Origin of the sequence: Defluviimonas salinarum, from assembly GCF_026013545.1 — a bacterium.
Lineage (GTDB): Bacteria > Pseudomonadota > Alphaproteobacteria > Rhodobacterales > Rhodobacteraceae > Albidovulum > Albidovulum salinarum.
The window spans coordinates 109,270-159,954 of the sequence record NZ_JAPDOG010000010.1 but is presented as its reverse complement, the minus strand read 5'-3'; the positions used below and the strand labels follow the sequence as shown (position 1 = coordinate 159,954).

Here is a 50,685-nt window from a genome sequence, read left to right as displayed (position 1 = left end):
CCAGGTCGATGCAGGCACGACGACGGGCGGGGCTCAGAAGTTTCCCCGTGCCGCCTCGGTCAGGATCAGCTTGTCCAGCGTCAGCTCCGACACGGCCTTTCTTAGCCGCTCGTTCTACTTCTGTAGCCGCTTGAGCTCCCTCAGTTGGGCGGTTCCCATCCCGCCATACTGCTTGCGCCAGCGATAGTAGGTCTGCTCGGTAATGCGCACCTCGCGGATCGCATCGACCCGTGCAATGCCTTGCCCGACAAGCACCTCAACCTGCCGCAACTTCATGACAATCTCTTCAGGTTTGTGCCGCTTCGTAGCCATTTCGATCCTCCGTTCTCCTAAACATAACGGCGGACCACTTCACTGGGGGAGGATCAGACGAGATGTTCGTGAAGATCAACGGTGAGCGACACTACTTGTGGCGGGCCATCGACCAGGAAGGCGTGGTCCTCGAAAGCTTCGTGACGAAAACGCGGGACAAGAAAGTTGCATTGAAATTCCTCAAGAAAACAATGAAGCGCTACGGTCGGCCGCACATCTTGGTAACGGACAAGCTCCGGTCCTACGGTGCCGCGCTACGGGAGGTCGGCGCGGCGGACCGGCAGGAAACGGGCCGCTGACTCAACAACCGGGCGGAGAATTCGCACCTGCCATCCCGACGACGAGAAAGGGCGATGCAGCGCTTCCGGCGCATGCGATGTCTGCAGATGTTCGCTGCCGTCCACGCCTCAGTCTTCAACCATTTCAACTCGGAGCGTAGCTTCTACTCGAGGGCAAATTTCAAGAAGAACCGACGCAACGCGATCGGCGAAAACGGCCGGAACATTGATGCTGCTTGTGAAGGCAAGCGCAGTGACCGGACCGGCGCCGGGGATCGACATCAGACGATGGCAGACGGCATCGTCACGCGCGTGATCCAGAATGTACGCGTGTGGTCGGGCGATTCCTCGCGCAGCGTCGCCCGCGCGGCGAGCAAAGGGCTCATGATGACCGCGATCCTCGACGAGATCGCGGATCCACCGTTCGAACCGGGCCTCGCCGATCACACCAGCCTTGAGCCCGAAGGTGCGCAAAAGGCTGCGGATGTCATTCTCGATGACGATCGCCTTTCCCTGAAGCAGCTTCCGGGCTGTCAGCAGGGCCCGCCGTTGCTGGCTTCTCCAGTTCTTCATGTATTTTTTGAGGAACAGGTTCACTCGCATTATCTGGGCATTGCCCCGGGCATCGTTGCGATCGGTCTTGTTGATCTGATCCTGCGGAAAGGCCTTCGTGTGACGGGTTTCGACGCAGATCACCGGAAGGCCCATCGCAGCCAATCCGCCGTAGAGCCAATGCGACAAGGGACCGGCTTCCAACCCGATCCGTACGAAGTTAACCCATTCTGCTCGCTGGGCATCGGTGAGATCCTACGGCTGCCTCGGAACCTTGGTCTCGCGGCAATCCTCACCCAATTCATCGACGATACACACCGACGTTTCCTTCACCGAAACGTCCAGATCAGCATTGTGCTTCATAGCTCGTGCTTTCTTGCTGATGCTCCGGGCTGCAGTTCGCAGACCACGTCTACCATCAGATCAAAGCGCCGTTCCCGACCACTTCACCCCCAATCGCAACATCTTTTCCCGAGCCATGCTCGAGAAGAACCGCGCCGCCGCTCTCGCCAAGTGGCGCGGCCTCTGGGTCACAAAACGGGCCGTATTACAGCCAAGTGGAGCCTGGTTCGATCTGGGCTGCCAGCATCCGTAACTGACTTCGGACATTCGCCGGATGCCGTTACTCCGGATCACCGACCAATGTCTCGATGAACCGCGAGAACAGTTCCCCTTGGGAACGGATGCGCAATTTTGCGTATATATTGCGCCTGTGGATACGTACCGTGCCGGAAGATATCCCGAGGATGCGACCGACCGCGTCGGCCGAATGGCCCTTGAGTGTGTACTCAACCACCTCGCGTTCGCGCGGAGTGAGTGTGCCTTCGCCAAGATTGGCGAATGCCTGCTCGACACTTGTGTGCATCGGGTGGTCCGGCGTTGCTCCCGCCGTGCTGTCGATACGCGAGGGAAGATTGCTCCAGTGGCGACGGCTGGCCGCGCTCACGACGGGCCAATACTGGCGGAAGTCGCGGATCTCTTTCGCGGAAAACGCCTTCCTGGCGCGCATGAGCGAGACGACGACCATCGCTCCGCCCGCAACGTCGATGAAATAGCCAACCTCTTCAGCGAGGCCGGTCTGAACGTAGTAACTGCGGAAATACTCGCCTTGGTAGAAACGATCCGGGGCAAGATCACGCATGCGGTAGAGTCCGGTCTCCACCGGTTGCGTGCAGGCCAGATAGAAAGGGTCGAGCAGATACGGACCCTCCTGATAGTCCTCAACGAAGATCCTTCGCTTGCCCTGCGGGAAGTCGTCGAAAAGGTCCATTGGCCGCGCCGCGCCGAGATAGCCGAAGACCACCGTATAGTCGAAAGGCGCGATTCCGCGGAGAGCTTCGGAAAGGAGGCGCGGGAACTCTGCCTGCCCGATTGCGGCGATCAGTTTCCCGGTCGGTTCAAGCCATTCCTTCAAGTCTGGTGTCCATTCTACTCAAATTGAGATACCTAATTCGTGATATATACAGTAATTTGGTACTTTCCTACTATTTTCGCAGTTAAAGGGGTATGTACCCAACGAGGAAAAGTAGTCAATTCATGGACGATGGGGGATACAAGCCGGGAGCCAGCAAATCCCAGGCAAAGATCGTCGCGGAGCTTAGGGGCGTGTCGAAACGCTTCGGCGAGGTTCTAGCGGCAGACGACCTGAACCTGGCGATCGGTGAAGGCGAGTTCCTTTCGTTCCTGGGCCCGTCAGGGTGTGGCAAGACCACTGCCCTGCGGATGCTCGCTGGCTTCGAAACACCAACTTCGGGCGAGGTTCTTCTGGACGGGAAAGTGGTGAACGACCTCGAACCGCACCGGCGACCCGTCAACATGGTCTTTCAGCATTATGCCCTTTTCCCGCACCTGACGGTCGAACGAAACATCGGCTACGGGCTGAAGCAGCAGCGTCCCAAGCTGCCAGCCGCAGAAATCGAACGGAAAGTCCGCGAGGCTCTCGAGATCGTCCGCCTCGAGGGCTTTGAAAACCGCAGGGTCTGGGAGATGTCGGGCGGCCAGCAGCAGCGTGTCGCGCTGGCGCGGGCGATCGTCAACGAGCCGAAGCTGCTCCTTCTCGATGAGCCGATGGCGGCGCTCGACCGCAAGCTCCGCAAGGAGATGCAGATCGAACTGCAGAACATCCAAAGGCGCCTCGGCATCACCTTCGTCCTTGTCACCCACGACCAGGAAGAGGCACTGTCAATGAGCGACCGGATCTGCATCATGCGTGATGGGCGCATCGTTCAGACGGGAACCCCGCGGGAGCTCTACGACCGGCCCCGCAACCGCTATGTCGCGGGTTTCGTCGGTACGTCGAATTTCTTCGACGGCAAGGCCACGAACGTGAACGGAACCCGGGCCGAGGTGACTTTGCCCAATGGTATGCGCCTTGCGGGACAGGCCGTATCGGAGATCGTGCCGGGACGGGATGCCTCACTCAGCGTCCGGCCCGAACAGATCCGGCTGGAGAGGGCGGCATCAGCGAAGGACGGCAACCTTGAAGTGACAGTCTTGAACCGCATCTTTCTGGGGGAACACACGGAGTATCTTGTTGAAAACCAAAGCCTTGGCGAGTTCATGGTGCTGACGCCAAGGCAAGCGGAATTGAGCGACGGACCGTTCAATGCCGGCGACGTGCTCTACGCATCCTGGGATGCCGACAGCGCGCTCGTCCTCGACAGAGACTAGGCACCGATCAGCCAACCGACGGGGAAAGCAATGACCAAGAACAACGACACCATTTCGAAGCGCAAGTTCATGGAAGAGCTCTATCGCTACAAGCGGGGCTCGGTGACGCGTCGGCACTTCCTGGGGGTGACCGGGCTCGGTACGGCGACCGCGGTATTGGCCGGTGCGATGCCTGCGCTGCGCCCACGCCGGGCATTCGCCCAAGGCGATATCGGCGATCGCGTCGTGCTCGCGACCTGGCCCAATTACCATGACCCGGCGAATTTCGACGCCTTCACCGAGGCGACCGGCGCACATGTCCAGGTCAACGTCTTCGGCTCGAACGAGGAGATGTTGGCCAAGCTGCAGGCCGGGGGATCCGGATGGGACGTCTTCGTGCCGACGAACTACACGATCACGACCTATGTCGGCGAGGACCTGATCGAGGCGCTTGATTCGTCGCTGATGCCGAACTACGACCCCGCCGCCTACGATCCGCGCTTCTCTGATGCCGGTTCTGTCGACGGTACGCTCTATGCGGTTCCAAAGAACTGGGGCACGACCGGTTACGCGGTGAATACGAACCATCTCGACGGCCGCGAGATGACGACCTGGAAGGATTTCTGGGACATCACGATGGATGCGTACTCCGGTCGCACCATGGTGCATGATTATCAGCTCACCACCATCGGCAACGCGCTGAAATACTTTGGCTACTCGTTCAACTCCGTCGACCCGAACGAACTGGCCGAGGCGGAGAAACTGCTTCTCGACGCCAAGCCGCATCTCTTCGCGATCTCGTCCGATTACCAGCCGCCGATGCTCAACGGCGATGCCTGGTTGACGATGTGCTGGACCGGCGACGGCAAGCAGCTCAACACCGACATGCCCGAGATCGCGTATGTGCTCGGCAAGGAGGGTGGCGAGATCTGGTCGGACTACTACGCCGTGCCGAAGGGCGCGCCTCACCGCGATGCGGCCTATGCCTTGATCAACTTCCTGCTCGCTCCTGAGGTCAACGCGAAGGAGGTTCTCGCGCATGGCTATCCATCGGCGGATGCGAACACCAATGCTTTGCTGCCCGAGGAACTGCTCAACGACCCGATCCTCTATCCGGCGCAGGAACTGCTCGACGCGCTGGAATTCGGCGCGGCGGCGACGCTGACCGATCCGAACCGGGCCGAACTTCTCGCGCGCTTCAAGTCCGCCTGACGAACGGGAGCGGGAGCGGCATGACGCAGCGTGGCCGAAATCTGGTTCTGCTTGCCCCGGCCGGGGCTTGGTTCCTGGTCATGCTCGTCGTGCCCCTCACCGTCGTTCTGATCTTCAGCTTCGGAGAACGGGGCGCGGCAGGCGGTTATGTCCCCGCCTTCACGCTGGACCAATACGCGAACCTCCCGGCGCGCTGGACGGCATTCAAGAATACCCTGATCCTGGCGCCGGTGGGCACGCTCGCCGCGCTTCTGATCGCCTATCCACTGGCCTATTTTCTCGCGGTGCGAGCTGATCCGAAGTGGAAGACGCTGCTTCTGGTCCTCGTCATCGTGCCGTTCTGGACCTCGATCCTGATCCGCAGCTACGCTTGGATCTTTATCCTTGGCGGGCGTGGCATTCCGGCCCTTCTCGACTGGATCGGGATCGGGGGCGTGCGGCTCATAAACACACCATTCTCAGTTCTTGTGGGTATCGCCTACGGCTATCTGCCACTGATGGTCTTTCCGATCTTCGTGAATCTCGACCGGCTGGACAAACGGCTTCTGGAGGCGTCGTCCGACCTCGGCGCCCCTCCATGGCGGACCTTCCTGCAGGTGACGTTGCCGATGTCGCTGCCCGGCGTTGCCACAGGTTGCCTTCTGGTCTTCATCCTCCTGATGGGCGAGTTCCTGATCCCGGCGCTCCTTGGCGGCGGCAAGGTCTTCTTCGTCGGAAACGCGCTCGTCGACCTCTTTCTGCAATCCCGCAACTGGGCCTTCGGCTCGGCGGTTGCCGCGACGCTAGTCGCCATCATGCTGGTCACGGTGACCGCCTATATGCGGCTCATCCGGCGTCTTGGCGCGCAGCGCGAAGACGTATCGCTGATGTGAGGCTCCATGCGCATCTACGCAATCTTCGTCTATCTCTTTCTCTACATCCCGATCGGGATCATCGCGCTCTTCAGCTTCAACGCCGGTCGTCATGCGAGCCAACTGCAGGGCCTCTCCACCCAGTGGTACGGAAAGGCGCTGTCAAATCCGTTCGTAATGGACGCGCTGGAGACGAGCCTGATCGTTGCCTTCGTCTCTGCCATCTGCGCCAGTGTCTTTGGTACCATGGCGGCAGTCGCCCTACAGGGCATCAGGGGACCTATCCGAGTGGTCTTCGACCTCCTGATCTATGTCGCGGTGATGATCCCGGGCATCGTTATCGGCATCGCCACGCTGATCGGGCTAGTCACGCTTTTCGACCAGCTCAATCCGCTTGTCGCGAGCCTGTGGCCAACCGACGCCCCACCGAAGTTCTCGATGGGCTACGGGTCGCTCATTGCGGCTCATACGCTCTTCACCATGTCGCTCGTCATCATAATCATTCGTGCGCGGCTTGCCGGGATGGACCGGGCCCTGACAGAGGCCTCCTCGGACCTATACGCCACGCCATTGGGCACCTTCCGTCAGGTGACGCTGCCGCTAATCCTGCCGGCGATCCTGGCTGGGTTCCTGCTGAGTTTCACCTTCAGCTTCGATGATTTCATCATCGCCTTCTTCGTAGCCGGTTCAGAGACGACGCTGCCGATCTACGTCTTCTCGTCGATTCGTCGCGGCGTCACGCCAGAGATCAACGCGATCGGGACCATGGTCCTTGCGGTATCGCTGGTGTTGCTCATCACGGCGCAATTGCTCTTGAGAAACGGAAAGAGTCGCACATGAACGAGACATCGGTGGCGATGTATTTCAGCCAGGATCTTCTCTCGGGACGGGTCGCGTTTCTAACCGCCGCCGGGTCAGGAATAGGCCGGGAGGGCGCGCTAGCGCTTGCACGTTGCGGCGCGCTTGTCGTGGTGACGGATCGCGACGCCGACTTGGCTGCGGGGACGGCCGACGAGATTGTGGCTCGCGGCGGGGTGGCCACGGCACATGAGCTTGACGTGACCGACGATCACGCGATCCGAGCCGCTATTGGCGCCGCGGTCGCCGAACACGGACGCCTCGACATCCTTCATTCCCACGCCGGACTTCAGGTTCAGGGGTGTTTAGAGGAGGTCGCCGTTGAGGATCTGGATGCGTCATGGGCGCTGAATGTCCGATCGCATTTTGTCGCGGCTCGATGCGTCGTGGGTCAGATGAAAAAACAGGGGGGCGGCACGGTGATCATCACCGCCTCGAATTCCGGTGTTCAGTACGACCGGGAGATGATCGCCTACGCCACGACCAAGCACGCCGCCGTCGCGATGACCCGCCAGATGGCGGCAGACTACGCACGGTATAACATCCGCTTCAACGCTCTGTGCCCGGGATTTGTGGATACGCCTTTCAACGCCGGTTTCGAATTGCAGATGGGCGGACGCAAAGCCCTCGAAAGTTACGTCTCAAACGCAATTCCAATGGGGCGGTGGGGGTACGCGGACGAAATCGCGAACGCAATCGTCTTCCTCGCTTCTGACATGTCGAACTACATGACCGGTCACGCGCTGGTCATGGACGGAGGAGAATGCATCTGACGACCGCGTCGCAACCTTTTGACAGGAGTGCGATATGACCCAGAGCGCCAGTGGACGGCTTGCCGGAAAGACCGCCGTGATCACCGGAGGCGCCGCTGGCATGGGCCGTGCCACGGCTCTGGTCTTTGCGCGAGAAGGCGCCCGCGTGGCGATCATCGACATCCAGGACGAGGCCGGTCGAGAGACCGTAGACATGATCCGGGAGGCGGGCGGGCGGGGGAACTTCTTCCACGCTGACGTGTCGAAAGCCGCCGAAGTTGACGGCGCGTTCGATGCTGTCGCGCGCGAAATGGGCTCATATGACGTGCTGTTCAACCATGCTGGCACGATCATCGTGAAGGCGCTCCATGAGTCGACGGAAGAGGACTACGACCGGCTGATGAACATCAACGTTCGGTCGGCCTTTCTGGTGTGCAGGCGGGCGCTGCCCGAGATGGTGGCCAATGGTGGCGGGTCCGTGGTGATCACGGCATCGATCGCGTCGGAACTCGGCTATGCGCTCGAGTCGCTGTACTGCATGACGAAGGGCGCGGTTCTGCAGCTCGCTCGGGCGATCTCGGTCGAGTACCGAGAGCAGGGCATTCGCTGCAATGCCGTCTGCCCGGGGTTCGTAAAGACCGCGCACGGGCTACGCGAAATCGCCGAACTCGATGCTGCGGGCCAAAAATGGGAAGAGGGCGACCTTGCGGCGACCCAAGGTAGAATATGCGAACCCGAGGAGGTCGCCGCCGCCGTCGTGTTTTTGGCCTCGGACGAGGCCAGCTTCATCAACGGCGCCGCGATCTATGTCGACAACGGTTGGTACGCGAAAGGCTGATCCGGCGGTCTGTCAGGTCAGAGGAAACCGCACTTTAGGCGGGCAGTTGGCCTGTCTGGCGGATTGACATGTTGAGACCAAGCCCCTTTCGCCACTTCAAGACAAGCCCCTCGATTACATGCCTGGCAGTCGTGATGTACATGCGCCTCCGCTCTCCCTTCGGAACGTCGGAGGCCTGCGTCACGATCGCGGCATCGAGATCAGCCACGATACCGTCCGGTTCTGGTGGATCCTGTTTGGGCCGATGATCGCCGCCGAGATCCGTAAGCGGCGCATCGAGGGCAGCCTCCAACCACGAGCCAATTTCAAAAAGAACCGTGCCGCCGATATCGTTGAGTGGCGTGGTCTCTGCACGGCATAAGGGACAGCGTCACGATCCTTGCAAGTACGGGTTCAAATCCGCCTGACAACATCAGGCACGACGCACAAGCAGTCGCCGGCCGGGCGTCAACCTAACGAGCGGCCGCCGCCATCCAGAAACCAGTCGTCGGAGTATGAGTACCACCAGTTCTGGATTTCGGGCTTGTGGTCGATGATCACCATCTTTGTGCGCCGGAATGCGTCGAGACCCTGCCGCCCGAGTTCGCGCCCGAGGCTCGAAGCCTTCCAGCCGCCGAAGGGCAGTGCGTCGTTGTCGATGAGCGGATTGTTGACCCAGACCATTCCGACCTCCAGCCGTTCGGCTGCTTCCATCGCCTCGTCAAGACTGGTGGTGAAGACTGATGCGCCCAGTCCGAAGGGGGAAGCATTCGCGCGGGACATGGCCTCGTCAAAGTCTCGAACGCGGGCGACGGCGGCGACCGGACCAAAGCATTCCGACTGCTGAAGTGCCATAAGGGAAAGCTATCCTGTCCTTGTGGAGACTGGTTCGCATTCGTCTGCCAGCACCCAATGATGCACTAACAATCAAACTGGACCACTCGAAGGGGCAGTCCAGGCCAACCTGCAGCAGAGGCAGCACATGGCCGATGGGCTTCGCGCCTACTCCGCCAGCGTCTCGCCGGTGCCGCCGGCATGGGCCGGGAAATCCTTCAGCTTCGGAAGCCCGTCGCGCACCGGCAGCACGGCCTCCGCATAGTTGAGATGCCAGACCGGCCAGAAATGAAGCTCCGGCAGGACCGAGGCATGGATGTCGGTGAAGCCCATGCCCGGATGCTCGGTCATCACATGGCCACCGCAGCACCTGCAGAAGCGCCGGGCGCTCATGCCCGTCCTGTTGACGAGGCCGAGCAGTTCGACGCCCTGCGTCACCGTGACCTGATGCTCGGCGAAGAGCGCGTAGGTCACGAAGGGCGCGCCGGAGTAGGCGCGGCAGGAACCGCAATGGCAATAACCCATTTCGACCGGCGCGCCGGTCGCGCGGATCTCGACCGCACCGCAGAAGCAGGCGCCGGTCAGGACGGCCGCATCATTGGCGGAAAGACCCGCCGTTGTCGCGTCCCTGTGCGTCATGTTCGTCTCCATCGTTGCACTGGCATGAATGCCGCCGCGCCGTCCGGACGTGCCAGGTAAGCGCGGCGGCACCGCGCTCAGTTGGCCAGCGCCGCGGGGGGCAGCGGCTCGGGCACCTTGTTGCGGACGGCCGGGATCTGGCGCAGATAGGCATAGATCGCGCTGAGATCCTCATCCGTCATCTGGCCGTAGACCGGCCAGGGCATCGGCGGCAGGATTGGCCGGCCCTGCCCGAGATGCCGACCGCTCCGCATCGCAGCGATGAACTGCTCCTCGCTGTAGTCGCGCAGCCCCCCCGTTTCGGGGTCGGGCGTGAGGTTCGCGGTGAAGCTGACGCCCCACGGCCCCGACCAGGCGGTGTTGGTCATCGACACGGCCGCCGCCCAGGGGCCGTCAAGCACGGCGCCGCCGGTGATGACCTCGCTCTCTGGATGGCCGGACAGCATCCGATCCATGTCCCATTCCGGGCCATTCTCGCCCATCTTGAACGGCGTATGGCAGTCATGGCAGGCCGAGGTCGTTACCAAATACTCGCCGCGCTTGACCTTGCCCTCCGCCGGCATGTCCTGAGCCAGCGACGCGGCCGGCAGGGCGGCAGCGAGCGCGGCGATCGTCAGTATGGGTTTCGTCATTCCTCTTCTCCGTCTTCGTGCCGGGCCTCGGCGGAGACCATCTCCACCTCGGCGATCCAGCGGTTGATCAGGTCGACCGCCTCGACATCCACCAGCGTGGTGCCGATCGGCGGCATCTGCAGCACCGGCCAGCGCGAGGCCATGCGCTGAGGAAGCGCGCTCAGGTCGGGCCGGCCGGGCTCCACGCGCGACACCGTGCCGGGCGTAAGGCCGGGCGGCGGCGATTTCAGCGGCTGGCCGAGCGTGGTCACCAGAGGTCTGGCATGGGGATCGGACACCGATTGGCGCAGGTCGAGACCGAGCCTGCCGAGCGGTCCTTTTGAATTGTGGCAATGGCCGCAATTGCCGTGCAGGTAGCCGAGCACGTCGCGTTCGAGTTGCGACCGGCCGGGCGGGTCTGCCGCGATGATGCGCGGGTCGAGGCCGACGACGACCCCGCGCGCGACCAGCGCATCGAGCACTCGGTTCCGCCGCGGCGCGGGATCGCCCCGGAGCACGTGGGGATCGTCGTCGGTCGCGAGCTGCCTTGCGCCGAAGCCCAGCACCGGCACCGGACCGGACATGTGACAGGCGCGGCAGTCGGTGACGCCGGGGATCGTGTGCGACGCGCCGCCAGCCAGCGGGTGGGCGCCCTTCCGCCCCTTGCCTGACACCAGATCGGCGCTCCGTTGGTCCTCGCTCCAGGCATAGGTGGCGAAGAGCCAGCTGCCGTCGGCGAGCCGCTCCATGTAGCGGGTCTCGGCCTTCCGGCCCTCGAAGGAAAACTCCTTCCAGAACTGCGTGCCGATCGGGAAGTCCCAGCCGTCCGGGTCGCTCGCGTCGATCGCGCTGCCGGGCGGCAGCGCGATCCAGCGGTGCTTCTCCGCCCCGTCGGTCCAGAGTGGATATTGCGGCGCGAAGGCGATGTGCGCGGGATCGACCGTCAACCTTGCCGGTTCGGAATAGAGGCCGGTCTCGAACAGCGTGGCGGGCGCCTCGCGCGCGGCGCTGGCGGGTAGTTCGCCGGCATTCAACGTCTCCGGCGCGATGGACAGCATGAGCATCCCGAGGCCAGCCGCGATGCCCGCAGGCAGACATGCGGGCCGCGCGGCGGCCCCGAGCGTGGTGTTGTTGCGGATATCGGTCATGGGATGCTCCGGGAAACCTTTCGGGAAGGTGTTTTCGGGCGCCCCGGCGACACATCGCCGGAGCGCGGATCAGCGTCGTCGGGGCAGATCTCCGCCCCTTACCCGGCGCGCCGAGCGCGCACCTTTTTCGCCAGCACCGGGGCGCATAATCCGCGTGGACGCAGCTTCGCGCGAAGCCACATGAACCGCTCCCGCGCCCTCGGGGCGGCGCATTCGCGCCAGCCGGGATCGGCGTCGCGCGGAAGGCGGCCGACGGGCCGGGCGCCATGCGTATCGGCCCTACCAGGCAGGCCGTACCTGATTTCCTCGAAACTCATCATCTCAAGTCTCTTGAATGAGCGGTCGTTGCGATGGGCCCTGCCCGGCGCGCGCGGGATCGGGCAAGATCCTCTCAGGCGACCTGCCGGCGGTCCGCGCGCATGCCGTTGGCGAGCCAGTAGGCGGCTTCGTAGCCGAGCGCCTCATTCGCCATGCGCTCGTATTCTTCGCTTTCATCGGCCGAGAGGACATCGCGCCAGCGGCCGTTCGTGCCCTTGTAGATGAAGGTCTCGGCTCCGCCGTCCCATAAGATGCCGCCCAGGGGCGCGCTTCGCGCGGCATTGCGCTTCATGTAGTCGAAGCTGCAATGATCGAGGATCGCGGGCCAGCGGCCCGGTTCCACCGCGGTGCCGAGCAACTCCGCGATGCGCGCAATCTCGCCCGGCATGTCGGCCTTGAGATCGGCGTAATGCACCAGAAGTACGTTCGGCAGGTTCCGCACCTCCCACCAACTGCGGATGTTCTCCCAGAACGGCCAGAACGGGTGCCCGTCGCGGTCGAGCCAGTCGTGGAAATACTGGCGGATCGAGGCGGGCGGCGGCGCGATCGCCTCGCCGACGCGGCCCGGCGCCTCGTTGAGCGCGCGGTACCATTCGACATTGGCGCGGGCGTGGTGGTTGTACATGCTCCACACCACGTCGCGGCCGTCGCGGCCGACATAGATGTACTTCGCCTCAGGCGAGAAGACGAGCGCGTCGACCGGCAGGTGGGTTTTGAGGAACCGCCTGTGGGTCTGCGCCTCCACCGCCGGCAGCGTCTCCTCCTTCGGCGGCACCCTGAGGTCGAGCCAGGGCGACAGTTCCGGCACGTTAACGTCCTCGGCGCCGGCGAAGATCAGCTGACCGACGATCTGCTGCATCCAGGTCGTGCCCGACTTGGCATAGGTGCCGATCACGATGTCGTCGGGCCGGAAGCGGAAGTCGTTCGAGATTGTCGAATCGAAGTGGTGATTGTGCAATTCCCGCGTCTTGCGCGGCCAGGGAGGCGCGTTCGATGTCATTTCGGTTCTCCGAGAGAATGAGCGTCTCAGTAGAGTACGGACGGAATCCAGGCGCCTCGCGGCTCGCTGTATTCGCCGCGCGTCATCAGCGTCATCGGCTTGACGATCTGTAGCCCCTGGCCGAGGCACCAGCGGAAGAACTCGGCGTGGCGGATCGGCGCGAGGAACCCTATGGGCTCGGGACTGGCCGCGCCGGCACCGAGCACGAGCGCCATCAGGTCGGCTTGGCTTTCCGCGACGGCATGGTTCAGCAGCCACATATTCGGCATCGTCATGTAGGCCACGACCCTGCCGTCGTGTACGAGCACGACGGGCGTGCCGCGCCCGAGCGCCGCGCGCAGTTCGGCGCCGCGCGCATAACCGTGGACCCGGCGCGCAAGGTTGTCCGCCGCGATCAGGTCCGCCGGAGCCATCGGCCGCACCTGCGTCCCGGCCGGCAACCTATCGCGCGGTCGGCCAGTCATGACGACGACGGGTTCGCGTACCCGGAAGCCGAGCGAGGCGTAGAGCGCCATCGACTTCGTGTTGAACGCGTCCTGCAGGAGCCGGACCCCGCGCGCCTTCGCGCCGCGTTTCAGCACCGCCTGCATCAGTAGCCGCCCCACTCCGGCATCCTGAATGTCGGGATCGACCGAGATCGGCCCGACTCCGCGGATCGCATCGCCCTCGCTCAGGAAGTTTGAGCCGACGATGCGACCGGCCGACAGCGCGACCACGCCGTAGCTGGCCGGATCCTCGATCTGGCCGGCCGCGATTCCGGTCGTCGTTTCGAGATCGGGAACGTCCGGGGTGAAGCCGCGGCTCTCGTGGAACCGGCGGAACGCCTCATACATGATCCGCGCCACGGCATCGGTATCGGCCGGCACCGCCTCGCGGATCTCGATGGCCGGTGGAACCGGCCCGGTGGCAACAATGGAAGGGGTGAGCAAGGTCATTTCTGTCACTCGGCTTGGATGGATTTCGAAACCGGCGACCGGTCTCGGTGCGCTCAGAGATAGATCGTTGCGGCTGGGGAGGCTCGGTAAGAGTCCCTGCACGAAATGCTAAAACTTTACTAAGCGGTCAGTTTTCCGCCGGCGGCCGGAATGTCCTCGAGGATCAGCGTACTGGGGACGCGGAGCCGAAGACGGCCTCGGCCCGCCTTCTCGAGCCGGATCGGGCAGGCGCGCTCGACAAGCCGCCGCTGCAGGAGGACGAGCCGCGCCTCGAGATTCTCGGCGAATTCCGGCAGCCTGAGCGCGGGATCAAGCCGCAATTCGCGGTTCGTGAACTCGCACCGCCCGGTCAGCGCGTGCTCGCCCGCGAGCTTCCAGAAGATCGCACCGGCCACGCCCTTGATCAGGTAGTCATGGTCGATGAAGACGCTGTTGTCGGCCCCGTAGTGGCGCACACGGATGGGCTGCGTGGTCGCGCAGGCCGGCAGCCGCTCGCCATATTCCACCCCGACCGGATCCAGCCCCGAGGCCATCAGCTCTCCGAGCCGCGCGGCGACCAGCGCCAATGCGTCCTCGTCGTCGTAGCGAAACCGCATCGGCTCGGGGCTTTCAGCGAAGAGGACACCCGTCGTGCGCCCTGCGACCACGACCGGAAGCGCGATCTGGCTCTCCGGCGCGGGAAGGCCGGGATAGGGAATCTCGGTCGCGTCGGCGGCCTCGAGCCCGTAGTCGCGTGCCTGGTCGCGCAAGGCCGCGCCATAGCTGTATTCCGAGGTCATGTGGCCGATGCGGATCGGCACGCCTTCGCGCGCGGCGACGCCGATGACGCCGTGGCCAAGCGCGATTTCCGATCCGATCCCCGATCGGGCATAGCCCGTCGAGGCAACTGTGTAGAACCGTTCGGCCGCCTCGTCGCGTATCAGGATCATCGCGTGCTCGATGCTGAAACAGTCCCTCAGACAATCGAGCGTGCGGTCCAGAAGCGCGCCGAACTCGCGCGCCTCGCCCAGTATGTCCCAACTCCGCCGGACCGCGGACAGCAGGTTCCGCGGTGCGCTCGGCGGCACGGCGAAGGGACCTGACGCGACTTCCACCGACAGGACCCTGAAAATGTCGGCGCCGCGCAGCTGGAACACACCTTCCATGCCGCTATGCGAGGCGATGCCCGCGAGCTTTGCCTTCATGATCTCGAAAAGCGCGCCTTCGGACTGGGTCTCCTCGTAGGTAAGGTCGAGCCGGTAATCGGTCACGCACTCCGGGTCGAGGACCGACACGGTGGCGCCGCCCGTCGCCAGGATGTTGCGCCGCGTCTTGTTGAAGAACTGGTAGCTGAGCGCGACCCGCCCGCGATCAACGTAATGAACCTGCGAGACGAGGGAGACATTCGGCACGCCCTCCGCGTCGCAGGTCGCGAGCACCGCAGGCACGACACCCTCGAAGCAGTTGCGGATGACGTCGAGCGAGGGGGCGGTCATGGCGACAGCGCGCTCCCCGCGCTTGGGCCTGGCGTTTGCACGAAGGCTCTGTCGGGCAGGAATTCCAGTGCGGCGAGTTCGTGGGGTTCGAACCGGGTGTAGCCCGTGGCGAGGGACTCGGCATAGCCGATCGCGACCAGTTCGTCACGGAAGGCGCGCGCCTGGCTGAACGCCGCCGGGCCATCGGGCGGCGCCGGGCGGACGATCTCGGCGCGCGGGGCCTTGAGCTGGATCGAGCGGTGGGAATAGGGCTTGGTGAAGGTCACGGCGATCGGTGCACCCGTCGCGATCGCCCGCTGGAAGGCGGCATTGGCCGGCTCGCGATAGATCACCCGGACACGGCCTTCAGCGTCGATCCGGCAGGCCAGACCGCGACCGACAACCGGCCGGCCGGCGGTACCGCGGCTCGCCAAGATGACGCTGATGCCACTTTGGCAGAAGTCCGCAAGCTCGGCGGTGAGCACGCCATTGGCCAAGGTCGGACCGGTCCAGCCGCGGCGCTCGGCCAGTTCCTGAGAAGGACTCGAAGGTTGCTCAGCCCGCAGCAAGCCAGAATGTTCCCCGTAGATCGAGCGGAGGCTCGGCGCGCGTTGAAAACCGGGAAATAATATCACCGTCGGCTGAGGGCAGGAAGATGGCTTGACGCTGCTTGTCGCGGTTTAAAGATTCTGCAGACACCCCCGGCGACATCGCGGCTTCCGGCGCCGGGCCAGGCGGCGGTATTACCGCGCCACCTGCCGCGGAGAGATGCCGATCGGAAGACAAGCCGGCTGGCCGTGATGATGTACATTCGTTTCCCTCTGTCACTTCGCAATGTCGAGGACCTGCTGCACGAGCGGGGCATCGACATCTGCCACGAGACGGTCCGGTATTGGTGGCATCGGTTCGGCCCGATGTTCGCGGCAGAGATCCGCAAACGGCGCGTCGAGGGCATGCGCTCGAGCCGATGGCGCTGGCATCTCGACGAGGTGTTCGTGAGGATCAACGGTGAACTTCACTACCTGTGGCGAGCGGTCGATCATGAAGGTGAGGTGCTCGAGAGCTTCGTGACCAAGAAGCGTGACAAGAACGCCGCCCTGAAATTCTTGAGGAAATCACTGAAGCGGCACGGTAGAGCCGACGAATTCGTGACTGACCGTCTGCGCTCTTATGGCGCCGCGCTCGGTGTACTCGGCATTGTCGATCGCCAGGAAACCCGCCGGTGGATGAACAACCGAGCGGAGAACTCGCACCAGCCATTTCGAAGGCGGGAGCGGGCGATGCTCCGCTTCCGGCAGATGCGAACGCTCCAGAAATTCGCCTCCGTCCACGCCTCGGTCTACAACCTCTTCAACACGGAACGCAGCCTCCACCCACGAGCCAGCTTCAAACGAAATCGTGCCGCCGCTCTTGCCGAGTGGCGTGGTCTCTGCGCGGGATAAGGGAAAGTTATCCTGTCCTTGTGGAGACTGGTTCGCATTCGTCTGCCAGCACCGCCATATCATCTAAATATCACTATTAAACTCAATAGCTTGGCTATGGGTGGATATGCGCAATCCCCCATTCTGACCGCCATTCCGATTCCGCATGGCCTTGGACGCGGCGATAGAATGTTGCGGTTTATGGCCGCGAAGTGTCCGCACCGGTCCAACGCCAACAGGCCACAAAAATTGCCCCCCTAATTGATCGGGAGCAATCACCCCACCGTTGATTGTTGGGGACATGTCTGCAAACCGTGTCCGTCCTCTTTGCGTATAGTTCCGACATTCTCCGAAGGGGCCGAAACCATATGCTCGGGCGTCGCCATCTCTCGGTCGCACTCGCGATTTGGGGTTGCTGACGGGTGTAGTGACGCGAGCACAGGAATTTGCCGAAAGCGAGGAAGACAGGCTTAGGCGATCGACAAAGAACGCGGCTTAAGCGACCAGTGTCTCGGGCACGAACCCAGCGGTCTTGGCTGCCAAGATGAAGGCCCGTCGGGCAGACCCAACTGTTGCGAGACGGTGCATGGCGGCATCTAGCTGGTCGAGCGCGCGATGCCGGGCATCATCAGAAATCGGCCACTTGTTTTGAAGCCAATACGATGCTTGCTCGATTGTGCTGAACTTTTGGGCGTCACCTTCGGCGGTGACAACGAAAGTAAGGGGCTTACCCCATTTTATTTCTATCAAGATTTTCTTCTTCCATAAGGAAAACGCCCCCCGGCGGAGATACCGATTCAAATAGAAGATGCGAGAACGGCTCAAAGCCATTCCCGCATCCGAGGTTAATTCGGCAGAGTCTTAAGCGAGCGCGAGATTTGTCGCCGACTGCCGGCCGTCGCGCCCGGCCTCGATATCAAACGTGACTGCCTGGCCGTCATCCAGCCTCTGGATACCCGCGCGTTCGAGCGCAGAGCTATGGACAAACACGTCCCTGTCGCCAGATTCAGGCGCGATGAAACCGAAACCTTTGCCTTGATTGAACCATTTCACGGTGCCGTTGGCCATCGTGATATTCCTTGTATAGTGCCGCTCACACAGCGCAGCGGCCCGGCAAAGCTGAAGATCGAAAGCTGAGCCAAGTAGGAACAGGTCCGAAAACAAGAGATGCGTAATCTATATAGGTCGGAAGCCGGTAATTTGCGAGTAAATTGTCTCTGAGATTGTCAGTTATCGCGTTAGCCCTTGATCGCGTTGAGAACTATTTGTGGATTTAATTTAACGCCAACGCTCAACTCACATCGGGCTTGGCTGGTGGCGCGGAACGTGTGTCGGATTTTTCTGGTTTGGTGGCAGTCGACAGCTTTCTCCAGCTGGCCTTTCGGACGTGGTAAGGAGTGCCTTTCTGGCTGAGGAATTCGGCGAGGTTTAGCGGCGGTTTGGGGACCGAGTAACCCATGTTCTGTTTCCTCCTTGGATCTACATCTTGCCCAGCAAAACGGCGAGGCTGACCTCGCCGTTTTACCTCCCGGCTACTCTTTGATGACCGGTGCCGACGACCGGCAACGATGTATCGCCGTTTTCGGCCAATTCACACGGGAACCCGCGCCGATCTGCCGGCAACGGTATCAACTGACACGAGGGTTTACTCTTGAATGGGCTTTGCCGGAGAAACGCTGGGCGCGTCCAACGTTCCATTTCCTAGACGGACGAAGAACTCGGGCCACGCGTATCCGCCGCGCGGAATCTTGCCAGCAACTCGATCCCTCGGTGCAGGACGCCGCGTACGGGTCTCGCGGGCCAAGTCGGTTGTCGGGAATCGATGTGAAACGTCTATGTCAGTCGCCCCTGCGGCAACAGTCGCATTCTTGGCCCTCATGTGCGGAAGTTCCTAATCCGGCGAAGAGATACCCCGCCGTTGCAATCAAGATGGGAGTGGAACGCCCAGAATGCCAGTCCCGCGGAGAAACTTTCCTTCAGGCACCTGATACAATGCGCAACTTTCCGTCCCATGCGGCTGTGTTGCGCAACAGCGCCCATCGGTTGCGGCGGAACGTCACCTTCGATGGACCGCGCTTCAGCAATTGCATTCCTCGCAAATGTCAACAGTGGCCGGTCTCGGCGTCGATGATGGGTGTCCCTCGTCAGCGCAGCCGCAGCATCGACTGCGGCGGCGGTCGATCGATTGAGCTCTACCAAAGCGCGGTGATCATGCCTGTAATCTCGATATGCACCGGCATGCCCGCACGTTCAAAGCTCTCGTCGACGGCCTCGAGGTAGCTCAGCGCCGACGTCGCCCGCGGCGGCGACATGTTTGCGCGCAGGAAGCTCGCATCAACCTGCGCGTTGTAGTGTTTCGCCGCCACGACGTCCTGACCCGGCCTGGACATCCACCCAGCGACCGGCATGCCAGCACGTTCAAAGCTTGCGGCGATCAGGTCAGCATAGTATTGCGCCCCCCCGGCCGGCGCCGGATCATCCGCCACCATTCCGGCCCGAGCGAAGCTTGCGATGACAAGATCGCGATAGACGGCGCTGTCGGTTGCAGCGCGGTCCGGCACAATTCCGGCACGCGCGAAGCTCGCGGAAACGTTCTCGAAATATCGCGACGCGCCATCAACCGCTGAAGAACCGCCTTCGGCGAGGGCGGTCGAGGCTAGTCCGATTACACAGGCGGAAAAAAGGATGGTCTTCATTGCTTTCTCCATCGAATGCCTTGGAACCATGTGCCGGTTCCTGATCGTGTAAGGCTGCACCCGCCCCCTTTCTGCTTGATTTCAAAATCGGACCAATTCTGTTGCAATTGTTTCAGGAATCGACGCTTAGCAGCCAAGATTATGCCGGCGAGTCGCACAAGCCGCGTCGGATGCGACCGGAGGGTGCTGAGAATGCAGCGCCGTTTTCTGGTTGGGGATCCAGGCGTATCGGTTTGAGTGGGCGTGGCTGAGATGCCCGAAGGCATCGCGATCGTATCGCCGCGGGAAAACGGAATCGGATTACTGCCACGCAAGAAAATGATATGAGTATCGTCAAGGTTTGTTGGAGCCAGTGTCCCGCGGCTGGCATCTCGCAGATCGTTGTGGATAGGAAGTCAACGATGTTGTCGCGGCGGTACGCAGACGCCGAAAACAGCAAGCCCCGACCCGCGGCGAGTGCGTATCCCAGCCTGATCCTGTCAGGACTTCTGGAAATCCTAATTGCTTCGCTGGCCAGCCTGCTGCTGACAGGAGTGGCGGGGGCGCAAGAGCGTCTGCGTGTCATAACCGGGGGTATATCCGCCTTTCCTTGAGTACTCCCCTGCAGGTGAACCACAGGGATTCGACATCGACATCGCCGACGCGCTCTGCGGGGTGCTGCCAACCGCCCGCGCAAACCGTCTGCGTTCAGCCCTGGCAAGTTTTCCCGGTTTTTTTGGCAGAGATGACCGCCCGTTTGGCAGATTTATGCCCGCATCCACAAATCGCGATCGCCTTTGACAGGCGCCCACCGTTTGTTTGGCCGCACGGAGAACAAATTGTGCGGGCCTCTAACTTGCGGACTTACAGCGCGGAAATCACGGGCCGCCCTTCGGTGTGAGCTCGGCGCTCAGGTGGATAGAATGAGGTCTGCAAACGCTAGCGGGGCTCGCCCGTCATCGAGGGGGAGTTCCGCGTCCGCAAGCAGAGGTTTGTTCCACGCTCCTCTTGTCGTCCGCCGGCTTCAAGGCCCGGGGAGGCGCAAGCCGGACCGCCGGACCTACGGATTCGCTAGATATTGATGCCGCACCTCAAAGCGCGCCACATATTGATCAGTCAAGCGGCGTCGCCGGATCTCGACTGCGATTCCGCAGTAACTTGAGTGCGATTCACACAAATCTCAGTGCGTCCAGGCGCTCTTGCGGTCGGTCGCGAAGTTCTCGCCGTAGCCGCGCGCGCGGATATTGGGCTTGCGCTTGTGCGGCTCGCTCACGACGTAGTCGAGGCCATTGGCGCGGGCGTAGTCCTCAGCCGCCTCGCGGCTGTCGAACTTGAGCCGGACCTGGGCCTGGGTGTCGCCCGAACCGGTCCAGCCCATCAGGGGATCGACCTCGCGCGCCTCGGAAGGGGCGAAGTCCAGCAACCATTGCCTCGTCTTCGCGGTTCCCGACTGCATCGCGTTGCGGGCCGGTTGATAGATGCGCGCGCGCATGGGCAAACTCCATCTGGTTCCCGCCTCTTATCCTGAAACCGGCGGGACTCTGCAAGGGGGACGATCCCTATCCGCAATCGCACCGGCGCCCGCGCCCCTCTGGAAGGACAAGGCGGCGCGGGCGTTCAGTGCTCAACTGGCCGGCGTGTACCAGATCGGCGAGGTATAGGCCCGCTCCTGGAGCGTGGTCGTCGCGTCCTCCGGGATCTCGACCCCGAAGCGAACCGCGTCGTAGACCACCCACCGCGGCGTCGGGATCTCGATCACGCGGGCGTAGTAGAACGCCCTTTGCGACGGATCGAACTCCGGATCTGTCCAGACGGTGCCAAGCTCGGCCGCGCCGATCGTGTTCGTCCAGCTTGCCGCCTCGAGATCGACGGTATTGCCGACGGGCGGCAACTTGCCATCATCTCCGGGCTCGCGGCCATCCGACCAGGCGACATCATAGACCTTTTCGTTCAGGGTTCCGTCCGCTGCGTGCCAGCCCTTGACGATCTGGATGCGGTCGAGATTGGCGCCGATCGGATCGCGCAGGGCATAGACCATAAAGGTCGGCGCTCCGGCGCCGTCGGGCGCCGGCTTGAGGTCGCCGCCCATCGGCACGCCGTCCCCGTAGCCGCGGAACGCGGGCTGCCGCGACCGCAGGTCGGTTTCGGTGAAATCCCAGCCGCCGAAGAAACGCACCATCATGCGCGGACCGGTCGTCGCGTAGACCTCCTTGCGCGCCATCGCGTCCCAGATCGCCTCGCGCGTGTTCTCGGTCGCCCACACCCCCGCGTAGCCCGAGGCGGACAGCGACCAGCCGGGAAAGACCCCCTTATCGCTCTCTGCAAAGGCGTGGCTCATCCGCTTTGGCGAGGGTTCGGCGCTTGTCGCCTTGCCGAAGTAGTTGTCCTCATCCGCGGTGGCGAGCGAGGTATGGCTGTCGGTGGAACCGACCATCCCGAATTTGTAGGGATTGGTCCCGAGCTTCTCTTCGAGCGCAAGACCCTGCTTCAGCGCCTCGCGCGCATATTCGGTGCGCAGCATCGCATCGGTCTTGGCCTCCGACAGGTCGAGGTTGCCGGCATCCCAAGTCTCGAAATCCGCGAACTCGTCGGTCGGGCTGAGGACCGGATGCGTCTCGCCATCGCCCTTGATCTGGGTGACCTCGTAGAGCGGCTCCCACTTGTCGCGCAGCGTGACGTAGTTCTCGTCGACGGCGGCGCCGGTGTACTGCGCATCGATCGGGAACATCAACCCGTTCGACAGATTGCCGTTGTGGGCGATCGCGAGCGCACGGCCTCCCGTTTTCGCTTCGTAAGTCTCGAGCCAGGCATAGAGGTCGAGCGGATCGGTGCTGCCGAACGGCTCCTGGGTAACCATCGGCACCACCTGCTCGGCCCGGCGGGCGCCATCGCGTAGTATGACGTTCCGATGCAGGTTGTTGCCCTTGACGAGCGACGTCCACTCATAGGCGATGAAGGTCGTAAACACGCCCGGATCGTTGTATCTCTCGGCCGCTTCGATCACGTCCTCCCAGATGGCGTTGTAGGCGCTGGAGCCGGGCGAGTAGGCCGCGAGGAGTTTCGGGTCGAGCTTCGCCTGGGCAAAGGTCGTGATGAGATCGAGCGCCGCGCTGGACGCGGCCTCACCGCCCTGCTGGAGGCCTTCAAACCACCGTCTCCCCTGCTCAGTGTCGACGATCGCGGGCGCGCCGCCAAAGAGGTCCGGCGCGAAGCCCATCATGTCGGAATGATCCGCGACGGCCATCCAGTCGAGCGGCCTCGCGAGCCGGACCGGCAGGCCGGTGGCCGAGGTCACCTCTTCTCCGCGGGCAAAGCGGTAGGCCTCGTCGAGGCCGAGCGTATTGCCGAAGAGGCCGGCATCGGGAGAAAGGGCCGTGTGCAGATGGGACTCGCCCCAGAAGACCCGGCTCGGGAACGGCCGCTTCGCGTACGGCGAATAAGTTTTCCCCGGGTAAAGGCCCTCAAGCGACTCTGCGGAGGGAACGAACTGGGCCGCCGCCGGGCCTGAAAGCGCCGAAATCAAGAGCGTCGCGACGATGCTATACTTCATGGATTACCCTCCAACCAATCATGCGTTCCCGCTCCCGACTCGGAAGATAGCATGGATCGGGGCAGCGACGAACCGGTGGGATCAGGAACTGTCCGCCCCGGCCGGCAAGGCGGCGAGCAGGCCTGACTGCCGGTCGGTGCTACAGGGAGCGTTCGTGGGTGGGTGGTGGCAGGTGGGTGGGTGCCAATGACCGGCAGTCAGGTGCTGCTTGCAGGACCCATGTTACCGCGAAACGCAGCCGGTTCAATCTAAAGTTGTTTTCGATAGTGAAGTTTCTCTGTTTGTGGCCTCTCGTCGGACAACACCCAAGCGCGGACTTGATTTCCCCTCCAGAAGCGACAATGAACTCCCGCGCCGAACCTTGAACCGGAACAAAAACGGATCAAATTGGGGAGGCCGGAGGAATCGCCCATGCCCCACAACAACACCAACGCCCCCTCCCCGCGCCCGGAGGTCCTGACCCGGCCCAAGCTCGAGGGCGGCCGGCGCTTCGCGATGCGGACGGACTTCGCGCCGGCCGGAGACCAGCCGACGGCCATCGCGGAGCTCAGCGCCGGGGTGAACGACGGCGAGCGCGACCAGGTGCTGTTGGGCGCGACCGGCACGGGCAAGACCTTCACCATGGCCAAGGTGATCGAGGAGACCCAGCGCCCGGCCATCATCCTCGCGCCCAACAAGACGCTCGCGGCCCAGCTCTACGGCGAGTTCAAGGGCTTCTTCCCCGACAACGCGGTCGAGTACTTCGTCAGCTACTACGACTACTACCAGCCCGAGGCCTATGTCGCCCGGACCGACACCTATATCGAGAAGGAATCCCAGATCAACGAGCAGATCGACCGGATGCGCCACTCGGCCACGCGGGCGCTTCTGGAGCGCGACGACGTCATCATCGTTGCCTCGGTCTCCTGCATCTACGGCATCGGCTCGGTCGAGACCTATTCGGCGATGACCCAGGACATGGAGGTCGGCAAGCTCTACGAACAGCGCAAGTTCCTCGCCGATCTGGTCGCCCAGCAGTACCGCCGCGCCGATGCCGCCTTCCAGCGCGGCGCGTTCCGGGTGAAGGGCGATACCGTGGACCTCTGGCCCGCTCACCTCGAGGACCGCGCCTGGCGGTTCTCGTTCTTCGGCGAGGAGCTCGAAGGGATCACCGAGTTCGACCCCCTGACCGGCGCCCGCACCGACACGCTCGAAAAGATCCGCATCTACGCGAATTCCCACTACGTCACGCCGCGCCCGACGCTGCAACAGGCCATCGTCGGCATCCGCAAGGAGCTGGCGCTGCGGCTCAAGCAGTTGCAGGAGGAGGGAAAGCTGCTCGAGGCCCAGCGGCTCGAACAGCGCTGCAACTTCGACCTCGAGATGCTGGAGGCCACCGGCTCCTGCGCCGGGATCGAGAACTACTCGCGCTACCTCACCGGCCGCGCCCCCGGTGAACCGCCACCCACCCTCTTCGAGTTCATCCCCGACCATGCCATCGTCTTCGCCGACGAAAGCCATGTCTCGGTTCCCCAGATCGGCGGCATGTACAAGGGCGACTACCGGCGCAAGTTCACCCTCGCCGAGCACGGGTTCCGACTGCCCTCCTGCATGGACAACCGGCCGTTGAAGTTCGAGGAATGGGACGCGATGCGGCCGCAATCGGTCTTCGTCTCCGCCACGCCGGCGGCGTGGGAACTGGAGCAGGCCGGCGGTGTCTTCACAGAACAGGTGATCCGCCCGACCGGGCTTCTCGATCCGCAGGTCGAGATCCGGCCCGTCGAGATGCAGGTGGACGACCTTCTCGACGAGGTGCGCAAGGTCGCCGCCAAGGGCTTCCGGACCCTCGTGACCACGCTGACCAAGCGCATGGCCGAGGACCTGACCGAATACATGCACGAACAGGGCATCAGGGTGCGCTACATGCATTCCGACATCGACACGATCGAACGGATCGAGATCCTGCGCGACCTCCGCCTCGGCGCCTTCGACGTGCTCGTCGGCATCAACCTTTTGCGCGAGGGGCTCGACATCCCCGAATGCGGGCTGGTGGCGATCCTCGACGCCGACAAGGAGGGCTTCCTGCGTTCGGAAACCTCGCTGATCCAGACCATCGGCCGGGCCGCCCGCAACGCCGAGGGCCGCGTCATCATGTATGCCGACCGCGTCACCGGCTCGATGGAGCGGGCGCTGGCCGAGACCAACCGGCGGCGCGAGAAGCAGGTGGCCTACAACGCGGCCCACGGCATCACGCCCGCGACGGTGAAGAAGAACGTCGAGGACATCCTTGCCGGTCTCTACAAGGGCGACGTCGACATGAACCGGGTAACGGCGAAGGTCGACCGGCCCATGCATGGCGCGAACCTCGAGGCCCATCTCAACGGCCTTCGCACCCAGATGCGCAAGGCGGCCGAGAACCTCGAATTCGAGGAAGCCGCCCGGCTCCGGGACGAGATCAAGCGGCTCGAAGCGGTCGACCTCGTCCTTTCGGACGATCCCCTGGCGCGGCAATCGGCGGTCGAGGAGGCGGTGGATGCGGCAACCAAGGCCAGCGGACGCTCGACGGCGGGGCGGCCGGGTCAAAGGGGCGGCAAGAGGCGGCGGTGAGGCCGAACGCGCGGAGACGTCTCGCGGCGGACTGAACTGCGTCCGTGCGGGGACGCGCTCCGGTCCGACTGACGGCACATTGCGGGCTAACGCGCCAAAGCCGCCAGGGCCGTCTCCATATCGTGGATCGTGGCGAGCATCGTGTCCGGATTCAGCCGCATCGTGCCTTCATGCATTCGATCGAGATCCAGGATCATGATCATCACGACAGCCAGAAGGCCCGCGAAGGCGAAGGTGCGCCAGGTCTGCGGCCGGCCCTGCAGCGCGGAGCGGTTGCCCACGATCATGATCGCGACCAAGGCGGCCAGGAAGATCATCAGCTGCGCCGGAGGCGGGACCTGCTCGGCCGCCGCGGCAATGCGCCGCGTATGGGAATCGAGCATGTCCATCACGCCCCGCGCCACCAGCGTCCGGACCGGATCGGAGGTGGCGTCGCTCATTGCCCGCATGGTGGCGGGCCAGATCTCGGCCTGCGCCTCGAGCGTTCGTTCGAGAAACGCACCGAAGGCCTCCCGCGTCCGGAGGTCGTCGTTGCTGGCAAGGCGCGTCTGCGCATAGGCGAGGATCTGCGTCTGGAGATCGGTGCGCCCCGGATCCTTCAGCAGATCGGCGCCCAGAAAAGCCGAGCTGATCGCCGCCGCCTCCTCGACAAGCGCCGTCTGACGCGCCTCGCGCCAGTTGAGCACCGAACTGAAGGCAAAGCCGAGCAGCAGCCCGACAAGCGCCAGCATCGCACCAAGGGACGTGGCGCCGGGAACCTGCTCGGGCGGGACCTTGTCGTATTGCCGTCGACCGTATTCGACGTGTCCGAAGCGGTACCCGACAAGGGCCGCGAGCGGGAGCGAGACGAGTATCATCGCCACGAGATAGGGAAACGGCAAAAGGGGCTCTCCGAGCCGCGTGTAAAGCTCTCCCGTCTCGTTGCCCACGGCTGTCCCTTCCCCTCAACCCGTTTGATCGTGTCGCCGCCGCCGCAATCCATCGGCGGGAACGGTGCCGAAGCCCCTCTCCCGGCACGCGAGCCGATCAAACCGAACTCGACCGATCCACTCCCAAATCTTTCGACAGATTCCCGTTTCATTCAAGCGGCTGTTTGCGCCGGAAATCAGGTTCCGATCGCGGCGGGACGAAAGTTCGGGCGCGGATCGTCGCGGTTGCCTTCGCGGCGGGACGGCGGGCGTGGAGTGCCTGATCGCCGCCGAGATTCGGATGTGCCCGCGAGTCGCGTGGCGCCGAGTCGTTTCGCCCAGATTTTGCCTCATTCGGCAGAAAATTCTACCTATGCGTGTATTTATCGGCATTTCAGACGATGCCCGGACACATTTCAGCCGCAATCATGAATGGGAGCCGAACACCCGTCTCGGCTTGTCTCTCTCTCGGGCTTCAGCCCGAAGCCCAGAAAACCGCATTTGAGGAGATTACAATGCGCTTTGCAATTCTGAAAAAGTGGAAGCAGTTCGGCCGCGATGAAAAAGGCGTGACCCTGGTTGAATACGGCGTCGGCGTGATGCTTGCCGTGCTCGTCTTCGGCCTGTTCGGCGCCGTCCTCGCACCGGAAATCAACGGTGCGTTCATCGAGGCCGGCACGAGCATGCCGGGCACCTCGCAGACCTTCACGCTGCCGACCTGGTAAGCCCATCGGGTCGCCCAGGCGACCGTCTTGCCGGGGCGTCACCGATGCCCCGGCAGTGGCCTCCGGACCAAGATCCCGAGGCATCACCCGGACCGGGCGACGCCCCTTCCGCCCGCCCGGTCCCGCAATCAGGAGAAAAACCGTGGGAACCCGTTCCATTCTCATCGCCGTCCTCGGCGTCGCGGTTGCCGGCGGTTCCGCCTTCGGCGCACGCGAATACATCAACCAGAGCAAGGCGACGGCCGAGACCGACCCCGCAGCGGCCCTCGTCAGCGTGATCGTTGCCGGTCGTGACATCTCGTTCGGCCAGCCGATCCAGCCCCAAGCCCTCCAGGTCATCGCCTGGCCCCGCGCGGCGCTGCCGCCGGGCGCGATCACCGATCTCGATCAGCTTGTCGCCAAGCCCGGCATGCCGCCGCGCCGCGCCACCCGTGCAATGGCGCAGGGCGAGCTCGTGCTTGCCTCCAAGGTGTCCAACTTCGGCGACAAGGTGACCATCGTTCAAAGCCTGCGCGAGAACACCCGCGCGATGGCGATCAAGGTCGCCGCCGAAACCGCCGTCGGCGGCTTCGTCACGCCGGGCGACGCCGTGGACATCGTCCTGACCCAGGGCGGCGGAGCCGAACTGCGCGCGGTCACGATCCTGCAGAACATCCGCATCCTCGGCGTCGACCAGGATGCCAATGAGCAAACCGACCAGCCCGGCATCGCCCAGACCGTCACCGTCGAGGTGACGCCCGAAGAGAGCCAGAAGCTCGCGCTCGCCCAGAAGGCCGGGACGCTGAGCCTTTCGCTGCGGTCGATCGACAACATCGCGGACAAGCCGCTCGACTCGATCCGGCTGACCGACCTCATGCGGGACAAGTCGCCCGTGCCCGAGGCCATCACCAAGACGACGATCCGCGTCCGCCGCGGCAGCACCGTCGAGGACGTGGAAGTTCAGTAAGTAACCAAGAGGTGGCGCGATGACGATCCGAGACCGCATAGCCGAGTTCAACCGGAACCAGGACGGCGCAGTGCTCGTCTTCTTCGCGGGGGCGCTCGCGGTGCTGCTCGGTCTCATCGCGCTGTCGTTCGACTTCGGCCGCAGGGCCTCCACCCAGTCGGAACTGCAGTCCTACGCCGACCATGTGGCGCTCGCGGCCGCGGGCGAGCTTGACGGCAACAGCGACGCGATCACCCGCGCCACTGCCGCGGCAGCCAACCTCATCTCCGACAGCCAGAGCTTTGGCCGCACCTCGTCAGAGACCTACGGCAACGCCGACCACACGCTTGCGGGGGCCAGCAACTACACGCTGGCCTTCTACAAGACCCTGCCGAGCAGCGACACCGCCAGCCTGAACGCCGGCTTGACCACCAAGCCCGAGGATGCTTCCTACGTGCGCGTCGTGGTCACGCCGAAGATCGTCGATTACACCTTCGCGGCCGCCTTTTACGCGATGATGGGCGGGCAGGAGCCGGCCAACGCGGTCAGCGCCTCGGCGGTCGCGGGCTTCACACAGTACGCCTGCGACATCACCCCCCTGATGTTCTGCCTGCCGGACCCGAGCTACAAGGCCGACGCCAATATCGGCGACCTGATCCTGCTGCGCTCGGGCGGCACCGGCGCTGCCTGGGGGCCGGGCGATTTCGGCTTCCTCGATCCGTCCTATGCCAAGGTCGATCCAAACGGTCCTTGCGGCGGCAAGACCGGCGCACAACTCGACGCCTGCCTTCTCGGCGCGATGGGCAGCATCACCCAGTGCTTCGCCCAGCGCGGCGTCGATACCGCGCCCGGCCAGAAGGTCGGCATCGAGGACGCGAGCTTCAACGTCCGCTTCGACATGTACTCCGCGATCATGAACGGCAAGAAGAACGACCCGGCCTATGCGCCCGCGCCGAACGTGATCAAGGGCGTGGCGGACAAGAACGGCAATGCCTGCGTCGGCAGCAACCCGCCGGAAACCTCAGACACATACGCGCTGCCCAAGGACAACTGCTTCTACACCAGCACCTGCTGGAATGGCCGCTTCGGTGACGGCAACTGGAGCGATCCGACCAATGGACGTCCGAAGTACGTAGAAAAGAACTACGGCCCGGCTGCGCCCGACCCGCATCCCGCCGCGCAGACCCGGTACGAATACTACCTGGCCGAGATCGCCGCTGCAGGAGGGGGCGGGTCGAGCACACCGATCCTCACCGGCCGCAGCGAGACCGGCCGCCCGCAATGCTCGAACAATCAGGCGATCGACCCCGACCGTCGCATCGTCATCGCCGCCGCGATCGACTGCGCCGCCAATCCGATCAACGGCCAGACCAACAACGTGCCCGTGGAGGAGTTCTTCAAGCTCTTCCTGACCCGGCCCGTCGGCACCAACGGCGCCTCGCCGCCGACGCTCGACCTCTGGGGCGAGGTCGTCGGTTCGGCCAGCGCTCCGGTCGGCGGTGGCGGTCTCTTCCACGACGTCGTCCAGCTCTACAGGTGATCCGATGACCCGGTTTTCGATCCGAAACACGCCCCTGAGCCGCACGATCCACGCCGCGCGCCGCTTCCGCCGCGCAGAGGACGGTGTCGCGCTCATCGAGTTCGCGATCGTCCTGCCCGCGATGCTTCTCGTCTTCGCGGTGATCATCGAGGGCAGCCGGCTCATGTTCGCCTACCACGCCGCGATCACCGGGGTGCGCGACGCAACGCGCTACCTGTCGCGGGTCGTGCCCGTCGACATCTGCACGACCGGCGGATCGGTCACCGGACATACCGCGAAGCTCACCGGAATCGTCTCCCAGAGCGTCTCCGGCACCCCGGTCTTCCCGCCGCTGGTGACGGTGAACTCGGTGACGCCGAGCCTCGCGTGCGTCGCCGGCACCTACCGCAACAACCCCGCGCCGGTCGCGACCGTCACCGCGAGCTTCTCGATCTCCTTTCCGTTCAGCGGGGTCTTCGCGCTCTACGGCGGCAACGTGACGCCGCTGACCAAGAGCGTGACCGATTCAGCGAGGGTCTTCGGCACATGACACAGCGCAACCACCTTACCGCGCGGCTCCTGTCGCGCCTCGCCCGCGACGAGCGCGGCACGACGATGGTCGAACTCGCGATCGTGCTGCCGTTCCTCCTGCTGCTTCTTCTCGCCCTGGTCGATTTCGGCCGGATGGGCGGCGAGTACGTCATGACGAGCAAGGCGGTGCAATGGGCCTCGCGGCTCGCCGTGGTGCGCCCCCCGGCCTGCCCGGGCGTGCCGACCTTCAACGCCCGCGGCCCGGTCGCCGGCGGCACGATCCCGCCGAAATTCGGCACTGCCTGCTCCGCCGGCAGCAACATCTGCGTCAACCCCGGCACGATCAGCTGCACCGCCTCCACGGCCAACCCGACCGTGCAGGAAATCTGGACGGCGATCTCGCCGATGATGCCGAACAACGCCACCCCGGCGAACCTGCGGTTCAGCTACGCCTACGACCCCGCGCTCGGCTTTCTCGGCGGCCCCTATGTGCCCATCGTCACGGTCGAGGTGCAGAACCTCAACTTCAACTTCGTGACGCCGCTCGGCGGATTCTCGACGCTCTACGGCACCGTCAACCCGCAGGTGCCGCCCAACAGCCTGCCCTTCCCGGCAATCAGCACCTCGCTGCCGGGCGAAGACCTCGACCTTGGAACAAACGGATGAGTGAAACCCGGGGTCGGACCGCCTGACCGGCCGAGCCCCGAGGAGGATGAAACGATGACCGACAAGACAAAATCCATACTTCTGATCACCCCCGACGATGGTATTGCCGACCTGGTCGGAACCGCGCTGCAGACGAGCACCGGCCTGCAGGTCGAGACCCAGGCCTCGACTCTGGCGAAGATCAATGGGCACGCGGTCAAGATGATGTCCGATCACGACGTCATCCTGTTCCACACGAGCCCCAACAACATGGCCGAGATCACGGCGATCGAGGCCATGACGGCGAACCGGCGGCCGGGCACGACCCTGATCGCGCTCGTCGACGGCAATGTCTCGCTGTCGCAGGTGCGGGCGCTCACCCATGCCGGCGTCGACGAGGTCCTGCCGCTGCCGGCGGAGGGAGAGGAGCTTGACCGCCGGGTGCTGAAACTCGCCCGCGCCGCCGCCGCGAAACCGGCCGAGGCAGTGTCGAGAGGGCGGATCATCGCAGTCACCCAGGCGCGCGGCGGTATCGGCTCAACGACCGTCGCGGTCAACCTCGCCGATCAGCTTGTCGGCGGGCGTGGCTGGGGCGCGCGCAAGCAGGGCCGCAAGGTCGCGCTGGTCGATCTCGACCTGCAGTTCGGCACCGTCGGCTCGTTCCTCGACCTTCCCGAGCAGGACAGCCTGCTGCAGCTCGCGCTGGACGGGGTGGTTCCGGACGAGAACTTCCTCGACCAGGCGATGGTCAAGGGGCCGAACGGGATCTCGGTGATGCCCGCGCCGTCAAAATTCGCGCCGCTCGACTCGCTGCGCCCCGATCAGGTCGCGGCGATCCTCGACACGCTGCGCCAGAGCCATGACTTCGTCGTCGTGGACCTGCCGCGCGCAATCGTGAACTGGATCGAACCGGTGATCCAGCGCGCCGACGAGCTCCTCGTCGTCACCGACATGTCGGTTCCCGCCATCCGCCATTGCCGCCGGCTGATCGACTTCTTCACGCAGGACAATCCCGCGCTCACGGTGGACATCGTCGTCAACCATGAGAACCGGCCGCTCCTCCAGTCACGGGTGCACCGCGAGGCGGCCAAGGCGCTCGAGCGCAAGCTCGACCTCTGGCTCCCGCATGACGCACGCGCGGCCACGAATTCCGCCGATCGCGGGCAGCCGCTGTCCCTCGCCGCGCCACGATCGCCGCTCGGCAAAGCCATGGGCCGTCTCGCGCAGTCGGTCGTCAACCGTCATCAGGAAACGGCCCGTCGGCAGGGCAACAGTAAGGAGTAATCGTCGTGTTCAAGCAGTTCACCCGTACGGAAAAGCCCGTCGACCCCAAGATCGTGGCCATCGGAGCCCGCGCCCCGCGACAGGAGGCGGCCCCCGCCGCCCCGACCGCGGAGGAAAGCGAGCTGATGGCCCGCCTCGAGCTGAAGAGCAAGTTGCACGACGTGCTGCTTGACCGGCTCAACCTCGCCGTCATCGACCGCGTGCAGCCTGACGAGCTGCGCCGCGAGGTCGCGGCGCTGGTGTCGCAGGCGCTCACCGAGGAGGGCCGCCCGATGCGGACCGAGGAGTTCAAGCAACTTGTCGACGAGCTTCTCGACGAGGTGCTCGGCTTCGGCCCGCTGGAGCCGCTGCTGGCCGATCCGACGATCAACGACATCCTCGTCAACACCCACCGCAGCGTCTATGTCGAGCGCGCGGGTGTCCTGGAAAAAAGCCCGGTGCGGTTCCGCGACGAGCGCCACCTGCTCAGGATCATCGACAAGATCGTCTCGCGCATCGGCCGCCGGGTCGATGAATCGAACCCCTGGGTCGACGCGCGTCTCGCCGACGGCAGCCGGGTGAACGCGATCATCCGCCCCTGTGCCATCGACGGCCCGTCGATGTCGATCCGCAAGTTCGCGCGCCGTCCCCTGACGATGGAACGCATGATCGAGATCGGCACGCTGAACGAGGCAGCGGCGCTGCTCCTCCAGGGGCTCGTGAAGGCGAAGCTGAACATCCTCATCTCCGGCGGCACCGGCTCGGGCAAGACGACGATGCTGAACGCCATGTCCCGCAACATCGGCGCACGCGAGCGGATCGTCACGATCGAGGACGCGGCCGAACTGCAGCTCCAGCAGGATCATGTGGTGCGGCTGGAAACCCGGCCCGCCTCGCCCTCGGGCGGCGGCAGCGTGACCCAGCGCGACCTCGTGCGCAACGCGTTGCGGATGCGCCCCGACCGGATCATCGTCGGTGAGGTCCGCGGAGCGGAAACCTTCGACATGCTCCAAGCGATGAACACCGGCCATGAAGGCTCGATGACCACGGTGCACGCCAATACCGCGCGCGACGCGCTCGGCCGGATCGAGCAGATGGTGACCATGATCGGCCTTGACTTCCCGGTCTCGGCGATCCGCTCGCAGATCGCCTCGGGCCTCAACGTGGTAATCCAGCTCAACCGTCTCAGCGACGGCACCCGGCGGGTGATGAGCATCTCCGAGATCACCGGCATCGAGGGCAGCACGATCACGATGCAGGACATTTTCGTCTACCGTAAGACCGGCACCACCGAAAGCGGCCAGGTTCTCGGCGAATTCATGGCGACCGGCATCCGGCCGCGCTGCGCCGACGCGATCCGGGCGGCCGGCGTCGACCTGCGCGGCGACCTCTTTGCCAGCCGGGGGACAAGCCAATGACCAGCTTGCCGCAATTCGAACTGAGCTCGCTGGCCTATGTCGGGGTGTTCCTCGGAGCGCTTCTGATATTCGAGGGCCTGCGCCAGATCGTCACCCGCAGCGAAAGCCGGACAGAGGCGCGCAACCGCCGCATGCGGATGATTGCCGACGGCGCCTCGACCGAGGATATCCTGCGGCTCCTGAAGCCGCGGACCGACGGGTGGCAGCTGAAATCTCTGCCGCTGATCGGAACCCTGCCCGCGGATATCCGCAAGGCCGGGCTGACGATCAAACCTGGTGCGTTCCTTTCGCTCTGCCTCGCGGCCACGGGTGTCGTGGCGCTCGCGGCCTCGACGGTGACGTCGCCGCTGACAGCGGCCGGGGTCGCGGTCCTGGCGTGCCTTGTGCTTCCGCTGCTGCGGCTGCGCGCCCTGCGCAACAAGCGGATAAAGGATCTGGTCCAGCAGCTTCCGGACGCGCTCGACCTGATGGCGCGCTCGCTCAAGGTCGGTCATCCGTTGAACACCTCGATCGCCGCCGTCGCGCGGGACATGCGCGACCCGATCGCCTCGGAATTCGGCATCGTGGTCGACCAGGTCAGCTACGGCGACGATCTGGTGGATGCCTTTACGGATTTCGCCGACCGCATCGACGTCGAGGACGTGCGCTACCTGGCGGTGAGCGTCGCGATCCAGCACGGCACCGGCGGCGACCTCGCGCGGGTTCTCTCGACGCTGTCCAAGGTGATCCGCGACCGCATGGCGATGCGCCGCAGGATCCAGGCAATCTCGGCCGAGGGTCGGCTCACCGCTGTGTTCCTTTCGGCATTGCCGATCCTCATCTTCTTGGGAAGCTCGGTGACAAACCCAAACTACTATTGGGGCATCTCCGGTGACCCGCTGTTCCGGCCGTTCGCGGCCGTCGTCGTGGCGCTGACCGTTGGAAACTACATTGCGATGCGCCGCCTCGTGAACTTCAGGATCTAAGTGGAGGCCAGGATGTTCGACACTGTACAATCTCTCGTGACCGACGCCGGAATCACAATACCGACCCTCATCATCCTCGGCGTCGGCATCGGCGTGATGCTGTTCGTGGTCGGCCTGTCCGGAAGCTCCTCCGGCAAGGATCCGGTCCTGCGCCGCATCGAGGAGCAGGGGCGGCGCAGGCAGACCACCGCCGACAATGGCATCCTGCGCCAGTCGAGCGCGGATCCGACCGGGCTGATGAAGACCCTGATCCCGGTGGACCGCAAGCAGCGCGGCGCGGTCGAGCGCCAGCTTGCGCTGGCCGGGTTCATGGGACCGCACTCGGTGCGCAATTTCTACCTCATGCGTCTCAGCCTCGGCATCATCATGCCCGGTCTGCTTCTCCTGGCGATCTGGACCGCGCGCACCGGTGCGCTGGCCGTGCCGAGCCCGATCGAAGCCGCGATGGCGAGCTGGAGCCCGGCGCGTGTTCTCATCGTCCTCGCTTTCTTCGTCGTCATGGGGTTCTTCGGCCCCGCGCTCTGGCTGAAGGACCGCGCGAACGAACGCCGCCGCGCCATCGAGGAGAGCTTTCCCAACGCGCTCGACCTCGTTCAGATCTCGGTCGAAGCCGGGCTTGGCTTCGACGCGGCAATGATCCGGGTGGCCAACGAGCTCGAGACCACCGCGCCCGAGATCTCCCAGGAGTTCCTGGCGGCGCAGCGCGAGATCCAGGCCGGACGTTCCCGCGACCGGGCGCTGCTCGACATGGCCGAGCGCACCGGCGTGGACGAGGTGAACTCCTTCGCCAACGTGGTGCTGCAATCCATGCAGTTCGGAAGCAGCATCTCCGAGACGCTGATGACCTATGCCGACGAAATGCGCCGCAACCGCGAGATGCGCGCGCAGGAGATGGCCAACAAGCTGCCGGTCAAGATGTCGGCCATCATGGCCTCGCTGATGCTGCCGGCCCTCCTCCTGCTGTCGCTCGGTCCGGTTGTGATCCGCTACATGCGGGTGATGATGTAGTGATTCTCCGGCGCGGGCGGCATCGGCCATCCGCCCGCGCCAGTACAGCAACAATTCCCAAAATCGGTACCTAATTATTCCCATGAGCCCTGAGAAATTCACCTCAGGGTTGCATTTGTTAACGATAACAGCCGAAACCGCGTCAGAACGTTGACAGAAGAGCGCGCCCACTGTCAGCATGATTTCGAAGGCGCACTGGTTTGAAACGCCGCATTTAATTCCAGCCTTGGATTTTATGGGCTACGCCTTCGTTGACCGCCGACAAAGCGGCCGTACGAGTGTGTTGGAGGTGTTATGATTAATCGCTCCGCTGGAATTGGCGACAACACCGCGCCCTTTTCCCCCGCTGTTCAGACAGACGTTGTCGATGCGATCGCGGACTGGTGCGAGGCGCTGCATGGCAGCCTGCCGCTCCAGGAGGCTTTTGCGCATTTCGCGATCGGTCTCGGGGCCGAGGCCGGGATGCTCGTCCGCACCCATGTAAGCGATTTCCGTCCGGTCCGCGTCGCGATGTGGGACCGCCGCGCGGACAACACGATCGCCCCACTCCGCACCTCCTTCGCGGACAGCTTCTTCGGCCCGGCGATAGCGCGGCCCAAGGTCGCCTCGATCTGGCTCGCCTCGGATCATAACGACGATCCGAGCCATCACCCCGATCCGGCGCTGGAATCCTGGCAGGAACGCCGGAGCCTGTCGGAATTCGTCGTGCTCGCACTGACCGGAGGCGGGGTCACGCGCGATCATATCGAGCTGCATTTCCAGACCCCGCTTTCCCCCGAAAAGCTGGCAACACTGAACTCGGTCCTGCCGCCGATGGCGCGGACCTGGGCCAGCCGCCAGGTCGGGCTGGTGACGCGCTCGGTGGTCAATCATCGCACTGTCACGGAGCTGCCTCGCCCCAGCCGGCCCAAGCCTGCCCTGCTCGGGCCTGCGAATCCGGCTGGGCTCAGCCGGGCCGAATTCCGGGTTTGCATCCTCCTTGCTCGGGGGCTCTCGGTGGTCGGCGTCGCGAGTGAACTGGCGGTGTCGGACTCCACCGTCCGCTCGCATCTGCGCAATGTCTACGCCAAGACCGAGACCTCGAACCTCGCCGAACTGGTCTACAACCTTGTGACCTCGGCGGCGGAGCCGGTGCCGTCGGATCCGCGCTGCGCATGAAGGGGGCGCGACCATGCCGACAGCCCTGATCCCGCTCGTCCTTGTCGCGCCGCTTCTTGTCTGGATGGCCTATGGCGACCTGCGGTTCCTGCGGATCCCGAACCTGCTTTGCATCGCGTTGATCGGGGTCTTCGCCGCCTCCGCGCTGGTTGCGCCGCCGCCCGATCTCGTCGCGCGGCTGATCATCGCCGGCGCGATTTTCGGCATCGGCTTCGTGACTTTCTGCCTCGGCCTCTTCGGTGGCGGCGACGTGAAGGCACTCTCTGCGCTCATGCTCTTCGTTCCAGCCGCCACCCTGCCGCTCTTCTGCATGGTCTTCTCGGCCTCTATGATGATCGGCATCGCCTTCGTCCTTGGTCTGCGCGCGATCCCGGCCACCGGGGCGCTCGACTGGGCCTCGATGGAGCGGAGCCGGAAGTTCCCGATGGGCGTGTCGATCGCGATGGCCGGCATCGCCCATCCCTTCGCGGTGATCTGGCTCATGCCGGAACTGCCGATCTGACGGCGGCGCGATGAGCCGCGCTCAGTGCCCTTTCACCGGCACCCGCGCCTCCAGCTTCCGGAACCCCAGCGCGAGCAGCCCCGCGATCACCAGGTAGACGACGGCGAGCAGCAGGAGCGGCTCGTAGACGATGAACGTGTCCTGCCTGACCCGCGAGGCGACCGCGTAGATCTCCACGATGGCGATGGTGGCGACGAGCGGCGTCGCCTTGAGCTGCAGCACCGTCTCGCCGCCGAGCGTGGGCAGCGCCGTCTGGATCGCCTGCGGCAGCCAGATCCGGCGGAACATGGTGAAGCGCGGCATGCCGAAGGCCTGCGCCGCCTCGATCTGACCGCGCGCGACGCTGGCGAAGGCGCCGCGCATCACCTCGCCCTCGTAGCCTGCATAGGACAGGGTGAGCGCGAGCACGGCGTAGGGCCAGGCCTGCCGGAGATAGGGCCAGAGCTCGCTCTCGCGTATCCAGGGATATTGCGGGAAGAGCGAGCCGAGCCCGTAATAGAGCAGCCAGATCTGAAGCAGGAGCGGCGTTCCGCGGATCACCGTGCAGAACACGCGAGCCGGGGTGGCGAGATACCACGGGCCGACCGCCTGCGCGAGCCCGAGCGGGATCGCGAGGAGAAAGCCGAGAACCGTGGTCACGACCAGCAGCCAGATCGTGCGCCAGATGCCCTCGAGCGCGAGTGGCGCGTATTTCGGGATCCAGTCCCAGCGCAGCGCGAAGGCGCACCAGAGGACAAGCGCGGCAAAGAGCCCGATCATCACGATTCGGTGCGGCAGGAGCCAGGCGCGCAACGCGGTCATGTCGCGGCCTTTCTGAGCGACGGCTGGCCGCGGCGGGCCCAGGCCTCGATCCGGGCGAAAACGCTGCCCGAGAGGAGCGTGACCATCAGGTACAGCGCGCCGGCGGCGAGGAAGAAGGTGAAATAGGCCCGAGTGCTGCTCGCGGCCTGCCGGGTCTCCTGCGTCAGTTCGTTGAAGCCCACGACGGCGAGGAGCGCGGTGTCCTTGGTCGCGATCAGCCAGAGATTGGCAAGGCCCGGGATGGCGAAGGGCATCATCGCCGGGATCGTCACCCGGCGCAGCATCAGGAAGGGCGGCATCCCATAGGCGCGGGCGGCCTCCATCTGGCCCGAGGGCACCGCCTTGATCGCGCCGCGCAGCACCTCGGTCGCATAGGCGCCCTGCACGATGCCGAGAACCCAGATACCGGCGGCGACGCCGCTGATCTCGACCCGGCCATAGCCCATCGCCTCGGAGGCCTTGTTCAGCAGATCCGTGCCGACGTAGTAGAGGATGAGGATAAGGACGAGCTCCGGCACCGCGCGCACGACGGTCGTGTAGACCGCGAGCAGGTCGCGCAGCACCGGCCCGCCGTAGAGTTTTCCACAGGCGCCCCCGAGCCCGATCAGAAGACCGAACCCGAAGGCGCCGAACGCGATTTCCAGTGAGTGGAGGAGGCCGCGCAGAAGGTTTCCCCCCCAGCCGGGAGGGGAGAGGGACAGAAGTTCGATCACCTGGTCCACGGCCGCGACTTAGCTGCCGTAGATGCTGGACGAGAAGTATTTCTTGGTGATCTCATCGTAAGCACCGCTCTCGCGGATCGCGGCGATGCCCCTGTTGATCTGCTCGCGCAGCGCATCGTCGCCCTTGCGCACCCCGGCGCCGACGCCGAGCCCGAGGATCGCAGTATCGTTTTCCACCGCGCCCTTGACCTCGCAGCAGGCGCCGATGTCGGAGGCCACGAACTCGTCCATCGCGATCGAGTCGGCCTGCGCCGCGTCGATGCGGCCGGCAGCGAGGTCCTGGTTGATCTCGTCCTGGGTCTGGTAGACGCGGATCTCGCCGGCGTCGGCGAAATGCGTCTGCGCATAGGACTGGTGAACCGTCGAGGCCTGCACCCCGAGGATCTTGCCAGCCAGCCCCTCAGGCGTTGGCGAGATGTCGACCGCCTTGTCGGCGACGATCACCGTCGGCGTGTCATAGTACTTGTCGGAGAAGTCGATGGACTGCATCCGCTCCTCGGTGATCGACATCGAGGCCATGATCGCATCGATCTGCTTGCCGGTGAGCGAGGGGATGATTCCGTCCCAGGCCACCGGCGTGATGACGCAATCCATCTCGGCCGCCGCGCAGACCGCGTTGATGATCTCGATCTCCCAGCCGACCCAGTTGCCCGAGGCGTCGGGCGAGGAGAAGGGCGGGTAGGGCTCGGCGGCAATGCCGATCTTGACCTGCTCGGCCAGAGCCCCGCCCGCCGTCATCGCCAGCGCCAGAATCCCGGCCGCGAGTTTCGCTTTCATCGTCATGTGATAGTCTCCCCGTTGGTTGTTCCGCCTTCAGCTGACGGATTTCAAAAACTGCTTGAGCCGCTCCGATCGCGGCGCGCCGAAGACCTGATCCGGCGGTCCCTCCTCCTCGATCCGGCCGTTCGCGAAGTAGATCACATGGTCCGCGACCTCGCGGGCGAACTTCATCTCGTGCGTGACCAGAAGCATCGTCCGCCCCTCGGCGGCGAGGTCGCGGATCACCGTCAGCACCTCGCCCACCAGTTCGGGATCGAGCGCGCTCGTCGGCTCGTCGAAGAGCATGGCGCTCGGGTCGATCGCGAGCGCGCGGGCGATCGCGGCGCGCTGCTGCTGGCCGCCCGAAAGGAAAGCCGGATAGGTCGCGGCCTTGTCGGCGAGCCCGACACGGTCGAGCAGCACCATCGCGCGTTCGGCCGCCTCCGCCTTCGACACGCCGAGCACATGGACCGGCACCTCGATGACGTTCTCCAGAAGCGTGCGGTGGGTCCAGAGGTTGAAGGCCTGGAACACCATGCCGAGCCGCGAGCGCACGCGTTCGAGCTGCTTGCGGCTCGCGGGCGTCCCGTCCGCCCTCATCGCGATCTCCTCGCCGCCGATCACGATCCGGCCCGAGGTCGGCGTCTCGAGGAAGTTGATGCAGCGCAGGCAGGTCGACTTGCCCGAACCCGAACCGCCGATGATCGCCACGACGTCACCACGGCGCGCCGTGAGCGAGACGCCCTTCAGCACTTCGAGGTGGCCGAAGGACTTGTGCAGGTTTTCGACCCGAATGGCCTCATCCGCCGTCGCGATCGCGCTCTGAGCAGGGTGGGCCGTAGCCAGGTCCATCATGCAGAATCTCTCCCAAACACTCCGACAGTAAGGTTCAGACTCGGAAATTATGCAAGCGTATAATTTCGGTCTTTTCTCTTCGGTGGATCCATGCCTATCTGGGCGCGACGAACCGAGCCGCCGGAGGAGGCCCCCCGATGACTGATCACTCCTACGAGTTCACCCGCGCGATCACCCGGCGTCCGGGCCAAAGCATCACCCGCGGCCTGCGCGCGGTCGATACCGGCGCGCCCGATCTCGACCTGATGCTCGCGCATCACGCCGATTATGTCGCGACCCTGCGCGAGGCCGGCGCGACGGTGACCGAGCTGCCGCCGCTCGAGGACTTCCCCGACGCGCTCTTCGTCGAGGACACCGCACTCTGCCTGCCCGAAGGCGCGGTGCTGATGCGCCCCGGCGCACCGTCGCGGCTCGGCGAGGTCGCCCACATGGCGCCGGTCCTGCGCGACCTTTATGCCGACGTGCGCGTGATCGAGGGCCCCGGCTTCATCGAGGGCGGCGACATCCTCACCACCGGCCGCGAGGTCCTGGTCGGCCGCTCCGCCCGGACCGACGCGGCGGGAGTGGCGGAACTCGCCACGATCCTGAAGGACTGGGGCCGGCCCCTGCGCGAGGTCGCGACCCCGCCCGGCGTCCTGCATTTCAAGACCGACTGCTCGCTGCTCGACGGCGAGACGGTTCTTTCCACCGAACGGCTCGCGGCGAGCGGCTGCTTCGAGGGCTACCGGGTGATCCTCACCGCGGACGGGGAGGAGGCGGCGGCGAACGCGATCCGCTTCAACCGCTTCGTGCTGATGGCGGCCGGCTTCCCCGCCACCGCCGAGCGGCTCCGCAGGGCGGGCTACGAGGTCCGAGAGATCGGCAATTCCGAATGCGCCAAGCTCGACGGCGGCATGTCCTGCCTGTCGCTGCGGCTCTGACCGGGGCGGGCCCGTCAGCGGCGGCATGTAGCCGGGGGACGGCCCCGGCGCGGGGCGGATTTGAGTCGCGCGCGAATCCTGCTAGGTTGCTCTCCACGTGCGGACCTACCGAGGAGGGTCATCATGCATCCCGATCTTCGCGTGCAGCGCCGGGTGCTCGTCGCGTCCTACACACGGTATATGGTTGCGGACCGCGAATGGACCGTGGCCACTCAGGAGGCCCGGTCGTGGTTTCCCGCCGGAAAGCGGCCAACCTCACCGCTGCTCGGCGATCCCGGATCCCGGGTGCGGCGGCTCTACGAGGCGCGCGAGCGGGCGCTCCAACGGCTTCTGCTGGCGCGCGAAAAGCTGGAGCGCGCCCGCCTTCGGCTGGCCGAACGGCGCCGCCGGGATGCCGAGGGCACCAGGATCTACCTGCTGACCTGCTAGGGCGTCGCCCGCTACAGCCCCGGAACGCATTGCCCGGCCAAGGGATTTGCCGGACAATTCGCTACGCCACCCGATCCGGGCAAGCGGAAAGGCCGATCACATGCGGGCAATGGTATTCGACGGACACGCGCCGCGCCTCAGCCTCAGGGATGTCCCGAAGCCCGTACCCGGCGCCAATCAGGTTCTGATCCGGGTCGAGGCCTGCGGCGTCTGCCGCACCGATTTGCACGTCGTGGACGGCGACCTGAAGCACCCCGCGCTGCCGCTCATTCCGGGCCACGAGATCGTCGGCCGCGTCGAGCGCACCGGCAACGCGGTGGCGGGTCTCCAGAACGGCCAGCGCGTCGGCGTGCCCTGGCTTGGCCATACCTGCGGACTCTGCGACTACTGCGCCTCGGCGCGGGAGAACCTCTGCGACGCACCGGGCTTCACCGGCTACACGCTCGACGGCGGCTACGCCGAATACTGCGTCGCGGACGCAAGGTTCGTGTTTCCCCTGCCCGAGGAGGCCGAGGCCACCGCCCTCGCGCCCCTGCTCTGCGCCGGCCTCATCGGCTACCGCAGCCTGAAACTCGCGGGCGATGTCTCGCGCCTCGCGATCTATGGCTTCGGCGCGGCCGCGCATATCCTCTGCCAGATCGCGCGGCACCGGGGGATCGAGGTCCACGCCTTCACCCGCGACGGCGACACCGCGGCCCAGGACTTCGCCCGCAGCCTCGGCGCCGCCTGGGCCGGCGGCTCCTCGGACACAGCCCCCGTGGCGTTCGACGCCGCCATCATCTTCGCGCCGGTCGGCGCCCTCGTTCCCGTCGCGCTGAAAGCCGTCCGCAAGGGCGGGCGCGTGGTCTGCGGCGGCATCCACATGAGCGACATTCCCGGTTTTCCCTACGCCGATCTCTGGCAAGAGCGGTCGATCCTCTCGGTCGCCAACCTGACCCGCGCGGACGGCGAGGAGTTCTTCCCCCTCGCCGCACGGGCCGGCGTCAGGACCGAGGTCGTCACCTACCCGCTTGAAAGCGCGAACGAGGCCCTGGACGATCTTCGGACCGGGCGGTTGCAGGGAGCGGCGGTGCTGACGCCGTGACCGCGTGATCCCGGATCAGTTCCCGCCCGGACGCATGAGGCGTATGGCCGCGGAGAAATCGGCACCCGCCTCAACGACCCGCGCGCGCGGCGTGATCAGGGCGGCACGCCGCCGCGCCTCCATCGACCCCTCGCCGCCGAGGACGCCGAGCGACTCGACATAGTCCGGCAGATGCCCCGACATCACCAGCCGCCAATCCATCGGAAGGTCGGGCGTGATCGCCTGGGCGAGCTGGTAGACCACGGTCGTGCAGTTCGCCGTCAGCGTGTTGTAGAAGGCGGGATCGCGTTCCAGCCGCTGGGCCAGCGCGACATAGGACATGAACAACGTGCGGCGCTGCGCGGCGTCGAGTTCGATCGGATAGAGGCTCACCTGCTCGCCGCGATGGTTCGTGCGCAGTTTGACGATGTCCTCCTCCGTCGCGGCGATCAGCACCAGTTCGAACTGGCGGAAGAAGCCGCCGATCTCGTTGAACGTCTCGCCCACCTCGCGCCGGATCTCGACCGAGAACACCACATGCTCGCCGTCCTCGAAGCCGAAGCTCACCAGAAGATGCGCAATGTCCGGGCTGTCCCAGACCGAGGTCAGCATGTCCACGCTCTGGAGCCGGTCGAGATCGTAGGACGCGGTCGTCCAGCGTTCCTTCGCCGCGTTCTCGCTGGCCCAGTCGAAGTCGCGCAGATCGCGCAGCGTGACGGTATCGCCCGTCACCTCGGCCCGCACCCCGTGACGGACGTCGAAATCCCAGTCGCGGTCCTGGCGCGGAGTGATGGTCTGGTACCAGCCGCCGACGCCGAGCGCCGCCAGCGCGAGGACCGCCCAGCCGGCGCGCCGCGAGCGGATCCGCGCCAGCCCCGCAGCGATCAATGCCCCGAGAAGCGCGCTCCAGCCAGCCAGGCGGGCGATCCCGTCGAGCTGGACCGAGAAGGCCGTCGCCGCCCAGGCGGCGCCCAGAAGGGCGACCGCCGCGAAGACGGAAACGCCGAAGATGCGAAACGTCCGTTTCATGCCGCCTGCTCCCTCTCGGAAATGGCGGGGTCTGGCTCCAGACCCCGCCGTCCCTCCACGCTCAGACCCGGTCGCTCGAGGCTTCGGCCAGAAGCCGCTCGGTGCGCGCATCCTCAAGCTTGTTGTAGATGCGGTCCGATTCCTCCTTGTCGCGCAGCGCCTTGGTGATCGAGGCCGTCGAATAGACCAGCATCAGCGCCGCCATCGCGTAGTAGCCCTTGGCGGAAAAGCTCGCCTCGAGCGAGTAGATGCCGCCTGCCATCATCACGACGGCGACGCCGAAGTTGAAGTAGGTGAAGGCGTTCCAGGCATTGGAAACCTTGGGCGCGTAATTGATCATTTGAACCTCCTGAGAATTTGTCGGCGTCACGCCTTTGTTGTGAATCCGCCCCGGCGCAAGCGCGCCGGAACAGGGATGTGCTCATGCGGCCGGTCCGCAGCGGCCGCGCTGCCGCGATCCGGCTCAGTTTACCCGGCCGCGGAGCCGTTCGAGCACCGCCGCAGCGTCCGGACGCAGCGGTGCGCCGCAGCCCGCCGCCGCGAGCCGCGCGCTGGTGGCCTCGGCGCTGGTGCCGGCCGAAAGCTCGGCCACCGCAGCCGCCGCCGCCTCCGCATGGGCCTGCCGCTCCTGCAGCCGGTCCAGCGTCGCCTCGGCCTCCTTCAGGCTCGCGAGCACGCCCTGCGGGACCGTACCGCGCAGCTTTTGCGACTTCGCCGTCGCATCGGCGAGCTGGAGCCCGCGCTGCAGGGTCCGGAGCCGCCTCTCGGCCAGCCCCACTTCCTCGCGCAGCCGAGCGATCTCGGCGCTGTAGGTCTCGATCGCCCGGTCGGTGGTGGTGCGCTCGGCCTCGAGCTGAGCAATCGCCGCGGCCGCCTCGGTCGCGAGATCCTCGCGGTCCATCCGCAAGGCCGCGACGGCGCGTCCCTCGAGGTCGTCGAGCTGCTGGGCGATGCGGGCGGCGGCCTTCTTCTCGCGCTCGCAATAGGCCATCACCACCGCGACCGACCGCCGCGCGCTTTCCAGCCCCTGCGCCGCGTCGCGCAGCTGCTGGCGCAGGATCGTGACCGCATTGGTGTCGGCCATCGCCTGCGCGGCGTCGTGGCCGTGGCCTCGGATCAGGGTCGTCAGCGTCTTGAACATCTTCGCCTCCCCAGTTATGAACCGTGTTCATAAACTTTATGCCCGAGTCGTGAACACCGTTCAATAATTTTCTGAACACCGTTCACGAAACAGTGAGGCTCCGTATGGGAAACAAACGCGAGGCCAGGCGCACCGATCTGCAGAACCGCCTGATCGCCGCCGCGGAAGCGCAGATCGCCGAAACCGGGCTGGCCGGCGTGAAGGCGCGCGAGGTCACGGCTAGGGCCGGCTGCGCGCTCGGCGCGCTCTACACCGCCTTCGACGATGTCGACATGCTGGTCCTCCATGTCAATTCGCGCACGCTCACCCGGCTCGGCGAGGCGCTCAAGACCGCCCGCGCGACCTGCGACGGCACGCCCGAGGAGGTGCTGCAGGCGCTCGCCGCCGAATATGTCCGTTTCGCGCGCGACAACCGCAGGCTCTGGTCCGCGCTCTTCGAACACCGCCTGCCGGAAGGGGTCGAGCCGCCGACTTGGCACAAGCGCGACCACGCCGTGCTGATCGAGGAGATCATCGCCCCGCTCGGCGCGCTGCGGCCCGATCTGTCCTCCAAGATGCTGCTGATGCGGGCGCGCACCACCTTCGCCGCGGTCCACGGCGTGGTGCAGCTGTCGCTGCAGGGGCGGTTCGTCGGCGTGCCGCAGGACAGCCTCGCCGCCGAGGTCACGGCCCTCGTCGACGCGATGGTACGCGGCGCGCATCTCGCGCGTCCGGGAGCATGACCGCCGGCCTTTCCGATTGCGATCCGCCAGCTTTGGTCATACCTTTTGACCAATCGCAGGAGATGCCATGCCCTTCCGCAAGGTCGAGCCCGAGAAGCTGTCGTACTCCGTCGTTCGCCAGATTGAGCGGCTGATCCTGCAGGGTATCCTGCGCCCCGGCGAACGCCTGCCGGCCGAGCGCGAGCTCTCCGAGCGGCTCGGCGTCTCCCGCCCGAGCCTGCGCGAGGCGGTGGCGGAGCTGCAGGAAGCCGGGCTCCTGACCGCCCGCGCCGGCGCCGGCATCTTCGTCGCCGAGGTTCTGGGCTCGGCCTTCGCTCCCGCGCTGATCCAGCTCTTCGCGAGCCATGAGGAGGCGGTCTTCGACTATCTCGACTTCCGCCGCGACCTCGAGGGGCTCGCCGCCGAGCGTGCTGCCCGGCTCGGCTCCGACACCGACCTGCAGGTCGTCGACGCGATTCTCAGCAAGATGGAGGCCGCGCATCTCAAGCGCGACCCCGCCGACGAGGCGCGGCTCGACGCCGAGTTCCACATGGCGATCATCGAGGCGAGCCACAATGTCGTCATGCTGCACATGATGCGCTCGATGTTCGACCTCTTGCGCCAGGGTGTCTTCTACAACCGCCAGGTCATGTTCAAGCAACGCATGACCCGCGACGCGCTGCTCGACCAACATCGCGCGATCAACGCGGCCATTCAGTCGCGCGAGCCCGAGGCTGCCCGTGCCGTCGTCGAGGCGCATCTGAGCTACGTCCGCCAGGCGCTCGAGGACGACCTCAAGGCGAGCCGCAACGAGGCCGTGGCGCAGCTCCGCTACGAGCACGAGCAGGCGCGGCGCTGACGGCCATCAGGGGCAGGTATAGCCGCCGGTGACATCCATCACCGCCCCGGTGACGTAAGAGGCGTGGTCCGACAGGAACCACAGCACCGGCTCGGCCATCTCCTCGACGCTGCAGCTCCGACCCATCGGAACGCGGGTCAGGAACTCGTCGGCCCAGCCGGGATGATCCTTCATGTACTCCTCGTTCATTTCGGTGCGGGTGAAGCCCGGCCGCACGCAATTGACGCGGATCCCCTCGCCCGCGAGCTCCTTCGCGAGCCCCATCGTGAAGGTCTCGATCGCGCCCTTGGTCACCGCATAGTCGAGATAGGCCCCCGGCGCGCCGTGCTTCGCCGCCGCCGAGGAGATGTTGACGATCGCCCCGCCCGGCCCGCCGTTGCGCGTCGACATCCGCCGCACCGCCTCCTTGGCACAGTAGAACGGGCCGAGCACGTTGACATCGAAGATCCGCTGCGTCTTCGCGACGTCGAGATCCTCCACCCGTCCGGTGCTGCCCATGATCCCGGCGTTGTTCACCAGCGCCGTAACCGGGCCGAGCCGCTCGTCGACGGCGGCGAACATCGCGGCGACCTCACCCGGGTCACCGACATTGGCGCGCCGCGCGAAGGCCGCGCCTCCGTCGCGCCGCACCTCATCCACCACCGCCTCGGCGCACTCGCCGTTCGCAACGTAGTTCACGCAGACGGCCATTCCCCGCCGGGCGCCACCCCGGCAAACCGCGGCGCCAATGCCCCGGCTGCCCCCGGTCACCACAAGTACCGACATCGCTTCCTCCCTGGCTGGATGAGGAAGTCTAACACGGCGCGGCACACCGCTGGCGCCGCCCGGAAACGAAAAAACCCGGCGCGGAGCCGGGTTCCTTCACATGGTTCGGCTCTAAGCCTCAGTGCAGCTTGGCCTCGACCTCGCCGATCGCCTCTTCGATCAGCTTGCCGCGCTCGGCCGCGGTCATCTGCTTGGCGATCATCTCGCCCGCCGCCGCCACCGCGATGGTCACGGCGCGGTCGCGCACCTCGCGCACCGCCGAGGCTTCGGCCGAGGCGATCTGGTCCTCGGCCGCCGCCAGACGGCGCGCGATCGAGGCCTTGAGATCGGCCTTGGCCTGTTCGGCCGCGGCCATCGCCTCGCGCTTCGCGGTCTCGACGATCCGCACGGCCTGGTCCTGCACTTCCTTCTGCTTGCGCTCGTAGGAGGCGAGGATCGACCGCGCTTCGTCATGCAGCGCCCGCGCCTCGTCGAGGTCGGACTTGATGCCGGCCGCGCGCTTGTCCAGCAGCCCGCCAAGAAGCGCCGGCACCTTGAAGTAGACCAGCACGCCGACGAACAGCAGGAACGACAGCGTCACCACGAAATCGGTGTTCCGGAGCGAGAAGAACGGCCCCGTCGCCGCCAGGGCGGGCGTCGCGGCCAGGCTCAGGAAGATTGCGAGTGTCCTCATGTCCCTACCCTTTCAGCCGCGTGTCGACCGCTGCGGTCACGGCCGAGGCATCGGCCTTGCCGCCGAACGCCGCGACGATCTCCGCCGCCGCCGACTTTGCGACCTCGGCGACGTTCTCGACCGCATGGGCGCGGATCTCCTCGATCCGCTTGGCCGATTCCGCGGCCTTCGCGGCGATCTCGGCATCCGCCTTGGCGGTCGCGGCATCGAGATCCTCCTGGATCGCGGCCCGCGCCTCGGCGATGATCTTGTTCGCCTCGGCCCGCGCGTCGACGAGCGCCTGGTTGTAGGCCTTCTCGGCCTCCTCGGCCTTGAGCTTCAGTTCCTCGGCCGCGGCGATGTCGTTGGTGATCGTGCCCTGGCGGTCGGCCAGGATGCCACCGATCCTCGGCAGCGCGATGCGCGAGAGGATGAAATAGATGACGATCAGCGCGACGACGAGCCAGAAGATCTGGTTCGGGAACGTCGCGAAGTCGAGCTGCGGCATGCCCGCGGATTCGGCCGCGTGCCCTGCCGCTTCGGCCGCGTGGCCGACAGCTTCGGTTGCCGTCTCGGCAGCCTCATGCGTGGTGTTTGCCATCTCGGCCCCCTCGAAACCCGGAATTACAACCCGGATGGGCGCGAAGGCGCCCATCCGGCCGTAAGGATGGTTCTAAAGGATCAGACGGCGAACATCAGCAGGAGCGCGACGAGGAACGAGAAGATCCCGAGCGCTTCGGCGAAGGCGATGCCGATGAAGAGGGTCGCGGTCTGACCGGCGGCGGCCGACGGGTTGCGCAGCGCGCCGGCGAGGAAGTTGCCGGCAACGTTGCCCACCCCCATCGCGGCTCCGCCCATGCCCATGCAGGCCAGGCCAGCGCCGATGTACGCACCCATTTGAACGATAGAGCCTTCCATGTTCGTCACTCCTTACGGTTGGAATTGGCTGGAATTGGTTACCCTGACCTCAGTGGTGCGGATGCAGCGCATCCTTGAGGTAGACGCAGGTCAGGATGGTGAAGACATAGGCCTGGATGAAGGCCACGAGGATCTCGAGCCCGTACATCGCGGTGATCGCGATGATCGACAGCGGGGTCACGGCCACACCGATGCCCGAGATCAGAATGAGGGGAGCGAAGGCCGCGAAGACCTTGATCACGGCGTGGCCGGCCATCATGTTGCCGGCAAGTCGGATCGAGTGGCTCACGGGCCGCACGAAGTAGGAAATCACCTCGATCAGCGCGAGGATCGGGCGCAGCGGCAGGGGCGCCGAGGAGACCCAGAAGAGCCCGAGGAAGCCCGCGCCGTTCTTGACGAAGCCGACGATCGTCACGGTCAGGAACACCGCGATGGCCATCACGGCCGTGACCGCGATGTGGCTCGTGGTGGTGAAGGCCTTGGGCAGCAGGCCGAGGAAGTTCGAGAAGACGATGAAGCAGAACAGCGTGAAGATGTAGGGGAAGAACTTAAGCGCGTCCTTGCCGGCGACATCCTCGACCATCTTGTGGATGAAGCCGTAGGCGAGCTCGGCGATCGACTGGATCCGGCTCGGGATGATCGCCCGGCCGCGGGTGCCGAAGACGAAGAGCCCGGTGATCGCGAGGATCGTGAGCGCCATCCAGAGCGTCACGTTGGTGGGCGTCATCATGCCGACCGTCTCGCCGCCGAAGAGCGGCTTGACGATGAACTGATCCATCGGATGGAATGCCAGACCTTCGCTTTGCGCTTCCGTCGCCACGTCTATTCCCCTTCGTCCCTGGCGGAGGTCCCCGCCGCCTGTGCGCCCTGGATCTCCCTGGCGGTGCGAAGCATCGTCTTCACCCCGGCCACGAAGCCCAGAAGTATGAACAGCACCAGAAACAGCGGCATGGTCCCGAAGACCGTGTCGAGCCCGTATCCGATGCCGAAACCGATGGCCAATCCGGCCACCAGCTCGATCACCATCCGCCAGCCTTGGCTCGCGGCAGAATAATGCTCGTCCGCGCGGGGCTTCGGCGCGCCAGCCTTCTTCGCCTCCGCGAGCCTCTTCTCCAGCGCCTGCAGGCGGCCGGGATCGGGTTCGTCGGACATCGAAAGCGCCCCCTCGGACAGTCGCCGGATTGCTAGTACCCCAAGGCGCGTGAGTCAATCCGGCTGTTCATTTGCGGCACGCCCAATAACTCAATGATAAAGTTGAGTTATTCACCTGACGCCCCAACAGCGCGCTCGCGCGGCTCAGCCGCGCGCTCCGCATTTCCGCCCGAACCCATATTCAACCGCGCGGTTAAGGATCGCCCCGGCCCTTCCCGGCGCTTCCGCCCGGCGCGGCGAGGCGCTAGTCTCGCCGCCATGACTCTCGATGCCATCTTCGCGGCTCTCGCCGACCCGACCCGCAGGGCGATCCTCGCCATGCTGCTCGAGGACGACATGGCCGTGACCGATGTCGCCGAACCGTTCGAGATGTCGCTCGCGGCGATCTCCAAACACCTGACCGTGCTCGCCGAGGCCGGGTTGATCAGCCAGGAGCGGCGCGGCCGAGTGAAATGGTGCAAGCTCGAACCCGACGCGATGCGCGCGGCGACCGTGTGGATCCAGGGCTTCGGGCAGTTCGATCCGCTGGACTTCGACGCCTTCGAACGTTTCCTCGAAGTCGAAATGCCCGGCGACGACCCGTCAAACAGTTGAGCGCCCGCAAGCGGGCGCGAGCGTTGTCTCGCACCCGCCGCCAAGGCAGCGGGTGCTCGGCACGCCTCCGGCGGGGATACTTTGAAAAAGAAGAAAGGAAAGGCCGTTGCCTCTTCTTTTCTCCAAATATCCCCGCCGGAGGCAAACCGCACGAAGTGCCAGAAGGCGTGCGCCCGCCCTGCGGGCGCTCAATCCGGGTGCGCCGAACCGGGCCGCGCGCCGGCTTCCTCCTTGACGAGCAGCACCAGCGCCAGCGCGGTCAGGACAACGCCCGCGGCGACCCGCGCCGGCGGCGCGGCCTGGCCA

General features: G+C 65.1%; 55 protein-coding genes and 3 pseudogenes (1 of these 58 only partly in view). 27 read left to right on the top strand and 31 right to left on the bottom strand.

The features are described from left to right. Nucleotides 1-312: pseudogene (locus OM960_RS12890) on the bottom strand (transposase); the annotation flags it as partial. A 56-nt stretch (nucleotides 313-368) separates the two neighbouring features. Between OM960_RS12890 and OM960_RS12885 the strand changes: the two are divergent. Then, a pseudogene (locus OM960_RS12885) lies at nucleotides 369-803 on the top strand (IS6 family transposase); the annotation flags it as partial. Here OM960_RS12885 and OM960_RS12880 read toward each other — a convergent pair. Further along, complete coding sequence (locus OM960_RS12880; protein ID WP_264772207.1) at nucleotides 720-1,331, bottom strand: hypothetical protein; 612 nt, start codon at nucleotides 1,329-1,331, stop codon at nucleotides 720-722. The pseudogene OM960_RS12885 and the gene OM960_RS12880 overlap by 84 nt on opposite strands. 433 nt (nucleotides 1,332-1,764) lie before the next feature. Further along, entirely contained in the window at nucleotides 1,765-2,556 is a 792-nt protein-coding gene (locus OM960_RS12875) for a helix-turn-helix transcriptional regulator (protein ID WP_263340775.1), read from the bottom strand. A gap of 122 nt (nucleotides 2,557-2,678) precedes the next feature. Here OM960_RS12875 and OM960_RS12870 point away from each other — a divergent pair, with 122 nt between their 5' ends. The 7 genes and pseudogenes from OM960_RS12870 to OM960_RS25645 form a co-directional block, all read left to right on the top strand. Then, nucleotides 2,679-3,812 carry an ABC transporter ATP-binding protein gene (locus OM960_RS12870; RefSeq protein WP_263340773.1) on the top strand — a complete coding sequence of 378 codons (1,134 nt, stop codon included), beginning with the start codon at nucleotides 2,679-2,681 and terminating at the stop codon, nucleotides 3,810-3,812. Between the two features lie 30 nt (nucleotides 3,813-3,842). Continuing rightward, a complete protein-coding gene (locus OM960_RS12865; RefSeq protein WP_263340771.1) occupies nucleotides 3,843-5,003 on the top strand; it encodes an ABC transporter substrate-binding protein in 1,161 nt (386 codons plus the stop codon). Nucleotides 5,004-5,023: 20 nt separating this feature from the next. Next, complete coding sequence (locus tag OM960_RS12860) at nucleotides 5,024-5,875, top strand: ABC transporter permease (RefSeq protein ID WP_264772200.1); 852 nt, start codon at nucleotides 5,024-5,026, stop codon at nucleotides 5,873-5,875. Between the two features lie 6 nt (nucleotides 5,876-5,881). Continuing rightward, nucleotides 5,882-6,694: an ABC transporter permease gene (locus tag OM960_RS12855; protein WP_263340767.1), complete on the top strand. Its 813-nt coding sequence runs from the start codon at nucleotides 5,882-5,884 to the stop codon at nucleotides 6,692-6,694. Continuing rightward, nucleotides 6,691-7,485, top strand: coding sequence for an SDR family NAD(P)-dependent oxidoreductase (locus tag OM960_RS12850; protein ID WP_263340766.1), 795 nt, complete (start codon nucleotides 6,691-6,693; stop codon nucleotides 7,483-7,485). Before OM960_RS12855 ends, OM960_RS12850 begins: the two co-directional genes overlap by 4 nt. A 34-nt stretch (nucleotides 7,486-7,519) precedes the next feature. Then, nucleotides 7,520-8,302 (top strand): SDR family NAD(P)-dependent oxidoreductase, encoded by a 783-nt coding sequence (locus tag OM960_RS12845; RefSeq protein WP_264772199.1) that lies wholly within the window; start codon nucleotides 7,520-7,522, stop codon nucleotides 8,300-8,302. Nucleotides 8,303-8,370: 68 nt separating this feature from the next. Then, nucleotides 8,371-8,582, top strand: a pseudogene (locus OM960_RS25645) (IS6 family transposase); the annotation flags it as partial. A 167-nt stretch (nucleotides 8,583-8,749) separates the two neighbouring features. Here the strand turns inward: OM960_RS25645 and OM960_RS12835 are convergent. From OM960_RS12835 to OM960_RS12800, 8 genes are all read right to left on the bottom strand, one after another. Beyond that, entirely contained in the window at nucleotides 8,750-9,136 is a 387-nt protein-coding gene (locus tag OM960_RS12835; RefSeq protein WP_264772198.1) for an aldehyde dehydrogenase family protein, read from the bottom strand. A 147-nt stretch (nucleotides 9,137-9,283) separates the two neighbouring features. After that, nucleotides 9,284-9,754 carry a GFA family protein gene (locus OM960_RS12830; RefSeq protein WP_263340760.1) on the bottom strand — a complete coding sequence of 157 codons (471 nt, stop codon included), beginning with the start codon at nucleotides 9,752-9,754 and terminating at the stop codon, nucleotides 9,284-9,286. A 77-nt stretch (nucleotides 9,755-9,831) separates the two neighbouring features. Beyond that, nucleotides 9,832-10,386, bottom strand: coding sequence for a c-type cytochrome (locus OM960_RS12825; RefSeq protein ID WP_263340758.1), 555 nt, complete (start codon nucleotides 10,384-10,386; stop codon nucleotides 9,832-9,834). Next, nucleotides 10,383-11,513 (bottom strand): hypothetical protein, encoded by a 1,131-nt coding sequence (locus OM960_RS12820; protein ID WP_264772197.1) that lies wholly within the window; start codon nucleotides 11,511-11,513, stop codon nucleotides 10,383-10,385. The genes OM960_RS12825 and OM960_RS12820 overlap by 4 nt, the downstream gene beginning before the upstream one ends. Before the next feature lie 391 nt (nucleotides 11,514-11,904). Next, nucleotides 11,905-12,831 (bottom strand): sulfotransferase domain-containing protein, encoded by a 927-nt coding sequence (locus OM960_RS12815; protein WP_264772196.1) that lies wholly within the window; start codon nucleotides 12,829-12,831, stop codon nucleotides 11,905-11,907. A gap of 26 nt (nucleotides 12,832-12,857) precedes the next feature. Then, entirely contained in the window at nucleotides 12,858-13,766 is a 909-nt protein-coding gene (locus OM960_RS12810) for a GNAT family N-acetyltransferase (protein ID WP_263340750.1), read from the bottom strand. Nucleotides 13,767-13,885: 119 nt separating this feature from the next. Next, the gene (locus OM960_RS12805; RefSeq protein WP_264772195.1) at nucleotides 13,886-15,241 is read right to left on the bottom strand and encodes a GAF domain-containing protein; all 1,356 of its coding nucleotides are present in this window, start codon (nucleotides 15,239-15,241) and stop codon (nucleotides 13,886-13,888) included. Then, the gene (locus tag OM960_RS12800; RefSeq protein WP_264772194.1) at nucleotides 15,238-15,789 is read right to left on the bottom strand and encodes a hypothetical protein; all 552 of its coding nucleotides are present in this window, start codon (nucleotides 15,787-15,789) and stop codon (nucleotides 15,238-15,240) included. The genes OM960_RS12805 and OM960_RS12800 overlap by 4 nt, the downstream gene beginning before the upstream one ends. 186 nt (nucleotides 15,790-15,975) lie before the next feature. On the opposite strand from OM960_RS12800, the gene OM960_RS12795 reads away from it, so the two are divergent. Beyond that, nucleotides 15,976-16,662 carry an IS6 family transposase gene (locus tag OM960_RS12795; RefSeq protein WP_264772206.1) on the top strand — a complete coding sequence of 229 codons (687 nt, stop codon included), beginning with the start codon at nucleotides 15,976-15,978 and terminating at the stop codon, nucleotides 16,660-16,662. A 474-nt stretch (nucleotides 16,663-17,136) separates the two neighbouring features. On the opposite strand, the gene OM960_RS12790 is transcribed toward OM960_RS12795, so the two are convergent. The 5 genes from OM960_RS12790 to OM960_RS12770 all read right to left on the bottom strand — a co-directional run bounded on the left by OM960_RS12790 (nucleotide 17,137) and on the right by OM960_RS12770 (nucleotide 22,866). Next, nucleotides 17,137-17,472: a DUF982 domain-containing protein gene (locus tag OM960_RS12790; RefSeq protein ID WP_290428652.1), complete on the bottom strand. Its 336-nt coding sequence runs from the start codon at nucleotides 17,470-17,472 to the stop codon at nucleotides 17,137-17,139. Between the two features lie 30 nt (nucleotides 17,473-17,502). Next, nucleotides 17,503-17,709 carry a cold-shock protein gene (locus tag OM960_RS12785; protein WP_263334647.1) on the bottom strand — a complete coding sequence of 69 codons (207 nt, stop codon included), beginning with the start codon at nucleotides 17,707-17,709 and terminating at the stop codon, nucleotides 17,503-17,505. Between the two features lie 1,124 nt (nucleotides 17,710-18,833). Continuing rightward, complete coding sequence (locus tag OM960_RS12780) at nucleotides 18,834-19,337, bottom strand: hypothetical protein (RefSeq protein ID WP_264772193.1); 504 nt, start codon at nucleotides 19,335-19,337, stop codon at nucleotides 18,834-18,836. 1,159 nt (nucleotides 19,338-20,496) lie between these two features. After that, nucleotides 20,497-20,808, bottom strand: coding sequence for an ETC complex I subunit (locus OM960_RS12775; RefSeq protein WP_263334684.1), 312 nt, complete (start codon nucleotides 20,806-20,808; stop codon nucleotides 20,497-20,499). Nucleotides 20,809-20,940: 132 nt separating this feature from the next. After that, nucleotides 20,941-22,866, bottom strand: coding sequence for a DUF3604 domain-containing protein (locus tag OM960_RS12770; protein ID WP_263334685.1), 1,926 nt, complete (start codon nucleotides 22,864-22,866; stop codon nucleotides 20,941-20,943). Nucleotides 22,867-23,277: 411 nt separating this feature from the next. Between OM960_RS12770 and uvrB the strand changes: the two genes are divergently transcribed. After that, nucleotides 23,278-25,452, top strand: coding sequence for an excinuclease ABC subunit UvrB (uvrB, locus tag OM960_RS12765; protein ID WP_264772192.1), 2,175 nt, complete (start codon nucleotides 23,278-23,280; stop codon nucleotides 25,450-25,452). Between the two features lie 86 nt (nucleotides 25,453-25,538). Here uvrB and OM960_RS12760 read toward each other — a convergent pair whose 3' ends face one another. Then, a complete protein-coding gene (locus tag OM960_RS12760; protein WP_264772191.1) occupies nucleotides 25,539-26,381 on the bottom strand; it encodes a bestrophin-like domain in 843 nt (280 codons plus the stop codon). A gap of 494 nt (nucleotides 26,382-26,875) precedes the next feature. On the opposite strand from OM960_RS12760, the gene OM960_RS12755 reads away from it, so the two are divergent. The 11 genes from OM960_RS12755 to OM960_RS12705 all read left to right on the top strand — a co-directional run bounded on the left by OM960_RS12755 (nucleotide 26,876) and on the right by OM960_RS12705 (nucleotide 37,019). After that, entirely contained in the window at nucleotides 26,876-27,085 is a 210-nt protein-coding gene (locus tag OM960_RS12755; RefSeq protein ID WP_264772190.1) for a Flp family type IVb pilin, read from the top strand. A 142-nt stretch (nucleotides 27,086-27,227) separates the two neighbouring features. Beyond that, a complete protein-coding gene (cpaB, locus tag OM960_RS12750) occupies nucleotides 27,228-28,031 on the top strand; it encodes a Flp pilus assembly protein CpaB (protein WP_264772189.1) in 804 nt (267 codons plus the stop codon). A gap of 19 nt (nucleotides 28,032-28,050) precedes the next feature. Then, complete coding sequence (locus OM960_RS12745; protein ID WP_264772188.1) at nucleotides 28,051-29,550, top strand: pilus assembly protein TadG-related protein; 1,500 nt, start codon at nucleotides 28,051-28,053, stop codon at nucleotides 29,548-29,550. 4 nt (nucleotides 29,551-29,554) lie between these two features. Then, the gene (locus tag OM960_RS12740; protein ID WP_263334696.1) at nucleotides 29,555-30,079 is read left to right on the top strand and encodes a TadE/TadG family type IV pilus assembly protein; all 525 of its coding nucleotides are present in this window, start codon (nucleotides 29,555-29,557) and stop codon (nucleotides 30,077-30,079) included. Then, nucleotides 30,076-30,726, top strand: coding sequence for a TadE/TadG family type IV pilus assembly protein (locus OM960_RS12735; RefSeq protein ID WP_263334698.1), 651 nt, complete (start codon nucleotides 30,076-30,078; stop codon nucleotides 30,724-30,726). Before OM960_RS12740 ends, OM960_RS12735 begins: the two co-directional genes overlap by 4 nt. 54 nt (nucleotides 30,727-30,780) lie before the next feature. Beyond that, a complete protein-coding gene (locus OM960_RS12730) occupies nucleotides 30,781-31,989 on the top strand; it encodes a CpaE/TadZ family protein (RefSeq protein WP_263334699.1) in 1,209 nt (402 codons plus the stop codon). 5 nt (nucleotides 31,990-31,994) lie between these two features. Next, a complete protein-coding gene (locus OM960_RS12725; protein WP_263334701.1) occupies nucleotides 31,995-33,386 on the top strand; it encodes a TadA family conjugal transfer-associated ATPase in 1,392 nt (463 codons plus the stop codon). Next, the gene (locus tag OM960_RS12720) at nucleotides 33,383-34,351 is read left to right on the top strand and encodes a type II secretion system F family protein (protein WP_263334703.1); all 969 of its coding nucleotides are present in this window, start codon (nucleotides 33,383-33,385) and stop codon (nucleotides 34,349-34,351) included. Before OM960_RS12725 ends, OM960_RS12720 begins: the two co-directional genes overlap by 4 nt. A gap of 12 nt (nucleotides 34,352-34,363) precedes the next feature. Continuing rightward, nucleotides 34,364-35,359, top strand: a complete 996-nt coding sequence (locus tag OM960_RS12715) for a type II secretion system F family protein (protein ID WP_263334704.1) — start codon at nucleotides 34,364-34,366, stop codon at nucleotides 35,357-35,359. Between the two features lie 294 nt (nucleotides 35,360-35,653). After that, nucleotides 35,654-36,517 carry a helix-turn-helix transcriptional regulator gene (locus OM960_RS12710; protein ID WP_264772187.1) on the top strand — a complete coding sequence of 288 codons (864 nt, stop codon included), beginning with the start codon at nucleotides 35,654-35,656 and terminating at the stop codon, nucleotides 36,515-36,517. A 13-nt stretch (nucleotides 36,518-36,530) separates the two neighbouring features. Then, complete coding sequence (locus OM960_RS12705) at nucleotides 36,531-37,019, top strand: A24 family peptidase (protein ID WP_263334708.1); 489 nt, start codon at nucleotides 36,531-36,533, stop codon at nucleotides 37,017-37,019. Nucleotides 37,020-37,040: 21 nt separating this feature from the next. On the opposite strand, the gene OM960_RS12700 is transcribed toward OM960_RS12705, so the two are convergent. The 4 genes from OM960_RS12700 to OM960_RS12685 are packed head-to-tail and all read right to left on the bottom strand — an operon-like array spanning nucleotide 37,041 to nucleotide 40,153. After that, nucleotides 37,041-37,820, bottom strand: a complete 780-nt coding sequence (locus OM960_RS12700) for an ABC transporter permease (RefSeq protein ID WP_263334710.1) — start codon at nucleotides 37,818-37,820, stop codon at nucleotides 37,041-37,043. Beyond that, entirely contained in the window at nucleotides 37,817-38,542 is a 726-nt protein-coding gene (locus tag OM960_RS12695) for an ABC transporter permease (protein ID WP_263334711.1), read from the bottom strand. The genes OM960_RS12700 and OM960_RS12695 overlap by 4 nt, the downstream gene beginning before the upstream one ends. Nucleotides 38,543-38,551: 9 nt before the next feature. Then, nucleotides 38,552-39,325, bottom strand: coding sequence for a transporter substrate-binding domain-containing protein (locus OM960_RS12690; protein ID WP_264772186.1), 774 nt, complete (start codon nucleotides 39,323-39,325; stop codon nucleotides 38,552-38,554). Nucleotides 39,326-39,355: 30 nt separating this feature from the next. Then, the gene (locus tag OM960_RS12685; RefSeq protein WP_432759519.1) at nucleotides 39,356-40,153 is read right to left on the bottom strand and encodes an ABC transporter ATP-binding protein; all 798 of its coding nucleotides are present in this window, start codon (nucleotides 40,151-40,153) and stop codon (nucleotides 39,356-39,358) included. Nucleotides 40,154-40,293: 140 nt separating this feature from the next. Between OM960_RS12685 and OM960_RS12680 the strand changes: the two genes are divergently transcribed. The 3 genes from OM960_RS12680 to OM960_RS12670 all read left to right on the top strand — a co-directional run bounded on the left by OM960_RS12680 (nucleotide 40,294) and on the right by OM960_RS12670 (nucleotide 42,589). Next, nucleotides 40,294-41,076 carry a dimethylarginine dimethylaminohydrolase family protein gene (locus OM960_RS12680; RefSeq protein ID WP_264772184.1) on the top strand — a complete coding sequence of 261 codons (783 nt, stop codon included), beginning with the start codon at nucleotides 40,294-40,296 and terminating at the stop codon, nucleotides 41,074-41,076. A gap of 123 nt (nucleotides 41,077-41,199) precedes the next feature. Then, complete coding sequence (locus OM960_RS12675; protein WP_264772183.1) at nucleotides 41,200-41,505, top strand: hypothetical protein; 306 nt, start codon at nucleotides 41,200-41,202, stop codon at nucleotides 41,503-41,505. Between the two features lie 109 nt (nucleotides 41,506-41,614). Next, nucleotides 41,615-42,589: a zinc-dependent alcohol dehydrogenase family protein gene (locus tag OM960_RS12670; RefSeq protein WP_264772182.1), complete on the top strand. Its 975-nt coding sequence runs from the start codon at nucleotides 41,615-41,617 to the stop codon at nucleotides 42,587-42,589. Nucleotides 42,590-42,604: 15 nt separating this feature from the next. Here OM960_RS12670 and OM960_RS12665 read toward each other — a convergent pair whose 3' ends face one another. The 3 genes from OM960_RS12665 to OM960_RS12655 form a co-directional block, all read right to left on the bottom strand. Continuing rightward, nucleotides 42,605-43,597 carry an Lnb N-terminal periplasmic domain-containing protein gene (locus OM960_RS12665; protein WP_264772181.1) on the bottom strand — a complete coding sequence of 331 codons (993 nt, stop codon included), beginning with the start codon at nucleotides 43,595-43,597 and terminating at the stop codon, nucleotides 42,605-42,607. A 61-nt stretch (nucleotides 43,598-43,658) separates the two neighbouring features. Continuing rightward, a complete protein-coding gene (locus tag OM960_RS12660) occupies nucleotides 43,659-43,937 on the bottom strand; it encodes a YiaA/YiaB family inner membrane protein (RefSeq protein ID WP_263334724.1) in 279 nt (92 codons plus the stop codon). Nucleotides 43,938-44,060: 123 nt separating this feature from the next. Then, the gene (locus OM960_RS12655; RefSeq protein ID WP_264772180.1) at nucleotides 44,061-44,738 is read right to left on the bottom strand and encodes a PspA/IM30 family protein; all 678 of its coding nucleotides are present in this window, start codon (nucleotides 44,736-44,738) and stop codon (nucleotides 44,061-44,063) included. A 104-nt stretch (nucleotides 44,739-44,842) separates the two neighbouring features. Between OM960_RS12655 and OM960_RS12650 the strand changes: the two genes are divergently transcribed. Together OM960_RS12650 and OM960_RS12645 are read left to right on the top strand one after the other, a co-directional pair. Next, nucleotides 44,843-45,460, top strand: coding sequence for a TetR-like C-terminal domain-containing protein (locus OM960_RS12650; protein WP_263334727.1), 618 nt, complete (start codon nucleotides 44,843-44,845; stop codon nucleotides 45,458-45,460). A gap of 67 nt (nucleotides 45,461-45,527) precedes the next feature. Next, a complete protein-coding gene (locus OM960_RS12645) occupies nucleotides 45,528-46,298 on the top strand; it encodes an FCD domain-containing protein (RefSeq protein WP_264772179.1) in 771 nt (256 codons plus the stop codon). A gap of 6 nt (nucleotides 46,299-46,304) precedes the next feature. Here the strand turns inward: OM960_RS12645 and OM960_RS12640 are convergent, their stop codons facing one another. The 6 genes from OM960_RS12640 to OM960_RS12615 all read right to left on the bottom strand — a co-directional run bounded on the left by OM960_RS12640 (nucleotide 46,305) and on the right by OM960_RS12615 (nucleotide 49,785). Next, nucleotides 46,305-47,063 (bottom strand): SDR family oxidoreductase, encoded by a 759-nt coding sequence (locus OM960_RS12640; protein WP_264772178.1) that lies wholly within the window; start codon nucleotides 47,061-47,063, stop codon nucleotides 46,305-46,307. A gap of 118 nt (nucleotides 47,064-47,181) precedes the next feature. Beyond that, nucleotides 47,182-47,736 (bottom strand): F0F1 ATP synthase subunit B, encoded by a 555-nt coding sequence (locus OM960_RS12635; RefSeq protein ID WP_263334734.1) that lies wholly within the window; start codon nucleotides 47,734-47,736, stop codon nucleotides 47,182-47,184. Nucleotides 47,737-47,740: 4 nt separating this feature from the next. Next, nucleotides 47,741-48,316 carry a F0F1 ATP synthase subunit B' gene (locus OM960_RS12630; protein WP_263334736.1) on the bottom strand — a complete coding sequence of 192 codons (576 nt, stop codon included), beginning with the start codon at nucleotides 48,314-48,316 and terminating at the stop codon, nucleotides 47,741-47,743. An 80-nt stretch (nucleotides 48,317-48,396) separates the two neighbouring features. Beyond that, on the bottom strand, nucleotides 48,397-48,633 hold the full coding sequence (locus OM960_RS12625) for a F0F1 ATP synthase subunit C (protein WP_263334738.1): 237 nt from the start codon (nucleotides 48,631-48,633) through the stop codon (nucleotides 48,397-48,399). 49 nt (nucleotides 48,634-48,682) lie between these two features. Beyond that, complete coding sequence (locus OM960_RS12620; RefSeq protein WP_263334740.1) at nucleotides 48,683-49,453, bottom strand: F0F1 ATP synthase subunit A; 771 nt, start codon at nucleotides 49,451-49,453, stop codon at nucleotides 48,683-48,685. A gap of 2 nt (nucleotides 49,454-49,455) precedes the next feature. Continuing rightward, nucleotides 49,456-49,785: an AtpZ/AtpI family protein gene (locus OM960_RS12615; protein WP_263334742.1), complete on the bottom strand. Its 330-nt coding sequence runs from the start codon at nucleotides 49,783-49,785 to the stop codon at nucleotides 49,456-49,458. Nucleotides 49,786-50,043: 258 nt separating this feature from the next. Here OM960_RS12615 and OM960_RS12610 point away from each other — a divergent pair, with 258 nt between their 5' ends. After that, nucleotides 50,044-50,379, top strand: coding sequence for an ArsR/SmtB family transcription factor (locus OM960_RS12610; RefSeq protein WP_263334744.1), 336 nt, complete (start codon nucleotides 50,044-50,046; stop codon nucleotides 50,377-50,379). Nucleotides 50,380-50,567: 188 nt separating this feature from the next. Here the strand turns inward: OM960_RS12610 and OM960_RS12605 are convergent, their stop codons facing one another. Further along, nucleotides 50,568-50,685 carry the 3' portion of a DMT family transporter gene (locus OM960_RS12605; protein WP_263334746.1) on the bottom strand. The gene runs 794 nt beyond the window's last position, so 118 of the gene's 912 nt are visible here — the last part of the coding sequence; its start codon lies off the right edge, out of view; the stop codon is at nucleotides 50,568-50,570.

Excerpts from the sequence above, each read along its gene's own strand:
- OM960_RS12870 (WP_263340773.1), top strand. The coding sequence starts at position 2,679 with ATGGACGATGGGGGATACAAGCCGGGAGCCAGCAAATCCCAGGCAAAG.
- OM960_RS12865 (WP_263340771.1), top strand. The coding sequence starts at position 3,843 with ATGACCAAGAACAACGACACCATTTCGAAGCGCAAGTTCATGGAAGAG.
- OM960_RS12860 (WP_264772200.1), top strand. The coding sequence starts at position 5,024 with ATGACGCAGCGTGGCCGAAATCTGGTTCTGCTTGCCCCGGCCGGGGCT.
- OM960_RS12855 (WP_263340767.1), top strand. The coding sequence starts at position 5,882 with ATGCGCATCTACGCAATCTTCGTCTATCTCTTTCTCTACATCCCGATC.
- OM960_RS12850 (WP_263340766.1), top strand. The coding sequence starts at position 6,691 with ATGAACGAGACATCGGTGGCGATGTATTTCAGCCAGGATCTTCTCTCG.
- OM960_RS12845 (WP_264772199.1), top strand. The coding sequence starts at position 7,520 with ATGACCCAGAGCGCCAGTGGACGGCTTGCCGGAAAGACCGCCGTGATC.
- OM960_RS12835 (WP_264772198.1), bottom strand. The coding sequence starts at position 9,136 with ATGGCACTTCAGCAGTCGGAATGCTTTGGTCCGGTCGCCGCCGTCGCC.
- OM960_RS12830 (WP_263340760.1), bottom strand. The coding sequence starts at position 9,754 with ATGACGCACAGGGACGCGACAACGGCGGGTCTTTCCGCCAATGATGCG.
- OM960_RS12825 (WP_263340758.1), bottom strand. The coding sequence starts at position 10,386 with ATGACGAAACCCATACTGACGATCGCCGCGCTCGCTGCCGCCCTGCCG.
- OM960_RS12820 (WP_264772197.1), bottom strand. The coding sequence starts at position 11,513 with ATGACCGATATCCGCAACAACACCACGCTCGGGGCCGCCGCGCGGCCC.
- OM960_RS12815 (WP_264772196.1), bottom strand. The coding sequence starts at position 12,831 with ATGACATCGAACGCGCCTCCCTGGCCGCGCAAGACGCGGGAATTGCAC.
- OM960_RS12810 (WP_263340750.1), bottom strand. The coding sequence starts at position 13,766 with ATGACCTTGCTCACCCCTTCCATTGTTGCCACCGGGCCGGTTCCACCG.
- OM960_RS12805 (WP_264772195.1), bottom strand. The coding sequence starts at position 15,241 with ATGACCGCCCCCTCGCTCGACGTCATCCGCAACTGCTTCGAGGGTGTC.
- OM960_RS12790 (WP_290428652.1), bottom strand. The coding sequence starts at position 17,472 with ATGGCTTTGAGCCGTTCTCGCATCTTCTATTTGAATCGGTATCTCCGC.
- OM960_RS12785 (WP_263334647.1), bottom strand. The coding sequence starts at position 17,709 with ATGGCCAACGGCACCGTGAAATGGTTCAATCAAGGCAAAGGTTTCGGT.
- OM960_RS12780 (WP_264772193.1), bottom strand. The coding sequence starts at position 19,337 with ATGAAGACCATCCTTTTTTCCGCCTGTGTAATCGGACTAGCCTCGACC.
- OM960_RS12775 (WP_263334684.1), bottom strand. The coding sequence starts at position 20,808 with ATGCGCGCGCGCATCTATCAACCGGCCCGCAACGCGATGCAGTCGGGA.
- OM960_RS12770 (WP_263334685.1), bottom strand. The coding sequence starts at position 22,866 with ATGAAGTATAGCATCGTCGCGACGCTCTTGATTTCGGCGCTTTCAGGC.
- uvrB (WP_264772192.1), top strand. The coding sequence starts at position 23,278 with ATGCCCCACAACAACACCAACGCCCCCTCCCCGCGCCCGGAGGTCCTG.
- OM960_RS12755 (WP_264772190.1), top strand. The coding sequence starts at position 26,876 with ATGCGCTTTGCAATTCTGAAAAAGTGGAAGCAGTTCGGCCGCGATGAA.
- OM960_RS12745 (WP_264772188.1), top strand. The coding sequence starts at position 28,051 with ATGACGATCCGAGACCGCATAGCCGAGTTCAACCGGAACCAGGACGGC.
- OM960_RS12740 (WP_263334696.1), top strand. The coding sequence starts at position 29,555 with ATGACCCGGTTTTCGATCCGAAACACGCCCCTGAGCCGCACGATCCAC.
- OM960_RS12735 (WP_263334698.1), top strand. The coding sequence starts at position 30,076 with ATGACACAGCGCAACCACCTTACCGCGCGGCTCCTGTCGCGCCTCGCC.
- OM960_RS12730 (WP_263334699.1), top strand. The coding sequence starts at position 30,781 with ATGACCGACAAGACAAAATCCATACTTCTGATCACCCCCGACGATGGT.
- OM960_RS12720 (WP_263334703.1), top strand. The coding sequence starts at position 33,383 with ATGACCAGCTTGCCGCAATTCGAACTGAGCTCGCTGGCCTATGTCGGG.
- OM960_RS12715 (WP_263334704.1), top strand. The coding sequence starts at position 34,364 with ATGTTCGACACTGTACAATCTCTCGTGACCGACGCCGGAATCACAATA.
- OM960_RS12710 (WP_264772187.1), top strand. The coding sequence starts at position 35,654 with ATGATTAATCGCTCCGCTGGAATTGGCGACAACACCGCGCCCTTTTCC.
- OM960_RS12705 (WP_263334708.1), top strand. The coding sequence starts at position 36,531 with ATGCCGACAGCCCTGATCCCGCTCGTCCTTGTCGCGCCGCTTCTTGTC.
- OM960_RS12700 (WP_263334710.1), bottom strand. The coding sequence starts at position 37,820 with ATGACCGCGTTGCGCGCCTGGCTCCTGCCGCACCGAATCGTGATGATC.
- OM960_RS12690 (WP_264772186.1), bottom strand. The coding sequence starts at position 39,325 with ATGACGATGAAAGCGAAACTCGCGGCCGGGATTCTGGCGCTGGCGATG.
- OM960_RS12685 (WP_432759519.1), bottom strand. The coding sequence starts at position 40,153 with ATGGACCTGGCTACGGCCCACCCTGCTCAGAGCGCGATCGCGACGGCG.
- OM960_RS12680 (WP_264772184.1), top strand. The coding sequence starts at position 40,294 with ATGACTGATCACTCCTACGAGTTCACCCGCGCGATCACCCGGCGTCCG.
- OM960_RS12675 (WP_264772183.1), top strand. The coding sequence starts at position 41,200 with ATGCATCCCGATCTTCGCGTGCAGCGCCGGGTGCTCGTCGCGTCCTAC.
- OM960_RS12670 (WP_264772182.1), top strand. The coding sequence starts at position 41,615 with ATGGTATTCGACGGACACGCGCCGCGCCTCAGCCTCAGGGATGTCCCG.
- OM960_RS12665 (WP_264772181.1), bottom strand. The coding sequence starts at position 43,597 with ATGAAACGGACGTTTCGCATCTTCGGCGTTTCCGTCTTCGCGGCGGTC.
- OM960_RS12660 (WP_263334724.1), bottom strand. The coding sequence starts at position 43,937 with ATGATCAATTACGCGCCCAAGGTTTCCAATGCCTGGAACGCCTTCACC.
- OM960_RS12655 (WP_264772180.1), bottom strand. The coding sequence starts at position 44,738 with ATGTTCAAGACGCTGACGACCCTGATCCGAGGCCACGGCCACGACGCC.
- OM960_RS12650 (WP_263334727.1), top strand. The coding sequence starts at position 44,843 with ATGGGAAACAAACGCGAGGCCAGGCGCACCGATCTGCAGAACCGCCTG.
- OM960_RS12645 (WP_264772179.1), top strand. The coding sequence starts at position 45,528 with ATGCCCTTCCGCAAGGTCGAGCCCGAGAAGCTGTCGTACTCCGTCGTT.
- OM960_RS12640 (WP_264772178.1), bottom strand. The coding sequence starts at position 47,063 with ATGTCGGTACTTGTGGTGACCGGGGGCAGCCGGGGCATTGGCGCCGCG.
- OM960_RS12635 (WP_263334734.1), bottom strand. The coding sequence starts at position 47,736 with ATGAGGACACTCGCAATCTTCCTGAGCCTGGCCGCGACGCCCGCCCTG.
- OM960_RS12630 (WP_263334736.1), bottom strand. The coding sequence starts at position 48,316 with ATGGCAAACACCACGCATGAGGCTGCCGAGACGGCAACCGAAGCTGTC.
- OM960_RS12625 (WP_263334738.1), bottom strand. The coding sequence starts at position 48,633 with ATGGAAGGCTCTATCGTTCAAATGGGTGCGTACATCGGCGCTGGCCTG.
- OM960_RS12615 (WP_263334742.1), bottom strand. The coding sequence starts at position 49,785 with ATGTCCGACGAACCCGATCCCGGCCGCCTGCAGGCGCTGGAGAAGAGG.
- OM960_RS12610 (WP_263334744.1), top strand. The coding sequence starts at position 50,044 with ATGACTCTCGATGCCATCTTCGCGGCTCTCGCCGACCCGACCCGCAGG.